This is a genomic window from Streptomyces sp. NPDC030021, assembly GCF_055574035.1.
The window spans coordinates 1-55,929 of record NZ_JBVIAH010000006.1; the positions used below are offsets into that span (position 1 = coordinate 1).

Sequence of the window (55,929 nt, forward strand, 5' to 3'; positions counted from 1 at the left end):
CTTTCCTCCGGGCTTTCGTTCTGTTCTTGCGTTTCCGACTCTATCAGACTCTTTCGTGTCCGACTTCCTCGGCGCTTTCCAGGTTTTCGCTTTCGCGCTTTCCCTTTCCGGCGGTTCCGACTCTATCAGCGGTTTTCCTTCTCCCTGACCACTCTCCGCATGGCCGAAAAGGCATACGAAAAGAAAGGGGATCAAGATCGATGCTGAAGAGGAGGAGTCCCGTCCATCGGCCGTTCGCGAGAAGTTCACACGAGGCGTCCTGGCGGGAGTCACGACAGTACAGCTCTGGGGGTGCCCAAGCAAATCGATTCAGGCGTATGGTCTAGTCCACCGGTCTAGTCCACTAGTCTCCGTGCCAACGGAGACGCCCGGATCAGGACCTACATCGGGCGAACCCGAACATCTAGTGCCATATCCTTCTGAAGAGTACGCCGTTCGCGACAGGTAGTGACGGCGACACGAAGAGCCCCACCCCTGGGAGGCCCCCATGACCAGCGTGACGTCCCCACTTGCCGGGCGCGCCATCGGACTCGCGGCAGTGCCCGATCCGGTGTTCTCCGGCGCGATGGTGGGACCGGGCACCGCTATTGATCCCGTGCGTGAGGCGTCGGAGGCGGTGTCCCCCGTCGACGGTGTGGTCGTCTCCCTGCACCCGCACGCGTACGTAGTCGTCGACAGCGAGGGGCACGGTGTACTCACGCACCTCGGGATCGACACGGTCCAGCTCAACGGCGAGGGCTTCGAGCTTCTCGTGAACAAGGGCGACACCGTGACCCGCGGCCAGGCCGTCATCCGCTGGAACCCCGCTGCTGTCGAGCAAGCCGGCAAGTCGCCGATCTGCCCCGTCGTGGCGCTGGAAGCGACGGCCGAATCCCTCTCCGACGTCGTCGAATCCGGCGACGTGAAGGCTGACGACGCCCTCTTCAGCTGGCAGTGACGCGTCCGCCCGTACGGGCGAGTCGTACATCCACCGCGGCGGCTCGGCCCGCCGCTCAATCGGAGACGGGTGAAATGGAGACAACGCTGCGAGGCGTCGGCGTGAGCCACGGGGTGGCGATCGGCGAGGTGCGGCACATGGGCACGGCGGTTCTGGAGCCGCCGGCCAGGCAGATCACCGCGGACGAGGCGGCGCGCGAACAGGGGCGCGCCCGTCAGGCCGTGAGTGCCGTGGCGGCCGATCTGATCGCGCGTGGCCAGCTGGCCGGTGGCGAGGCCCAGCACGTGCTCGAGGCCCAGGCGATGATCGCCGAGGACCCCGAGCTGATGGCGGACGTCGACCGGCGGATCGCCGTCGGCAGCACCGCGGAGCGCGGTGTGTACGACGCGTTCGCCGCGTACCGCGACCTGCTCGCCGGGGCCGGCGAGTACATGGCCGGCCGGGTGGCCGACCTGGACGACGTACGCAACCGCATCGTGGCGCGGCTGCTGGGGGTGCCGATGCCGGGCGTGCCCGACAGCGACGAGCCGTACGTGCTGATCGCGCGGGACCTGGCTCCCGCCGACACGGCGCTGCTCGACCCGGCGCTCGTCCTCGGTTTCGTGACCGAGGAGGGCGGGCCGACCAGCCACAGCGCGATCCTCGCGCGGGCGCTGGGCGTGCCGGCGATCGTGGCTCTGCCGGGTGCCGGTGAGATCGCCGAGGGCACCATGATCGCGGTGGACGGCAGCACGGGTGACCTGTTCGTGGACCCGTCGCCGCAGAAGCGGGCCGAGCTGGAGGCTGCGGCCGCCGAGCGGAAGGCGGCCCTGGCCGCGTCGTCCGGTCCGGGTGCGACCTCCGACGGTCACAAGGTGCCGCTGCTGGCCAATGTGGGCGGTCCCGCGGACGTGCCGGCCGCCGTCGAGGCGGGGGCTGAGGGTGTGGGTCTGTTCCGCACCGAGTTCCTGTTCCTGGACGACAGCAAGAAGGCGCCGTCCGAGGAGAAGCAGATCGAGTCCTACCGCAAGGTGCTCGAAGCCTTCCCCGAGGGCCGTGTCGTCGTGCGGGTGCTCGATGCCGGCGCCGACAAGCCGCTGGACTTCCTGACGCCGGGCGACGAGCCCAACCCGGCGCTGGGTGTGCGCGGGCTGCGCTCGCTGCTGGACCACCCGGACGTGCTGCGTACGCAGCTCACCGCGCTGGCCAAGGCGGCCGAAGGGCTGCCGGTCTACCTTGAGGTCATGGCCCCGATGGTGGCCGACCGGATCGACGCCAAGGCCTTCGCGGACGCCTGCCGGGAGGCCGGTCTGAAGGCGAAGTTCGGCGCGATGGTGGAGATCCCTTCCGCCGCGCTGCGGGCACGCTCCATCCTCCAGGAAGTCGAGTTCCTGTCGCTGGGCACGAACGACCTGGCCCAGTACGCCTTCGCCGCCGACCGGCAGGTCGGTGCCGTCTCGCGGCTCCAGGACCCGTGGCAGCCGGCGCTGCTCGACCTGATCGCCATGTCGGCGGATGCCGCCAGGGCGGAGGGCAAGAGCTGCGGTGTCTGTGGCGAGGCCGCTTCCGATCCGCTGCTGGCCTGTGTGCTGACCGGTCTGGGGGTCACCTCTCTTTCGATGGGTGCCGCTTCGATTCCTTATGTGCGGGCGACGCTCGCCAAGTACACGCTGGCCCAGTGCGAGCGTGCCGCGGCGGCGGCTCGTGCGGCGGACAGCGCCGAGGAGGCCCGGGTGGCCGCGCAGGCGGTGCTGTCCGGCGAGTAGCCGGAGGGTGTGGTGCGGTTTCGAGGGGCCTTCGCCGGTGGCGAGGGCCCCTCGGTCCGTCCCGGACCGGTCAGTGGTGCGGTCCGGGTGCGTCGACGTCGTAGCCCGGGCAGTATTCGACGCCCGATTCGGGGGCGACGGGTTCTCCGGTGTCGGCGTCGGTGCAGTAGGCGTTGAAGACGGCCGCGGCCGACAGGGCGGTGAGCCGGCCGCGGTCCAGGCGCCAGCCGTGGACCCGGTCCCGGCGGCCCTCACCGGTGGTGCGGACCACCAGTCCCCCGGTGCCGCCGAGGGCGAGTCCCGCGGCGAGGACCGTCACGAAGTCGAGGCCATCCCGGCCTTCGATGCGGGGCGGGGTGTCCGGGTCGCCGGTGGTGTCGGCGTGCAGGACGGCGACGAGTTGTCGTACCTCGGTCGGGATGCTGCAGACGAAGTGGTGGTGGCCGACGCCGGCGCCGGCCACGAGGCGTTTGAGCGCGTCGGAGGCGCGGTCGAAGGAGGCGTGGCCGATGTCCTCGCCGCAGTCCGCGCAGTGGCCGACCTCGGCGAGGAGGCCGGTGGCGTACTCCCAGGTGGCCTGGCGGACGGCTTCGTCGACGAGGAGCGGGACGAGCTCGTCGATGGGCTGGCCGCTGTAGGGCAGGAGGGCGCCGCTGCCGGCCAGCTCGGCGGTGAAGCGGGCGCGGGTTTCGGCCGTGTCCGGGTCGAGGCCGGTCTCCCCGCAGAACTCGGCGTACTCCTCGGGGTCGAAGAGGGCGACGGTGGTGTGGATGCCCTGGGCCGCGCGGGACCTGAGCAGGCCGTCCACGTGGTGGAGGTAGTCCTGGTGGTCGTCGAAGGTGAAGCTGCGGTAGCCGCGCATGGCCGCGAAGTCCCCGGCGTCGGCCAGGAGGCCGATGGTGCCGGGGACCTCGCGGCGCAGCAGGCGGCGCCGGTCGGTGGTGCGGGTCCGGTGCGTGCCCGTGGGCGTACCGGTGTCGTTCTTGCGTGGCATGGCTCCCCCTGAGTGTCGCAATCACTTGCTCACTCAGAGTAATCATCGCCACTGACAGTGGCCTCAGCCGCGGGTGCGGGCCAGCTCCTCGTAGAAGTGGAGGAGGTCGAGGTTGTCGACGGATCCCGGGTTGACCGCCTTGGCCAGGGGGGCGCCCTGCAGGAGGCGCTTGACCGGGACCTCGATGCGCTTGCCGGTGAGGGTGTGCGGGATGCCGGGGACCTCGATGATCTCGTCGGGGACGTGGCGCGGGGAGAGTCCCTCGCGGATCGTCGCCTTGATCCGGGCGCGCAGGTCGTCGTCGAGGGTCGCGCCGGGGACGAGGTGGACGAAGAGCGGCATCCAGTAGCCGCCGTTCGGCTCCTCCAGGCCGATGACCAGGGATTCCTTGATCTCGGGGAGGCGTTCGACGGCCTCGTAGATGTCGGCGGAGCCCATCCGGACGCCCTGGCGGTTGAGCGTGGAGTCGGAGCGGCCGTGGATGATCACCGAGCCGTGGTCGGTGATGGTGATCCAGTCACCGTGGCGCCAGACGCCGGGGAACATCTCGAAGTAGCTGTCGCGGTAGCGGCTGCCGTCGGGGTCGTTCCAGAAGTGGATCGGCATGGACGGCATGGGGTTGGCGACGACGAGCTCGCCGACCTCGCCGGTGACCGGCTTGCCGGAGGGGTCCCAGGCCTGGAGGTCCGTGCCGAGGCAGGCGGCCTGGAGTTCGCCGATGTGCACCGGGAGGGTGGGAACGGCGCCCGCGAAGCAGCTGCACACGTCGGTGCCGCCGCTGACGGAGGCGATCCAGAGGTCTTCGGCGACCTCCTCGTGGAGCCAGCGGAAGCCGTCGGGCGGGAGCGGGGAGCCGGTGGTGGCCACGCACTTCACGGCGGAGAGGTCGAAGTCGCGGCCCGGGTGGACCTCGGCCTTGCGGCAGGCCATGACGTAGGCGGCGGAGGTGCCGTACAGGGTGGCGCCGGTGCGTTCGGCGATGCGCCACTGGGCGCCCGTGTCGGGGTAGCCGGGGCTGCCGTCGTAGAGGACGACGGTCGTACCGGTGAGCAGGCCGGAGATGAGGAAGTTCCACATCATCCAGCCGGTGGAGGTGTACCAGAAGAACCGGTCCTCGGGGCCGAGGTCGCAGTGCAGGCCGAGCTGCTTGAGGTGTTCGAGGAGGATGCCGCCCTGGGACTGGACGATGGCCTTGGGAAGGCCGGTCGTACCGGAGGAGTACAGCACCCAGAGGGGGTGGTCGAAGGGGACCGGCTCGAAGACGGGCTCGGTGTCGCCCGAGGTCAGGGCGGCCCAGTCGAGGGCGCCGGCGGGGGCGGGCGTACCGAGGAGCGGGATGTGGACGACGGCGCGCAGGGAGGGGAGGTCGGCGCGGAGCTCGGCGACGGTGTCGCGGCGGTCGTGCTCCTTGCCGCCGTAGCGGTAGCCGTCCACGGTGAACAGGACGACGGGCTCGACCTGCTGGAAGCGGTCGAGGACGCTGCGGGCTCCGAAGTCGGGGGCGCAGGAGGTCCAGACCCCGCCGACGGCGGCGGTGGCGAGGAGGGCGACGGCGGCCTCGGGGATGTTGGGGAGGTAGCCGCTGATCCGGTCGCCCGGGCGGACGCCGAGGGCGCGCAGTTCGGCGGCGAGCGAACCGACCTGGCGGCGGAGCTCGGCCCAGGTGACGGGGACGGGCTCGTGGGTCTCGTCCACGTACAGCAGGGCGGGGTCGCCGGCGCGGGCCGGGTCCTCGGCGGCGCGCAGGGCGTGCTCGGCGTAGTTGAGGGTGGCTCCGGTGAACCACTGCGCGCCGGGCATGGACCGGTCGGCGAGGACGGACGCGTACGGGGTGGTGAAGCGGACGTCGAACCACTCGGCGACGGCCTGCCAGAAGGTGTCGAGCTCGTCGACGGACCAGCGGTGCAGGGCGGGGTAGCCGCCGTCGGCGGGGGCTCCGTGGCGCTCGGCGGCCCAGGCCTGGAAGGCGGTGATCCGGGCCGCGGCGATCCGGTCGGGGCCCGGCGCCCAGAGGGGTTCCGGCTGCGTGGCTGAGGTCATGGGTCGGCTCCCGGTCAAGTCTGCGGCTCGCGCTTCGTGTGCGTACGGTGCCGTCGCGCGGGGGTACGGGCGCGGCGGCTCACAGGGACCATGCCATGTGATCGTGCGCTGCACCAGGGCTGTCCTGGCGGGTCGGGATCGGCACGGGGGTGCCGCTGCCGGGTGAACGGCAGTTGAACGCCGTCCCTTCGGCCGGGGGCCGGTGGCAGGGTGAGCGGCATGAACGGTCGTGATCTGGTACGTGCGGTGAAAGACATCGGTACGGAGCGCGGTCGGCGCGCCTGGCGCTCGGCCTGGCGCCACCGGCGCTCGGACGCGGTGGGGCTGCCGCGCCGGGGCGCGGAGCGGGCGCGCGTGCCGGGGCTGCTGACCGGTACGGAGGCCCGGCCGGGCGGGGGCGTGCTCCGGTTCGCGCGCTCCGACCTACTGGTGCGGGTGACGGTGGGCGGCGCGGTGTTCTGGAGCTGGGACGGGGCCGGGCCGACGCCCTCGTACGCGGTGGTGGGCGACGGCCCGGAGCCGGATCCGCGGGCCGTGCTGGAGCCGGACACCGGGGGCGGCTGGCGGGTGGTGTCGGAGCGGGTGACGGTGGCGGTGTCGCGGCACGGGGCGCTGGAGGTGCGTACGCCGGGCGGGGCGGTGCTGCGGCGGGAGGCGCCGCCGCGGTGGTGGGAGCCGGTGGATCCGCGGATGGGCGCGGCGCGGTGGCTGCAGCGGAGCGAGGTGCCGGCGGACGCGCGGTTCTTCGGGCTGGGCGGGCGGGCCGCGGGGCCGCGGCTGCGGGACGGGGCGTACCGGCTGTGGAACACGGATCCCAAGGGTGGCTTCGGGCCGGGGGTCGATCCGCTGTACCTGACGATGCCGGTGCAGCTGGTGGTGGCGGACGCGGGGACGCATCTGGTGTTCCACGACAACTCGTGGGACGGGCGGGTGGTGCTGCGCGAGGGTGAGGAGGGCGCCGGTTCGGGGGCGGACCGGCCGGGGGCGAGCGAGCTGCGGATGGAGGGCGGGCCGCTGCGGTGCTGGGTGCTGGTGGGGACGCCGGCGCGGGTGCTGCAGGGGTGGTCGGGGCTGACGGGCGCGGCCGCGGTGCCGCCGGAGTGGGCGCTGGGGTACCAGCACGCGCGGTGGGGCTTCGGGAGTGCGGACGAGGTGCGGCGGGTGGTGGCGGGGTACGCGGCGCGCGGGCTCGCGCTGTCGGCCGTGCACCTGGACATCGATCACTACGACGGGCACCGGGTGTTCACGGTGGACGAGGGCCGGTTCCCCGATCTGCCGGAGCTGGCGAGGGAGTTGGGTGAGCTTGGGGTGCGGCTCGTGTCGATCGTGGACCCGGCGGTGAAGGCGGGCGACGGTGTGCACGCGTCGGGGCTGACGGTGGGGCAGGGCGGGGCCTTCGTGCGGGACGCGCGGGGCGGGGAGGTGCGCGGTGAGGTGTGGCCGGGTGAGTGCGCGTACCCGGATTTCACGGATCCGGCGGTGCGGGAGTGGTGGGGCGGGCTGTACGAGGAGCGGCTCGCGCAGGGCTTCGCCGGTTTCTGGCACGACATGAACGAGCCGGTGTCCTTCGCGCCGTTCGGGGACACGACGCTGCCGAGGTCGGCGCGGCACGCGCTGGACGGGGCGGGCGGTGACCACCGCGAGGGGCACAACGTGTACGCGCTGGCGATGGCGCGGGCGGGGTGGGAGGGGCTGGTGCGGCTGCGGCCCGCCGAGCGGCCGTTCCTGTTCTCGCGGTCGGGGTGGGCGGGGATGCAGCGGTACGGGGGCACGTGGTCGGGAGACGTGGAGTCCAGCTGGGAGGGGCTGCGGGCCTCGTTGGCGCTGGTGCTGGGGCTCGGGCTGTGCGGGGTGCCGTACTCGGGTCCGGACGTCGGCGGGTTCGGGGGGTCCCCGTCGCCGGAGTTGTACGTGCGGTGGCTGCAACTGGGGGCCTATCTGCCGTTGTTCCGGACCCATTCGGCGATCTGGGCGGGTCGGCGGGAGCCGTGGGAGTTCGGTCCGGAGGTGGCGGAGCAGGCCGGGGCGGTGATGGCGGAGCGGGAGCGGCTGCGGCCGTACTTCGTGACGCTGGCCCATCTGGCGCGGCGGACGGGTGCCCCGTACGTGCGGCCGGTGTGGTGGGGGACGCCGGAGGAGCGGCCGTTGCGGGACTGCGAGGACGCGTTCCTGCTGGGTGATGCGCTGCTGGTGGCGCCGGTGCTGGAGTGCGGGGCGGACCGGCGGGCGGTACGGCTGCCGCGGGGGCGCTGGTACGACACGGCGACGGGGGCGGCGTACGAGGGCCCGGGCCAGATCCTGCTGGACGCGCCGCAGGGCCGGATCCCGGTGCTGGCGCGGGCGGGGGCCGTGCTGCCGGTGCGGGCCGCCTCCGGCGAGGGGGTGGAGCTGGAGGTCTGGGCTCCGGCGCGGGGGCGCACGGGGGGCGGGGTGGTGATCCGGGACCCGGGGCCGGGATTCGCGGCGGGCGAGGTGGAGCGGTACACGGTGCGGTGGCTGGGGGACGCGGTGGTGGTGGAGGACGAGGCGGGGAACCCGGTGGAGGGGGTCACGGTTCGGGGCCTGTAGGCGCACGGGCCGGTGGCCGTACGGGCCCGTGGCCGTACGGGCCCGTGGTGCCGCTGCCGCCTTCCTCCTCCTGTGGATGCGCAACCATCGGTTGCGCATCCGCAGGAGGTGGGCTAGCTTTATATGCAACCGAAGGTTGCTATAGATGGAGACGGCCATGGAGTACGGGAGCATCGAGCGCGAGCTGCACGTCGACGCCTCGCCCGAGGTGGTGTTCGAGGTGCTCAGCAGCCCCGAGCACATCCGGGAGTGGTGGAGCGCCGACACCGCGTTCGAGCCGGTCGCGGGCGCGACGGCCCGTCTCACGTGGACCGACGAGGACACCGGTCGACAGCAGTCCGCGCCGTTCACGGTCGTGGAGGCCGACCCACCGCGGACGTTCTCGTTCCGCTGGACCTACGACGAGACGGAGACGGAGTCGGCCGGTCCGGGCAACTCCCTGCTGGTGACCTTCGAGCTCGTCCCCACGGACAAGGGGACCACGGTCCGTTTCCGCGAGAGCGGATACCGCGAGCGGGGCTGGGAGGCCGCCGTGCTCGAAGCCCACTACAACGACCACCGGCAGGGCTGGGACTTCTATCTGCCGCGCCTGGTCGCGACGGCCGACCGGCTGGCGGCCACGCGATGAGCACCGCCGTCGACGACGACCTGTGGTCCGCGATAGGCGACCCGACCCGGCGCCGGATGATCGATCTCCTGCTGGCCGACGGCCAGGGGACCGCGACGACCCTCAGCGCGCACCTGCCGGTGACCAGGCAGGCCGTGACCAAACACCTGGCCGTGCTCGACCGGGTCGGGCTGGTCCGGTCCGCGCCGTCGGGACGGGAGAAGCGCTATCAGGTGGACGAGGCCCAGCTGGCCCGGGCCGTGGCGCAGCTGAACGCGGTCGGCGAGATGTGGGACGCCCGCCTGCGGCGCGTCAAGAGCCTCGCCGAAGCGATCCAAAGAGCCAAGAACGCGGAGAAGTGACACGGAGAAGTGAGGAGAGCGAGATGGTGGACATCCTGCACCGGGTAGGCATCACCGCAACCCCGGAGAAGGTGTACGAAGCGCTCACCACGGTCGAGGGCCTGGCCGCGTGGTGGACGACCGACACGAGCGGGAACGGCGACGGCGTCCTGGAGTTCCGGTTCGGCGACGTCGGCGGCTTCGACATGAAGGTGCTCGACCTGCGGCCGAACGCGCGGGTGCTGTGGGAGGTCGTCGACGGTCCGGCCGAGTGGGTCGGGACCACGGTGAGCTTCGAGCTGACCCAGGACGGCGAGTGGACGATCCTGCTGTTCGCGCACGCGGGCTGGCGCGAACCGGTCGAGTTCATGAACCACTGCAGCACCAAGTGGGCGATCTTCCTGATGAGCCTGAAGTCCCTGGTGGAGACGGGATCCGGCGCGCCGCATCCGCGCGACGTACAGATCAGCAACTGGCACTGACGCCGACCCTGCAGGGCCCGGGGCTGCGAGCAGCCCCGGGCTCAGGGGCGTCGGGCTCAGGCGTACTTGCCCGCGAACCAGGACGCCGCCGCCTGGGTGTGCAGGGGGAAGGCCAGCACCGACGGGGTGCGCAGGACGTGCCAGCCGGTGGTCTCGTCCGTCGGCTTCGAGGCGGGCAGGTCCGCGGCGGGGCGGACCGGGAGGAGGCCGAAGAGGAGGAGGTGACCCGCCGGGGAACTCAGGGCGTCGGCCAGGACGACCTCCGAGGCCGGGGCCGTGATGCCGGTCTCCTCGAAGAGTTCACGGACGACCGCGTCGCGCCAGTCCTCACCGAAATCGATGAAGCCGCCGGGGAGGGCGACGCCGCCGAGGGCCGGTTCGATGGTGCGGGTGATGACCACGAGGCCGGTGCCGTCCGCGTCCTCGACGGGGAGGAGGGTGACGGCCACCGGGAGCGGATTGCGGTAGGCGGTCGCCCCGCAGGCCGCGCAGGTGCGGGGCCACGCAGGGGTGGAGTACGGGGCTCCGCAAGTGGAGCAGTGCGAGTCCTTCAGCTGTGCCGGCATCCGGCGATGTTATGCCAAGGGGCTTGGGGATGAGGGCCGTTGCGGCGCCGCCCGGGGCTTGCCGGAGACTGTCGCCCGTGTCCGGCCGTGAGTACCGTGCCCGCATGACTTTCACCTCGTACGAGGAATTCTGGCCGTACTACGTCGCGATGCACTCGCGCGCCGCCACCCGCTGGATCCATCTCACCGGCACCCTCACCGGTCTGGCCGTGACCGCCTACGGGCTGGCGCGCGGCCGCAGGCGTTACCTCGCCGCGCTCCCACTGATCGGGTACGGGACCGCCTGGCCCGCGCACTTCCTGATCGAGGGGAACAATCCGGCCACCTTCGGCCATCCCGGATGGTCGCTGCGCGGGGACGCGCAGATGATCCGGATGATGCTGGCCGGGCGCGACGCGGAGCTGGCCGAGATCGCGCAGAAGTGGCTTGCCGAGAACCCGTGTCAGGGCCGTTCACCCGTGGCAGACTCCTGACGATCCGTCAGATCTCTGACCAGGGAGGGGCATCGTGGCACGCACACGCACACCCGTCGTGAGCGGGTGGTTCACCGAGGACGCACCGGACCGCGGCGGCTTCCGGCTGCTCGGCACCCGCTGCTCGGCCTGTACCGCGGTGTTCTTCCCCCGCGAGGACGCCTACTGCCGCAATCCGCACTGCCCCAGCGGCGGCGAACTGGCCGAGGTCCCCCTCTCCCCGCGCGGCCGGGTCTGGTCCTACACCGACGGGCGCTACCGGCCGCCCGCGCCGTACGTGTCCGACCCGGCCGCGCCCTGGGAGCCGTACACGCTGGTCGCGGTGGAGCTGGAGGCCGAGGGGATGGTGGTCCTGGGGCAGGCCGCGCCGGGGGTGGGAGTCGCGGATCTGGCCGTCGGCATGGAGGTCGAGGTGGTCGGGGGCGTGCTGAACGAGGACGCCGGGACCGTCTGGACCACCTGGCAGTTCCGGCCGGTGGGGGGCGCCGAGTGAGCGCCGACATCGCCGTCCTCGGGGCCGGTATGCACCCCTGGGGCAAATGGGGCCGCAGCTTCGTCGAATACGGGCGGGCCGCCGCGCGGGCGGCGCTGGCCGACGCCGGACTGGACTGGACGCAGGTGCAGTCGATCGTCGGCGCCGACACCGTGCGTTCCGGCTACCCGGGCTACGTGGCGGGCGCCACCTTCGCCCGGGCGCTCGGCTGGCAGGGCGCGCGGGTCACCAGCGTGTACGCGGCCTGCGCGTCCGGCGCCCAGGCCATCGGGGCCGCCCGCGCGCAGATCCTGGCAGGCCTGGCCGACGTGGTGCTCGTGGTCGGCGCGGACGCCGCGCCCAAGGGATTCTTCGCCCCGGCGGGCGGCGACCGGCCCGACGATCCGGACTGGCTGCGGTTCCGCGTGCTCGGCGCCACCAACCCGGCCTATTTCGCGCTCTACGCCCGGCGCCGGATGGCCCTCCACGGGGACACCCTGGAGGACTTCGCCCAGGTCAAGGTGAAGAACGCGGCGGCCGGTCTGCTCAATCCGTACGCCCGCTACCGCAAGCGGGTCACCGCGGAGGAGGTCGCGGCCTCGGCGGTGGTCGCCGATCCGCTCCGGCTGCTCGACATCTGCGCCACCTCCGACGGGGGCGCGGCCCTGGTGCTCACGAGCATGGACTTCGCCCGGGCGCACGGGGTGGCCGATCCTGTACGGATCCGGGCCGTCTCGACGGTGACGCCCACCTATCCGCGGACGGTGCTGGACCTGCCGGACATCGCCACCGACTCGGCACCGGCGGTGGCCCCGGCGGTGGCTCCGGCGGCCGGATCCTTCAGGTCCTCGATCGCGCGCGCCGCCTACGAGGAGGCGGGGCTCGGTCCGGACGACCTCTCGCTCGCCGAGGTGTACGACCTGTCCACCGCCCTGGAGCTGGAGTGGTACGAGGACATCGGGCTGTGCGGGGAGGGTGAGGGGGCGAAGCTCGTCCGGGAGGGGGCGACGGCGCTGGGTGGCCGGATCCCGGTCAATACCAGTGGCGGGCTGGCCTCCTTCGGGGAGGCGGTGCCGGCGCAGGCGATCGCGCAGGTGTGTGAGCTGACCTGGCAGTTGCGCGGTACGGCCGGCGAGCGGCAGGTGCCCGGTGCGCGGGCCGGGATCACCGCGAACCAGGGGCTGTTCGGGCACGGGTCGGCCGTGGTCGCCGTGCGCTGAACTGCTGGTGTTGTCCGAACGCTTGACGGCCCCCGGCGGCAGGTTCACACTCGCTCCACAGTCCCGCGCCGCGACCGGGACCCTGGTCCCCCCGTGAGAGCTGCGGCCCGTACCCCAGTCGGCGGGGGTACGGGCCGCCTCCGTGTCAGGCTCCCGCCGAGAGGCTCCGGCGTCGCTCGCGGGCCAGGGACATCGCGTGTTCCACGACCCCCACCAGCACGTCCTTCACGGATTCCCGGTCCCGTGCGTCGCACAGCAGCACCGGTACCCCGGGGTCGAGGTCCAGTGCCGTCCGTACGGTCACCACGGGGTGCCGGTCGGCTCCGTCGAAGCAGTTGACCGCGACGACGAACGGGATCGCGCGCCGCTCGAAGTAGTCGATGGCGGCGAAGCAGTCGGCGAGGCGGCGGGTGTCCGCGAGGACGACGGCGCCGAGCGAACCCTGTGCGAGTTCGTCCCACAGGAACCAGAAGCGGTCCTGCCCGGGCGTGCCGAACAGGTACAGCACCAGGTCCTCGCGGAGCGTGATGCGCCCGAAGTCCATGGCCACGGTGGTGGTGCTCTTGCCCTCCACTCCCCCGGTGTCGTCGACACCGACGCCCGGCTCGGAGAGCCGTTCCTCGGTGCGCAGCGGTCTGATTTCGCTCACCGCGCTGACCAGGGTGGTCTTGCCCACCCCGAAGCCGCCCGCGACCAGGATCTTCAAGGTCAGCGGCTCGACCGGCGACACCGCGTGCATGGCACCGGTGCGGCTAAAGCGCCCGAAGGCCATCGATCACCTCACGCAGAATGGATTCATCGGGCAGTTCTGCCGGTGGTACCGGCCTGGTCACGTGGACCAGTTCCTCGTCGACCAGGTCGCCGATCAGGACGCGGACGACCCCGACGGCGAGGTCGAGGTCGGCCGCGAGTTCGGCGACCGACTGCGGTCGGCCCCGGCACAGCCCGAGGATGTGGGCGTGTTCCGGGGAGAGGGTCATGTCCCAGACCGGATCGTCGGCCGCCGGTTCGGCGACGACGAGTGCGATCAGGTCGAGTCGGTGCTGGCCCGCGTGGCTGGTCCGGCCGCGGGTCATGGCGTACGGGCGGACGACGGGCCCCGCGTCGTCGTCGAACCAGTGCGCGTGGTCGGGGTCCAGGTGGTCGGGGTCGGAGGAGGACGGGTCGACGGTGAAGCCGGCCGGAATTCCGGTGGGGTGGTCCTGGCGTGAATCGCTCATGCCTTACGACTCACCCTCCGGCTGGCAGCCCGGTGCGCGGGGCGGTCGCCAGGTGGTCGCCGACGCGCTTGACCATCAGCGTCATCTCGTACGCCACCTGGCCGACGTCGGAGTCGGCGTCGGCCAGGACGGCCAGGCAGCTGCCGTCGCCCGCGGCCATGACGAAGAGGAAGGCCTCGTCGAGTTCGACCACGGTCTGGCGGACCCGGCCGGAGTCGAAGTGGCGGCCGACGCCCTTGGCCAGGCTGTGGAAGCCGGAGGCGACCGCCGCCAGGTGCTCGCTGTCCTCGCGGGTCAGGTCCTTGGAGCTGCCGGTGGGCAGGCCGTCGCCGGAGAGGACCACCGCCTTGCGGATGGAGCCGACCCGGTCGACGAGCTCGTCGAGGAGCCAGTTGAGCGGGCCGGAGCCGCGGCCCCTGGTGTCGTTGCCGGTCTGCGGTGCGGTCATCGACCGTCCCCTTCGTTCTCGTTCGCGGGACCGTCGGCGGCGGATGTGCCTGCCTCGGTCTCGGACTTCTGCTGTGCGTGCTGGTTGCGGCCCGCCGTCCAGCCACGCTGGAGTGCGGACATGCGCGTACGTACGTCATCCGCGTCGCGGTCGGCCGCCTGGTCGGGGGCGGCTTCGGCGGGGGCGGCGGACGGGGACTTCTTGAGCTGGGGCGCCAGGCTGGCCTGGCGGACCCGGCGGGGCAGCCCGCCGATGCCGGGGCCGGGTGCGGCGGCCCCGGCATCGGATCCAGGATCGGATCCGGCCGTGGAGGCCGGGGAGGGCTGTGGGACCACGGACACCGGGCGGGGCTCCACCCGGCGGCCGTGCTCGGCGACCAGAGTCGGGGCCGGGCGCCGCCGCGGCAGCGGTACGGCGCCCTGGGAGCGGGGGCCGTCCGGACGCGGGGTCTCCACGCGCTGGGTGTCCAGCCGGACCGGGCCGGTGGGCGCGAGCGACTCGCGGTCGCGGTCGCCCTTGCGGGAGCCGCCGCGGTCCGCGTGCCGGTCGGTGTGCGGCCGGTCCGCCGGGCGCAGGCCCAGGAGGGCGCTGCGCGGGATGCCGTTCGGCGGGGTCTCGTCGTCGAGCGTCGCCATGACCGGGCGGCCGGGGGCGCCGATGCGGCTCGTGATCGCCGTGGGGGCGTCGTCGAGCGCGGCGGGGTCGCCGAGGCCGTCCAGCCGGTCCAGGCCGCCGGCCGGGAGCGGGGCCTCCAGCTCGACCGGTCCGCGCAGTTCGGCCGCGGGCAGCTGGCGGCCGGAGTGTGCGCGCTCCATGGCGGCGGGGGTGGGACGCTCGGACCCGGAGCGGCCGAGGTGGCCGGCCTTGTCGGACCTGAGGGGCTTGGCGGCGGCGCGGGCGCCGTCGAACCGCGCGCCCGCGCCGTTGGTCTCGGGAGCCTCGGTCAGCAGGGCCGCGGGGAGGAAGAGCACCGCGGTGGTGCCTCCGTACGGGCTGGGCTGGAGGACGACCTTGACGCTGTGGCGCTGTGCGAGGCGGCTGACGACGAACAGGCCGAGGCGGTCGGTGTCGGAGAGCTCGAACTCGGGGGTCTCGGCGAGCCGGAGGTTCGCGTCGAGCAGCGCTTCCGGGGTCATGCCGAGGCCGCGGTCGTGGATCTCCAGGGTGAAGCCGTTGGCGACGCGCTCGCCGTGCACCTGGACCGCGGTGTGCGGCGGCGAGAACACGGTGGCGTTCTCCAGGAGTTCGGCGATGAGGTGGGTGATGTCGGCGACGGCCGGGCCGACGATGCCCAGGCGCGTGAGCCGGCGCACCTCGATGCGCTCGTAGTCCTCGACCTCGGCGACGGCGGCGCGTACGACGTCCATCAGCTGGACGGGCTTGCGCCACTGGCGGGAGGGCGCGGCGCCGGAGAGGATCACGAGGCCTTCGGCGTGCCGGCGCATGCGGGTGGTCATGTGGTCGAGGCGGAAGAGGTCGGCCAGTTCCTCGGTGTCCTCGGTACGGCGTTCCATGGTGTCGAGGAGGGTCAGCTGGCGGTGCAGCAGCACCTGGTTGCGGCGGGCCAGGTTGACGAACACCTCGGAGACGCCGCGGCGCAGGTCGGCCTGCTTGACGGCGGCCTCGACGGCGGCGCGCTGGAGGGTGTTGAGGGCCTGGCCGACCTGGCCGACCTCGTCCTTCTCGTATTCGAGGTGGGGTGCCTCGGTCTCCACGTCCACGTGCTCGCCCGCGGCGAGGCGGCGCATCACGCCGGGCAGCCGGACGCCGGAGGCCTCGTGGGCCTCCTTGCGCAGCCGGGACAGGTCGCGGACGAGGTCGCGGCCGATGCGTACGGACAGGACCAGGGACACGGTCAGGGCGAGGAAGCCGAGGATGCCGGCGGCGGCGGCCTGGACCATGACGTCCATGGCGACGGGCTCGATGCGCTCCTGGTAGCGGTTGCCGGCGTCGGTGTTCATGCCGGCCAGGTCTTCGAGGACCTTGGTGGAGGCCTCGTCCCACTGGGCGGCGGTGACGCTGCGCGGCTTGTTGACGGCGCCGCCGGCTATGAAGCGTTCCTCGGCGTCGCGCAGGGGCTGGGTCGCGGGGTCCTTCCAGAACTTCTCGAAGCGCTCCCGGTCGTCGGCGGGGAGGGTCACGAGGTTGAACTCGTAGAGCAGGCCGCGGTTGGCGGCGAAGTCGGAGACGTGGCGGACGTCGGGAGCGGTGACGTTGCGCGCGGCGAGGGCGGAGGCGATGACGGCGTCCTCGCGGGAGAGCAGTTCGCGGGCGCGGCTGATGCCCACGAGGGCGCGGCCTTCCTTGTCCACCTCCACGTTGTCCAGGCCGTGGAGGTTCATGAGGAAGTCGTAGCAGGGGTCGACCAGCCGGTTGTAGAGATCCAGGGCCTGCGTGGGGTCCAGGGCGTTCTGGTCGACGGAGCGGCGCATGGTGCCGATGCCCTGGAAGGCGGCGACGATCGAGCGCAGGCGCTGGGCGCTCTGCGGGCTCAGCTCGTCGATGACCTTGGCGTCGCGGGCGCTGACGCTGATCTGCTCGACGGCCAGGTCGGTTTCGGCGCGGCGCTTGGTGAGTTCGGCCGTGGCGGTGGCGGCCCGGGGGTCACCGAGGACGACCAGGGTCTGGCGCCGTTCCTTCTGGATGACGCGGACGACGTCCTCTACGGGGTAGCCGACCTTGTCGATGATGTAGGCCACGTCGAAGAGTTGGACGGCCTCACGGCCGGTGATGACTGTCGCGAAGCCCCAGAGGGCGGTCAGGGAGACGAGCGGCACAAGGAGCAACGCCACGATCTTCCGGCGGATGGACTTCCCGCGAAAGCGCATGGCCTCCCCAGCCTCCCCCAGGTCAACCCCGTTGCCGGGGGTCGGTGTTCCGTCATTTAAACGGCGTGAGCCTACTACTGCTGCGGGGCAGGTTCGAAGGCGTGTCCGGACGTTTTCGGCCTGACCCCGGGAGGAAGATCACCAGTTGTCCGACACTTCCGGTCAACTGTGGCCCGATATGTGGCAGATGACACTTGGTGGGGCGTCGGTTCCCGCGACTCGATGGATGGCTGGAATTGTTCGTTCCGCGATCATTCCGGCCCGTGAAGGTATCCGCGATCCGGGAATCTCTCGGCACCGCCGAACGTCTGTCTGTTCGAGGGGGCACGTCGCAGCGGACGTGAGGGGTGGATGGACGTGGTGGGCAGACGTGGCAAGTAGGCAGGGCGAGCAGGCATGACGGACCGCGCGTTGGGGAGTGAGCGGACCATGAGCAGTGACGAGGGCGGCGGTGTGAGCGCGGGCCTGGGTGCCGGTGCGGCCGGGCGGGGACTGTGGGTCGAGGAGCCGGCCCGGCGGCGCCGGATGCCGGATTCGGTACGGACCTCCGCGGTGCGGGCGGTGCTGATCGTGGCCGTGACCCTGACACAGGCGACGATCACGTTCTTCCTGACCCTGACCGGGTCCTGGCTGGCCCTCCCGATGGGGCTCGGCGCGATAGCGGGGACGATCGTGGCCACCTGGGGCGTGCTGGACGTGTGGATCACCCGGCAGACCTGGAACCAGCGGTACGGGGTCCTGTCGGAGCCGAGCAGCACGGCACGCAGCCGCCGCCGGGAGGCCCGTCGGGCGGCCCGGGCGGCCCGGGAGGCCCGGAAGGCCGCCGCGGGCCGAATACCCCGCGAGGACGGCCCTCTGACGGCCTCCGGCCGCTACTCCGCGCGCTGACGCCCTCGTACCGGCGCCCCCGCGCGTCAGGAAACGCCGCTGCGGCGGAACATGCGGGTCGCCGTGATCTCGCCGTGGATGGCCTCCGTCTCCGCGGACTGCTGCGGCAGCCCCGGGCGCAGGTGCTCCTCGACGCTGATGTACTTCAGGCCCGCCCGCAGGTCCGCGTCGTTGCGCAGGCGGATCACCAGCGGGAACTCGGCGAGGGCCGTGGTGTCGAACAGGCCGGTCGTGTAGAGCAGCTGGACGCCCAGCGCGTCGGAGACGGCCCGCTGGAGCTCCAGCAGGTACGTGGCGTTGGCGCGGCCGATCGGGTTGTCGAGGAACAGCGTGCCCGCGTGCCGGTGCTTGTCACGGCCGCGGTCGTTGCTCCGCAGCGCCGCCATCGTGCAGTACAGCGCGATCGCGGCGGTCAGCAGCTGCCCGCCGGAGAACACGTCGCCCATCTGCCCCACCGGCACCCGCTCGGCGCGCAGCACCGCGTCCGGCTTGAGGATCTCCACGGAGATGCCCTTGGGCTCCAGGGCCGCCTGGACGCCCCTCAGCAGCAGGGACATGCCGTCACGGCGGCCCTCGCCGAAGGAGGCGCTGCTGTTCTTCTTCACGGCCGCTCGGGTGGCCTCGTCGATGACCTCGCCGAGCCGCTCCGTGAGCGTGGCCTGGTCCGGCTCCTCGAAACGGATCCGCAGGAACTCCTGGCCCGACCATTCGCCGAGGCCCTCGGGGAGCTGCGAGAGCCGCTGCGCGGAGCGGAGCGTGGCCAGGGCCGATTCGACGAGGCCGCGCAGGCGGTCGACGATGCTGTCGCGGTTGCGCTCCAGCTGGGCCAGTTCGTCGGTGAGGACGCGCAGCCGGGGCGCGAAGGCCGCGGCCCAGGCCGCCGCGTGCTCGGGCAGGGCGGAGGCGGGCAGTTCGCGGATCTGCTGGCGCGCGGGGGTGCGTACCTGCTCGTAGCGGGTGGCGTTGGCGTGACGGACCAGGATGTCGCTCGCCTCGCGCACCGCGGACTCGGCGGCCGAGAGGTCGGCCGAGCAGCCGCGCAGGGAGCGGCGGGCCTCGGTGGCGGACTGGCGGGCCTCCTCCAGAGTGCCCGCGTGGGGCACCGGCTCCTGCTCGTCGTCCTGGTGGGTGTGGTCGCGCAGCAGGTCCCGGAGCATCGCCGCGGTCTCGTCGAAGCCGCCGGCGCCGTCCTCGGCGGTGCGGTGGGCACGCAGCAGGTCCGCGTGGGCGGCCCGGGCGCTCTCCACGGCCGCGCTGTGGGCGGCGAGCTGGGCGGTGGCCGTACGCAGCAGGGCCTGGGCCTGTTCGACGTCCTCGGGGACGAGATCCTCGGGGAGTTCGGTGTGCGCCTCCCCCTCGGTGGGAGCGTGCCGTTCGGCCTCGCCGCGCAGCCGGCCGAGCTGCTCGCTGGCGGTGGACGCGCGGGTCTCCAGCATCTGCACGAGGGACTCGGCGCGGGCGGCCGCGGCCTGCCGGGAGGGGCCGTCGGCACCGTCGGTGCCTTCGAGGAGCTGGGCGGCCCGGGTACGGACCTTGTTGGTGAGGCGGTCGAGCTCGGCCAGGGCGGCGCTCTCGTCGCTCTCGGCGCGGGCCTGTTCGGCGCGCAGGTCGGCGCCGACGCCGACCTTCTCGTAGAGCTGGGAGGCCGCGCGGTAGGACTCGCGCAGGTCGGGCAGCGGCGCCCGGGGGCCGTCACCGTCGCTGTCGGGCAGCTGGTCGGGGGCGCCGGCGATCTCGGCGCGTTCCGCGCGCAGGGCGCGGGCGGTGCGGCGGGCGTCGTCGGCGGCGCGCTGGGCGGCGCGGCGGTCCTCGTCGGCGGCGCGGGCCCGGTCCAGGCACACCTCGGCGCGGGCCTCGGACTCGGCGGCGTCGTCGGCGAGTTCGCGGAGCTTGGCCTGCCAGCCGGCGCGCTCGCGCAGCCGGAAGGCGAGCCCGGCGAGGGCGTCGGCGGCGCGGCGGGCGCGCTGGGCGGCGTCCTGGCGCTCTTCGCGGACCCGGGCCGCGTCGGCGGCGGCCTCGTCGGCCTCGGCGCGTACGGTACGGGCCTCCGCGAGCTCGGCGTCGGTCTCCTCGGCGAACATCCGGGCGGCGGCCGCCGCTTCCGCGAGTTCGGTGAGGCGGCCGGGCGGGCAGCCGGTGCGCCAGGAGCCGAGGCGGGCGGCGAGCTCGCGGTCACCGCCCAGGCGGGCCGCGAGGTCGCGGATCTCGGTGTCGCGGGCGGCGGCGCGGGCGCGCAGCGCCTGGCGCTCCTCGTCGGCGGCGTGCTCGTCGTGCATGGCCGGGTTCGGCGGTACGAGGAACACCCCGGAGTCGTCTCCGGCGTCGGCCGGCGGCAGGGGGGCCAGCAGGGCGGCGGCCGTGCCGACGGCGACGGTGGAGCGGGGCAGCAGGGCGGCGCCGGAGAGCACCTCGCGGGCCCGGCCGTGGGTGTCGGGGTCGGTGATGACGACGCCGTCGACGAGTTCGGGGCGGGCGGCGAGGACGGCGGCGTGGTCGGCGGGGTCCACGGACTGGGCGAGGTAGCGCCAGCCGGGGAGGGCGGGAATGCCGTGCTCGCCGAGGTACTCCACGGTGGCCAGGACGTCCGGGCCGGGCGGCAGCAGGCCGCCGTCGCCGAGGGCGCCGAGGATGCGGGCGTCGTCGGCGGCCGCGGTGCGCAGCTCGAAGAGCTGGCGTTCGGCCGCGGCGACCCCGTCGGTGAGCAGGGTGCGCAGGTCATCGGCGTTGCGGTCGAGGTCGGCGACGGTGAGCCCGCCGCCTGCGGCGGCTTCGGGGCGGCCGGCGGGACCGGCCGGGGCCGGACCGTGCGCGGCGGATCCGTGCGCGGTCCCGGCCGACGCGGCCTGCGCGCCGGAGCCCGCGAGGGCGCCGGAGGTACCGCTCTGCGTGCGCGGGTGGGGAAGGAAGGAGGCGGGGACCGACGGGAGCCCCAGCAGCTCGGCCAGGCGCGGGGCGGTGGCGAGGGAGGCCGCGGCCCGGTGCTCCGCGTCGTGGGCGGCCTCGGCCGCGTCGGCGGCGTCCGCCGCGCGGGCGGCGGTGAGCTCGGCGCGGGATTCCGCGGCGGCGGCCTCGCGGGCGGCCTCGGCGGTGGCGCGGGCCGCTTCCCGGGACTCGTCCCAGGCGGCCACGGCGGTCTTCTCGGCGTCGGTGGCGGCGAGGGCCGCGCGGGCCGGGTCGGCGTCGGGGGCGGTGTCGTCGAGCCAGCCGGCGCGGACGGCCTCGGCGGTCTCCTGCTGGACCTCGGCCAGCCGCGAGCGCAGGTGCTCGGCCTCGCTGCGGGCCCGCTGGGCGGCCGTGGCGGCGGCGGTGGCGTCGCGGTGGGCGTCCTCGCCGGTGGCCTGGAGGGCTGCGGAACGCTCCTCCTCCTCGTTTGCGAGCCGCTCGCCGTGCTCGGCGGCGGTGTGCAGGGCGCGGACGAGCTCACCGGCGGCGGTGGCGCGGGCGGCCAGGGCCGGGGCGGCGTCCCGCTCGGCCTCCAGGATCGCGGCGGCGACCCGCGCGGAGCGGTCGGACGCGGCGCGGTGGCGCAGCACGTTCTCGGCGGCCTGCCACGCGGAGTGCAGGGTCCGGGCTTCGAGGAGTTCGCGGCGCTGGGCCGCGGCGGCCTTGTCGGCGACGGTCAGGGCCAGCGAGGCGTGCCGGTAGGCGAGTTCGGCGGAGACGGCGGCGCTGCGGGTGCGGGCGGACTCGGCGGCGGTGACCTGGTGGGCGGCGCCGGTGACCTGCTGGGCGAGGTCGGCGGCCCGGCCGCGCTCCTCGGCGGCGCGGGCGGACAGCCGCCGGGCGAGGGTGCGCGTACGGCGTTCCGCGCCCGCGTGCACGTCGCGCAGCCGGGAGCGGGCTCCTGCGGCCTCGACGATGCGGGTGAGCAGGTCCACCGAGCCTGCGGTGAAGTCCCGTTCGGCCATGAGCTCGGCGCGGCGGCCGAGCTTGTTGCCGAAGCCGTGGACGAGGTCGGCGAGGCCGTCCGTGTCGCGCGTGTCGGTGACGGCGCGCAGCAGGAGGTCGGTGAAGTCGGAGTCCTTCTTGACCGCGAAGAGGCCGGCCGCCTCGCCCTCGTCGGCGTTCATCTCGCGCTGGTAGCGGAAGAGTTCGGGGTCGAGGCCGAGTTCGGTGAGGTGCTCGTTCCAGCGGTCGTGGATCTCCTCGAAGTACACCTCCAGGTGCGGGTACGCCTTGCCCGCCTCGGTGAGGGAGTCGCGGAAGCCCTTCATCGTGCGGCGGCGGCCCTGCGCCCCGGAGGCGCCTTCGACGGGCGGGCGCACGGAGGTCGCCTCGGCGACGGGCAGGCTGTCGAGGCTCAGGCCGGGGCCGGGGCGGAAGGAGTACCAGGCCTCCGCGAACTTGCGCGGGTCGTTGGAGACCTGGCGGCCGCGCCATTCGCTGACCTTGCCGACGACCACGCACTCGCCGGTCTGGGTGTGCTGCCACTCCAGGGCGACGTGGCCGCAGTCGTCGGCGAGCAGGAACTTGCGCAGGACGCCGGAGCTGGCGCCGCCGAGGGTGTTGCGGTGGCCGGGGAGCATCACCGAGAAGATCAGCTTGAGGAGGACGGACTTGCCGCCGCCGTTCTCCAGGAAGAGCACCCCGGCGGGCGCGGGCCGGCGCGGCGGGCCGGTGGGCTCGTCCTCGAAGAATTCCGCCTGGGTCGGCGCCGGGTGGGGCACCGGCTCGCCGACTCCGCGCAGGTCGAGCACGGTGTCGGCGTAGCGCGCACCGGCGGGCCCGATGGAGTAGAGGCGGATCCGGGACAGCTCGTACATGGCGGCGGACTCTCGTGGTGTCTTGGTGAGGCAGGACGTACGGGGTTCGGGGCGCGGGCCGCGGGGCCCGGGGGCTCAGGCGTGGAACGGGAGCCCGGCGTCGGCGGCCAGTTCCAGGTCGTCGCCCTCGGGCGGCGGCAGCAGGGTGGCGGAGCCGTCGCTGACGGGGACCACGCCGAGCTCCAGGAGCTCGGCCATCGCCGCGCTGCCCGCCATGTCACGGACCTGGAGCTGGTAGCGGGGGGTGGTGCGGTAGGTGCCGCCGGCCTCGTCCCCGGTGCGCTGGAGGAAGCCGGAGTCGGTGAGGAAGGCGGCCGCCTTGCCGACGATGCCGGTGGTGGAGCCCGCGAGGCGGCGGGCGTCCTTGGTGGCGCCGGTCGCGCTGCGGCGGGCGTAGACGCGCCAGGCGGCCTCCAGGCCGGGGGCGTCGGAGGCCGGGTCGGTGTTCTCGCCGAGCTCCTCGGCGCGCTCCTCCAGGCGGCGGCAGGTCTGCCGGACGAAGGCGTCGACGCCGTTGACGGTGATGCGGCCGATGTAGCCGTCGTCGGCGAGGTCCTCGGGGCGCGGGAAGGCCAGGGCGGCCACGGCGAGGTGCGCGAGGCCGTGCAGGAAGCGGTCGGCGGAGTCGGCGGCGGTGCGGCGGGCGTAGTCGCCCATCCGGACGGCGAAGACGGAGTCCTCACCGGCGGCCACGGCCATGCCGGCGCGCGGGGACACCTCCAGGACGACGAGGCCGAGGCCGGTGGCGACGGCGTCGGCGAGCCGGCCGAAGGCGGGGTCCTCGCGGTAGCGGCGGAGCAGCTCCGCGTACTCGGCGTCCCGGGCGGGGAGCAGCTTGGGCTGCAGCCCGAAGGCGACGAGCCGGGCCGCGTCGGCGGCGTCGGCGGGGGTCACCGGCGCGGCGGCCTGGACCGGAGCGGCCGGGGCCGTCTGCACGGGCTCGCTCCACGCGGGGTGCTCGGCGTGGTGGTCGCTCACGGGTGGGTCTCCTCGGCGGTGCGGGTCGTTCGGGCGGTACGGGGTTCGCTGCGTGGCGGTTCGGCAGCGGTCGGCCCCGGCCCATTCGCGAGAGTGCGGGCGCGGCGACCTGTCGGGGGCTCCGGCCGATTAAGCCTCGTCGGCGTTTGAGCAGGGGGCACCTCCCAGCGGTAGCTGGGGGAGGGTCCGGGCAGAGCCTGGTGCCCGGCGGAGCCGGGTTTCCCGGGGCTCCGCCCCAGACCCCGCGCCTCGAACGCCGACGGGGCTGAATATGGCCGGCGCGGCAGCGCAGCCGCGTGCACGGTCACGACGCCTCCGCGCGGTCGGCCGCCATGCCGGCGGCGTCCAGGAGGGCGGTGCCGACGATGAGGTCGGCGCCGCCGAACTCGGGGTCGTCGAGCTGCGTGCCGTCGTCGACCGCGAAGAGGAGCCGCTCCTCCCCCTGCCGGTAGGCCGTGCCGACGGCCGGGCTCGCCGCGTGGACGGCCAGCAGGGCCACCAGATACGGCAGTTCCGGATCGCTGCGACGGGCCTGTGCCAGGAGCCCGGACAGCCGCCGCGGGGCGTCGTGCGGGAGGTCCAGCAGCTCCATCGCGGTGGCGAGCTGCTCCTCGCTGAAGCGGCTGTCGTCCGGGGTGGCGATGAGGTCCGGTTCGGGCATCTCCGCGCCGAGGTGCTCGCGCTCCACCGGCGGGGTGAGCAGGATCTCGACCAGGTCGGCCACCCGCACCGAGACGGGCGTGCGCAGCCCCGCGCCGGAGGCGAAGAAGGCGGCGGTCACCCGGCTCGCCTGCTCCAGGGGGAGCGGCAGGAGCGGGGCGACGAGCTGGCCGTACAGGTCGATGCCGGAGCGGGGTGCCGGGGCGGCGAAGGCCTGGCGGTCCTGTTCGGCGCGGAACAGCGGGCCGGCGTCCAGCAGCCGGGACTGGAGCTGCGTGTGCCGGCGGATGCAGTCCTTGACGATGTCGACGAGTTCGGCCGCGCGCCGCTTGTTCTCCGGTTCCTCCGCCTCGTCGCGCGCCTTGCGGATGTTCGTCAGGATCGCGTTCTCGTGGCGGTAGCGGTCGGCGACGTGGTCCAGGGCCTCGGCGATCATGTCGGGCACGGCCTGGAGCCAGTCCACCGCCCGGACGTTGCGGCGCGTCGCGTCCAGCGTGCGGCGCAGGGTCTCGGCGTACTGGACCGTCCGGTAGCGGGCCTGCTCGGCGGCGAGCTGGGCGTCGGCCAGCCGGCCGCGGCTGATCAGCACCTCCAGCTTGACCTCGGCGGCGATCTGGGCGCTGGTGACGTCCGTGTCGAGGGCGCCGACCAGGACGTTGACGGCCTCGTCGGTGGTGCGCAGGTAGACCACGCCGCCGTAGCCGGGGACCTCTTCGATCAGCTTGAAGTCGTAGTCCCGGCGCACGTAGACGCCGTCGGGGCCGAAGGTGCCGTAGATCGCGCGGAAACCGCGGTCCACGCTGCCGACGTTGATCAGGTTCTCCAGCACCCAGCGGGCCACCCGCTCGTGCTCGGCCGCCGGGCGGGCGGGGGCCTGGGCCGCGACGCGGGGCAGCAGCCTGGCCACTATCTGCTCGTGGTCGGCGCCCGTGTCGAAGTCCATGTTGAGCGTGACCAGGTCGATCGCGGCCAGCGCGACCTCCGCCATCGCGTAGACCCCGTACTCGCCGGCCAGATTGGCCTTGCGCACGTCGAGGTCGTGGAGCGGGGCGGTGCAGGCGAGGGCGCGCAGCCGCCGGGCCAGGCCCTCGTCGGCGGCCGGGCCCGGCGCCGGGGACGGAAGGGTCTTCGCCGGGGCGGGGAGAGTCACGGACAAAGACTAGGTCCTGTTACTGACAACATCCCAAACGGCATGGTTCGGCCGGATCGTCCCGGCGTCCGGTCCGGCCGCCTGCTCTACGCTCGGCGCATGGATTCCATGATCGCATCCGTTCCCGTGATCGACCTCAACGCCGACCTCGGCGAGGGCTTCGGGCGCTGGACGCTCACCGACGACGAGGCCCTGCTCTCCGTCGTCACGAGCGCCAATGTGGCCTGCGGCTTCCACGCCGGTGACCCGTCCATCATGCGCCGCGTCTGCGAGCTGGCCGCGGAGCGGGGCGTGCGGATCGGCGCGCAGGTGTCCTACCGCGATCTTGCCGGCTTCGGGCGGCGCTCCATGGACGTGCCGCCCGGTGAGCTCGCCGACGAGGTGGCCTATCAGATCGGGGCGCTGGAGGTGTTCGCGCGTGCGGCCGGCTCCCGGGTGTCGTACGTGAAACCGCACGGCGCGCTCTACAACCGGACCGTGCACGACGCGGGCCAGGCCGCCGCCGTGGTCGCGGGCGTCCGGCTGGCGGCCGGGTCCGGTGCCACCGGGGGCCTGCCGGTGCTGGGGCTGCCCGGGTCGCTGCTGCTCGCCGCGGCCGGGGAGGCCGGGCTGGCTCCCGTACCGGAGGCCTTCGCCGACCGCGCCTACACGCCGGCCGGGACGCTGGTCCCGCGCGGCGAGCCGGATGCCGTGCTGCACGATCCGGAGGCGGTCGTGGCGCGGGCCGTCCGGATGGCGGCCGAGGGGGCGGTGACGGCGGCCGACGGGTCGCCGGTCCGGGTGGCCGCGCGCTCGCTGTGCCTGCACGGGGACACCCCGGGGGCGGCCGGGCTCGCCCGCCGGGTCCGGGAGGCACTGGGCGCGGCCGGGGTCCGGGTGGAGGCCTTCGCGTGAGGACCCTGGTGGTGGGTGGTGAGGCGCTGCTGATCGAACTGGACTCGGCGGACGAGGTCGCCGCGCTCCACGCCGAGCTGCTGCGCCGCCGGGAGGCGGGCGAGCTGGGGCCCGTACGGGACCTCGTGCCGGCCGCGCGGACCGTGCTGCTCGACGGCGTACGGGACCCGGCGGCGCTCGGTGCCCGGATCGCGCGGTGGGAGGTGCCGCCGCTCGCGCCGGCCCAGGGGCCGCAGGTCACCGTCCCGGTGCGGTTCGACGGCCCGGACCTGGTGGAGGTGGCCCGGCTGTGGGGGGTCGCCCCGCGGGAGGTTCCGGGGATCGTCGGCGCGACCGTCTTCCGGGTGGCCTTCTGCGGTTTCGCGCCGGGCTTCGGCTACCTGACGGGGCTGCCGGAGCACTTCCACGTCCCCCGCCGCGAGACACCCCGTACGGCCGTCCCGGCGGGCTCGCTCGCGCTGGCCGGGGAGTACGCGGGGGTGTACCCGCGCTCCTCCCCCGGCGGCTGGCAGCTGATCGGCTCCACGGACGCGGTGCTGTGGGACCCGCGGCGCGAACCGGCGGCGCTCTTCGCGCCCGGGGTCCGGGTGCGGTTCACGGAGGGGGACGGCCGTGGCTGAGGGGCTGCTGGTGGTGCGGCCGGGGGCGCTGACGACGGTCCAGGACCGGGGGCGCCCGGGGTACGCGCATCTGGGGGTCCCGCGCTCGGGAGCCCTCGACACGGCGGCGTACGCGCTGGCCAACCGGCTCGTCGGCAACGCGCCGGACGCGGCGGCACTGGAGACGACCCTGGACGGGGTCGGGCTGCGGGCCCTGGCTGCGACCACCGTGGCGGTCACGGGCGCGCCCTGTCCGGTACGGATCTCCGGTCGCCCGGTGGCCTGGGGAGCGCCGGTCCGGCTCCCGGCGGGGGCGGAGCTGGAGGTGGGCCGGGCGGAGTCGGGAGTGCGCGGCTACGTCGCGGTGCGGGGAGGCCTGACCGTCCCGCAGGTCCTGGGCAGTCGCTCCACGGACCTGCTGTCCGGGCTGGGGCCGCCGGTCCTGTCGGCCGGGATGCTGCTGCCGGTGGGCCCGCCGGGCCCGGATCCGGCCCCCGGGGCGGATGCCTGCGGCCTGCCCGGGCCGCCTTCGGAGCTGCTGCTCCCGCTGCGGCTGGGGCCGCGGGCGGACTGGTTCACGGGGGCCTCGCTGGCCTGGCTGTGGCGGGAGGCGTTCCGGGTGTCGGCGAGGTCGAACCGGATCGGGCTGCGCACGGAGGCGGGCCCCGCGCTGGTCCGCGCCCGGGCGGGCGAGCTGCCGAGCGAGGGCATGGTGCTGGGCGCGGTCCAGGTGCCGCCGGACGGACTGCCGGTGGTGTTCCTGGCCGATCACCCGGTGACGGGCGGCTACCCGGTGGTGGGCGTGGTCCCGCCGGGCCCGGCCCTGGACGCGGCGGCGCAGGCCCGGCCGGGCGTGCCGGTCAGGTTCGTGAGGTCCCGGTGAAACGTTCGGGGCGGTTGCGGCCAAGTACCGGGTGAGGGGGCCGACCGGGCCCGCCGAGGCAGGGGAGGTTCCGGGTGCGCAGCCCACGACAGGAGTCCGGGCCGCCGGATCTCACCACGCACGAGGGATTCGGTGCGTTCTACGAGGAACACATCGACGCTGTGCTCGGCTTCGTCACGCGCCGGGTCGCCGATCCGCACCTGGCGGCCGATCTGACGGCGGACATCTTCCTCGCGGCGATGGGCTCGGCCAAGGGGTACCGCCACTCCGCGGCCGCAGGCCGTCACAGCACTCGGCCCGGCCCCCTCTTGTCAGGGGGCCGGGCCGAGGTGCGTCGCGGTGCGGGCCGGCGGGGCTACACGGCGGACTCCGGTGCGATCCGGCTCCGGACGGCCGACTGGACGTCTTCCTCCTCCGCCGGATCGGCGGCCAGGCGGCGCAGCCGGGGCGCCACGCGGGCGTCGGCCGTCTCGGCGTGGCGGGCCGCCACCTCGCGGGTGGTCTCCTCGCAGTCCCACAGGCATTCGACGGCGAAGCCCGCCGCGAAGGAGGGGTCGGTGCTGGCCAGGGCCCGTGCGGCCCGGCCGCGCAGGTGGGACGAGGCGGTCTCGCGGTAGACGTGGCGCAGCACGGGGGCCGCGCAGCCGATGGCGAGCCGGCCGGCCCCGTCCACCAGGGCGAACAGGCGCCGGGTGTCCGGGCCCGCACCGCGCACGGTGGAGCGCAGGGCGCCCAGCACCAGGCCCGCGTCCTCGGCTCCGCCGCGGGCGGCCAGGGTGGCCGCGGCGGCCTCGCCGAGCGCGTCGGGGCGGTGGACCCAGCGCCGGGCCCGTTCGACGGCCTCGGGGCCGCACATGCGCTCGTAGGCGGCCACGGCGGGCTCGTCGGCGGCGGCTTCGATGAGGTCCAGCACGGCCGGGTTGTCCGGCTCGGCGAGGACCAGGTGGTGCAGGGCGGTGGCCCGGGCGGCCTCCCCTTCGGCGCCGGCGGCGGCCGCGAGGATGGCGGAGCGGTCCTCGGGCTGGGCCACGGCGGCGAGGCAGCGGGCCGCGGGGACGTGCAGCGGGGTGCCGCGGCGCAGTCCGTCGGCGGCCCAGTCGAAGACGGCCTGGACGCCCCAGCCGGGCCGGGGCCCGCTCGGGGTCATCTGGCGCTGCCAGCGGTCGAAGGAGCCCTGCTGACGGGCGGCGCGCAGGCGCTCCCCGTACTGGGGTGTCTCCTCCCACAGGCACCACGGGCGGGGCTCGTAGGCGTCGCGGACGGCGGCGGCCAGCCGCGCCTCGCCCTCCGCCGTGGCGGGGAAGCGGGCGAGGACGGCCGAGGCCAGGGACCGCAGGCCTTCGTCGTCGTCGCGCAGGGCCAGCTCGTCGAGTGCCCAGGCCCAGTTCGCCCCGGAGGCGGCGTAGCGGCGCAGCAGCATGAGCGCGTCGTCGCGGCCGTAGGAGGCCAGGTGGCCCAGGACGGACAGCGCGAGGCCCGTGCGGTGGTCCTCTTCGTCGACGAGGTCGTCGGCGCTGAAGAGGTGGGCCTCGATCTCGCCCAGGGGACCGGCGAGGTCCAGGTACAGCCGGGCGTAGTACAAGGAGCGGTTCTCGACCTGCCAGTCCTGGCGCGGGTCGCGGAGCACGCACTGGTTGAGGGCCTCGAGGGCCTCCGCCCTGGGTGCCGCGAGTGCGTGCAGCGTGCCGTCGCCACGGCCCCGCTGGAGGAGCCCGAGCAGGGTACCGCTCGGCGCTATGACTGGTTCGAACATGGGAATGGCCTCAAATCAAGCTGGGGACGCAACCGGGAATCGGGATTCACAGGGCCGCGTAACAGCATGTGAGGACGTCCGCCGTCATGTTCCGCTCGATGTAGACCATTGCCTTCTCACTCTCGTCGGTGCTTCGTGATCATGGAGGCCGGGCCGGCCTCGCACACCCTTCGTGTCTCGCTCGCCCGCTTCTGCCCGTCCCCCGTGCTCGCGAATCGAATCCGACGCCATGATGACCCAGGCGGTTTGTGCGCCGCGACCACATTTATGGCCGCCGTGACCAACCTGTGAGCTGGGGATGCATCCGGGCCCGGCCAGATCCCCGGCAAAACCGGACTACTCGGCTCCGAAAAGTTCCAGCAGGTCGGCCTTGGCGAACATGCGCGCCGTGTCCACGGCGGAGGGGGTTCCGGCCTTCGGGTCGGCCCCGCCGGCGAGCAGCGCGCGGATGACGGCCTCCTCGCCCTTGAAGACCGCGCCGGCGAGCGGGGTCTGGCCGCGGTCGTTGGCACGGTCGGCCTCGGCGCCGCGGGCCAGCAGGGCCGACACGGCGTCGGCGTGGCCGTGGTAGGCGGCGAGCATGACCAGGGTGTCGCCGCGGTCGTTGGTGAGGTTCGCCGGGACCCCGGCGTCCAGGTAGGCGGTGAGCGCCTCGGTCTCACCCTGGCGGGCGAGGTCGAAGATCTTGGTGGCCAGCTCGATGACGTCCTCGTCGGGGACGTCCTGGGAACCGGAGCCCTCGGCTGCGCGCTCGCTCATGGTTCGTACCGCCTTTCACTCGTTGCTGACATGGTCCGCCCGCCCGTCACACGTCGAAGACCCGGTCGGGGGCCGGGCGGGCAGGGGGGTGCACGGCGCTGCGTCCGTACGGGTGAATCGCCAGAGTAGCGCCCTGGCCTGCACATGTCCGGGTCGGGCCGAGGCAATGATCACCTTCGGCCCCCTGCGCGCCGGGCACACCAGCCGGGCTGAGCCGGTCAAGTGAAAAACCCCGGAATTCACTCGTATGCACCTTTTGTCGCATTGATACTTCCTGTGAGCCTGGAAGAACTGATGGTGACTGTCCCCACCAACCAGGAGAAACCTCATGGTCCTGTCCATCTCAGGCGTGGTCCTGCTCGGCATCATCTGCTTCCTCTTCTTCAAGAAGGACGGGATGAAGCTGACGCACGCGTTCGTCTGCGCGCTCTTCGGCTTCTTCCTCGCCGGCTCCGCCATCGCCCCGAGCATCACGGCGAGCACGGCGAGCCTCGCGAGCCTGCTCGGCGGGATCAAGCTCTAGCCCGGCCATCAGGCAGCCACACCAGCAGCACCCGGAACACCGTCACACCCACAACTCCAGGAGACGCCCGTGGCCCGGCGCCCACTTCCCCGCATCCTCAGCAGCGGCACCACGTCGCTGGCCCGGGGCCGCGACCTCGCTCGCACGGCCGCCGACAGTGCCACGGACGTCCTCCATCCGCTCCTCGTCATCGGACGCGGCCTGCGCATCCTGGCCGCGGCCGGGCGGCGCCGCTGGTCGCAGACCCCCAAGGACAAGCGCGGTCCCGCGCTGTTCCTCGGAGCCGCCTGCGTCCTGGTGGTCGCACTCGTCCCCTACGGCCCCCTCCTCGCCCTGATCACCCTCATGGCGGCGGCGGCCTGGCACGGACGCGACCGCACCCCGGCGAATACCGGACCCAGCGATGCCGAGACCGAACGGCTCGGCTCCCTCTACGAAGCCCTCGTGCCGTACTTCTCCATCCCGGAAGACCCGAGTCCGCTCTTCGCCCACGGCGGGGACTGGGACAAGGCCTTCAGCGGCTACGAGTTCGACGAGGCGGGCCGCGTCACCCGGCTCCACATCCGCTACCCGGCCTACTTCACGGACGGCGAGGCCACCTCACGGGCCCGGATCGAGGCACTGCTGCACGCCAAGTCCGGGCGCGGACGCGAGTATCTCTTCGACTGGGACGAGGAGGGCAACCAGCTCGACCTGAGGGTGCTGGCGGCGCTGCCGACGGGCATCGCCGCCCAGCCGTTCGTCACCGCCCCCGGCGAGACCGTGCTCGGCTTCACCGACGCCGGCGGCGTGCAGCGCACCCTGCCCGTCCTGGAGGGCGACGAGCCCCGGGACGTGCCTCCGGTGATCTGGCGCACCGGGCCCCGCTCCACCGAGCCCCACCTGCTGGCCGTCGGCCAGCCCGGCAGCGGCACCTCCACCCTGCTGCGCTCCGTCGCCCTGCAGGCCCTGCGGCACGGGGGCGACGTACTGATCGTCGACGGCGGCGGCAGCGGCGAGTACTCCTGCCTGTCCGGCCGCAGCGGCGTACTCGCCGTGGAATGCGGGCCGACCGGGGCGCAGGCCACGCTGGAATGGGCCGCGCAGGAGACCGAACGGCGGCTCATCGCCACCCACCGGGCCCGGGAGGTCGGCCGGCCCGCACCCGAGGACACCCGGCGGCCCCTGTGGATCCTGCTGGACCGGCCGAGCGTGCTGGCCCACCTCTCCGTCGCCGGGGGCGGCCCCGACCCGCTGGCCCAGCTGCAGGTGCCGCTGCGGCACGGACGGCCCGCGCACGTCACCGTGGTGGTGGCCGAGCAGTTCGGGCACCTGGAACTGCTGAACGACGCCGTCTGGCAGCACACCCGCGCCCGCGTCGTGCTCGGGCCCGCCGGGGTCCAGCAGGTCGCCGACGTACTGGGGCTGCCGCCGCACACCACCCCGACGGCCCAGATGCCGCCGGGGCGCGGGTACGCCCGGCTCGGCACCGGGCCCGTGCACCGGCTTCAGGTGCCCGCCACCCCGGACCCGTACGACGAGGCCACGCACCCGGCGTACCGCCAGGCCGTGCTGGAGCTGCTGCCGGGTCGGCTCGCGCCCGGCGGGGGCGGTGGGCGGGACCGGAGCACGCTGAGCAAGCCGCTCCAGGGGCAGCCGCCTGCGCAGGGCTCGGCTCTGGACGCCCCGGAGATCCCGGAGGTGCCGGCCGAGGCTTCGTAGGCCGGTTGCGACGGGGCCGGGCGCGCGCCGGGGCATCTCCTCGGCCGCCGAACGTGGCGAGGGGTCGGAGCGTGCGGGGTGGTTGCGTTCGGCGCCCTGCGGGGACGCCCCGGCACACACCCGACCCCGCCACAACCAGCGGGCAGCGGGTGCGGCGGGTTGCGCGGGTTACGCGGGTTACGCCACGAACGTGCGCGGCGGCTCCGCCCCGCTGCCGCCCGCGCCCGTGCCGACCAGCCGGGCCGCCGCCGCAAGCCGGGAGGCGGCCTCCTCGGCCACCGGCCCGCCCACGGTGAACGGCAGCCGGACGTAGCCCTCGAAGGCCCCGTCCACGCCGAACCTCGGCCCCGAGGGGACCCGTACCCCGACCCGCTCCCCCACCTCGGCCAGCCGCGAGCCGGAGAGCCCGCCCGCGCGGGCCCACAGGGTCAGCCCGCCCTGCGGCACCTGGAACTCCCAGTCCGGCAGCTCGCGGCGGACCGCCGCGACCAGCGCGTCGCGGTTCTCCCGGGCCTGCTCGCGGCGGATCCCGACGGCCTCCTGCCAGCCCCCGGTCCGCATCAGCCAGTTCACCGCTAGCTGTTCCAGCACCGGTGTGCCGAGGTCGGCGTAGGCGCGGGCGGCGACCAGGCTGCGGATCACGTCGGGGGCCGCGCGGACCCAGCCGATCCGCATGCCCGCCCAGAACGCCTTGCTGGCGGAGCCGACCGTGATGACCGTGCTGCCGGCCGGGTCGAAGGAACACACCGGGCGGGGCATCGCCAGGTCGGGGTCCAGCTGGAGCTCCACCATGGTCTCGTCGGCCACCAGGACGGTGCCGGCCGACCGGGCGGCCTCCACCATCGCGCGGCGCTGGTCCTCGGAGGCCAGGGCCCCGGTCGGATTGTGGAAGTCGGCGACCACGTAGGCGAGGCGGGGGGCCGAATCGCGCAGCACCTGCCGCCAGACGTCCATGTCCCAGCCGCTGAGGCCGGCGGCCATGGCGACGGGCACGAGGCGGACCCCGGCGGCACGCATCAGCTGGAGGATGTTGGCGTAGGAGGGGGACTCGACGGCGATCCGCTCCCCGCGCCCGGCGAAGAGGCTGCAGATGGCGTCGATGGCGCCCATGGCGCCGGTGGTGACCATGATCTGCTCGGGCATGGTCGGAATGCCCTGCTCCGTGTAGCGGTCGGCGAGCATCCGGCGCAGCGCGGGCAGGCCCGCCGGGTAGTCCCCGTGGGTGTGCGCGTACGGCGGCAGCTCCTCCAGGGCGCCCTGGACGGCCTTGGTGAGCCACGGTTCCGGGGCCGGGAGCGCGGCGCAGCCGAGGTCGATCATCGAACCGAGGGCCTCGGGCGGCAGCGGCTCCAGGCCCCGGGCGGGCAGCGGGTTCCCGGCGGGGACGGAGGTCCAGCTGCCGGCGCCGCGGCGGGACTCCAGGAATCCCTCGCCCCGCAGGGCCTCGTACGCGGCGGCGACGGTGGTGCGGCTGAGGGAGAGGGCGACGGCCAGTTCCCGCTCGGCGGGCAGCCGGGCGGCGACGGGGACGCGGCCTTCGAGGACGAGCAGGCGGATGCCGTCGGCGAGGGTCCGGTAGGCGGGCAGCTTGCGCGCCCCGGGGACGCCGGGCCGCTCCTGCTGGGAGGTGATGAGGCGGGCGAGCTGTGCGGCACCGACCGCTGAGGTCCATTCGGCCATGCTGTCCGGTCCACCTTCGTCGAATTGGCCTCGCCCGACCCCGGGCGCGGCCGGTATTGGATTGCTTCCGCCCCTACACCCTGTCACGCCGGGGGCCACCTGGACCAGGGGCGGGGGGACGTGAAGGTGTGGCGGTGGGGGCCGGACGGCTGCGGCGGCGCGCCGTTCACCACGCAGCCATCGGGCCGCACCCTCCCCACGGGTAACAAGAGGCATACTGCCGCCGTGACGCACGTACGCCTTCGCCATCCGTATCTGGACCACCCGGCTCCGATCCCCTTCGCGCACCGGGGCGGTGCCGCGGACGGGCTGGAGAACACCGCCGCCGCCTTCCGCCGGGCCGCCGAAGCGGGCTACCGGTACTTCGAGACCGATGTGCACGCCACGGCGGACGGGAAACTCGTCGCCTTCCACGACTCCACGCTGGACCGGGTCACCGACGGCCGGGGCCGGATCGCCGAACTGCCCTGGAAGCGGGTCCGTGAGGCCCGGGTGGGGGGCACCGAGCCGCTGCCGCTCTTCGAGGAGCTGCTGGAGGAGTTCCCGGACGCCCGCTGGAACGTCGACATCAAGGCCGAGTCGGCGCTGCACCCGCTGGTCAACCTGATCGCCCGGGCCGGGATCTGGGACCGGGTCTGCTTGAGCTCCTTCTCGGAGAGCCGGGTGGCCCGCGCCCAGAAGATCGCCGGGCCCCGGCTGGCGACCTCCTACGGCGTACGCGGGGTGCTCGGCCTGCGGCTGCGCTCGTACGCCATTCCCGCGGCGCTGCGCGTGGGCGCGGTGGCGGCGCAGGTTCCGGAGACCCAGGCCGGCATCCGCGTGGTCGACCGCCGGTTCGTACGGACCGCGCACGAGCGGGGACTCCAGGTGCACGTCTGGACCGTGAACGAACCGGAACGTATGGAGGCTCTCCTCGACCTGGGTGTCGATGGCATCATGACCGACCGGATCGACATCTTGCGCACGGTGCTGGACCGGCGCGGGGCCTGGGCCTGACTCGCCCTTCACCCCTCGCCCGGGCCGGAATGCCGCTGCGCACGGGACCAGCGAGGGGGACACCGCATGAGTGCGGAAGAGAGCAGCAGGACCGAGGAAGCGGAACCCGGGGCGGAGGACGGCAGAGCCGCGGCCGCGACGACCGCAAAGGGCGCCGCGACCGCCGCGACCGCCGAGCGCAAGCGCGAGCAGCGGGGCTGGTACTTCTACGACTTCGCCGTCTCGGTCTACTCGGCGAGCGTGCTGACCGTGTTCCTCGGGCCCTACCTGACCGCGGTGGCCAAGGCCGCCGCGGACGCCGAGGGCTTCGTGCACCCGCTGGGCATCCCGGTGCGCGCCGGATCGTTCTTCGCCTACTCCGTCTCGGCGTCGGTGATCCTGGCCGTCCTGCTGATGCCGCTGGTGGGGGCAGTCGCCGACCGGACCGGTCGCAAGAAGCCGCTGCTGGCGGCGGCGGCCTACACGGGCGCGGCGGCGACCGCCGCCATGTTCTTCCTGGGCGGTGAGCGCTATCTGCTGGGCGGTCTGCTGCTCGTCGTGGCGAACGCCTCCCTGTCCGTCTCGATGGTGCTCTACAACGCCTATCTGCCGCAGATCTCCACCCCCGACGAACGGGACACCGTCTCCTCGCGGGGCTGGGCCTTCGGTTACACCGCCGGGTCGGTGATGCTGGTGGTGAACCTGGTGCTCTACATGGGGCACGACTCCTTCGGCCTCTCCGAGGGCATGGCGATCCGGATCTGCCTGGCCTCCGCGGGCCTGTGGTGGGGGGCCTTCGCCCTGATCCCGCTGCGCCGGCTGCGGGACCGGGCCGTGGTGCGGGAGCCGGGGGCGGCTCCGGCCGTCAGTGGCTGGAAGCAGCTCGTCGCCACCCTGAAGGACATGCGGCGCTATCCGCTGACCCTGTCGTTCCTGCTGGCGTACCTGATCTACAACGACGGCGTGCAGACCGTGATCTCCCAGGCCTCCATCTACGGCTCGGAGGAACTGAAGCTGGAGCAGTCCACGCTGATCGGGGCGGTGCTGCTGGTGCAGATCCTGGCGGTGGCGGGCGCCCTGGGCATGGGCCGCCTCGCCCGGATCTACGGAGCCAAGCGGACGATCCTGGGCTCGCTGGCCGCGTGGGCGGTGACGCTGGCGGCCGGATACTTCCTGCCGGCCCGGACCCCGGTGTGGTTCTTCGCGCTCGCCGCGATGATCGGGCTGGTGCTGGGAGGCAGCCAGGCGCTGTCGCGCTCGCTGTTCTCGCACCTGGTGCCGGCGGGCAAGGAGGCCGAGTACTTCTCGGCGTACGAGATGAGCGACCGGGGCCTGAGCTGGGTGGGGCCGCTGGTGTTCGGCCTGACGTACCAGCTCACGGGCAGCTACCGGGACGCGATCATCTCGCTGGTGGTCTTCTTCGCACTGGGATTCGTGCTCCTGGCGCGAGTGCCGGTGCGGCGCGCGGTGGAGGCGGCAGGCAATCCTGTACCGGAGCGGATCTGAGCGTGGGTCCGCGAGTGCGCCCCGCCCGGATCTACGAACGAATTCCGAACGAATTTAGACGTTGAAGCAAAGGGCCGGTAGTGTACGCCTTTGGCCTGCCAGGCGGACCGTTACTGCGCGCTCAAGAAGCATGGACGTTGGGTGACATCTGCTGCCAGATGTGACAAAACGGGCACTGGTGGGTACAACAAGGGGCGGCACGACGGGCGACGCACGACCCGGAGCGGGAATCTATACCGCCGACCGGACGTTGACCGGATGACGACGACAGCGACACCTGTCCTGTGGGCGACAAGCCCGGGAGGCACGATTCATGAGTGAGCGAGCTCTCCGCGGTACGCGCCTCGTGGTTACCAGCTACGAGACGGACCGCGGCATCGATCTGGCCCCGCGCCAGGCGGTGGAGTACGCATGCCAGAACGGACATCGATTTGAGATGCCGTTCTCGGTTGAGGCAGAAATTCCGCCGGAGTGGGAGTGCAAGGCGTGCGGCGCCATGGCACTCCTGGTGGACGGGGATGGGCCCGAAGAGAAGAAGGGCAAGCCTGCGCGAACGCACTGGGACATGCTCATGGAGCGACGCACCCGCGAGGAGCTGGAGGAAGTGCTGGCCGAAAGGCTTGCAGTCCTGCGTTCCGGCGCCATGAACATTGCCGTGCATCCGCGGGACAGCCGCAAGTCCGCCTGACAGCCGGACGGATACACAAGCCGAGGGGCCCCGCCACACAGTGTGTGGCGGGGCCCCTCGGCTTTCCGTGTTCTCTTCGCCCCGCGGGCGGCTCTGCGGGCGCTCTGCGCGCGCCTTACGGGGCCAGCGGCGGCCGGTACGCCGTATCCGGACCGTCCTGCCCGCCGGGCCCGTCCTCGCGGATGACCTCACCCTGGACGACCTTGCCGTCGGGGTAGTGGATGCGGGCCTGCTGGAAGGCGTCGCCGAAGCTGCCGGCGGGGGCCGAGGCCATCTTCCGCTCCAGCGAACGGGCCGCCCTGCGGCCGATCCAGGCCCGGACGGGCGGCAGCAGCAGGACCAGACCCGCCACGTCGGAGATCAGGCCGGGCAGCATCAGGAGCAGGCCCGCCAGCATCATGAGGCCGTTGCCCTGGCCGGGCTGCTGCGGAGTGGGCTGCTGCCCCTGCTGGGCCTGCTGGAAGGTGCTCGCCAGGTTCCTGAAGGCACGCCGCCCGGCCCGCTTGATGACCACCGCGCCCAGGACGATGCCGCCCGCGAGCAGCGCGGCCACGGCGAGCCCGCCGGCCACGTCCGCGACCACGGTGAGCAGCCAGATCTCCAGGATCAGCCAGGCAGCGATCGCCAGGGGGAGGAACGTACGGGCGGGCGAGCGCCGCCGGGGGGCCGTGGAAATGCCGGTCGTCATACCATCCAGTGTGCCTGGAGCCGCATAAAAGCGGCCTCAGCCGGAGGTACCGGACATCCCCTAGGGGGTTCTTGGCGAGCCCTGCCTGATCAGCAGGACGCCCCCTGAGGTGTCCGGCCCGTCAGGCCCCGCTGCCCGGCCTGCCGGCCTCCGGGCCGCCGCCCTTGGCGCCGTCCTTGCCGCTGCCCTTGCCGCTGTCCTTGCCCAGCAGCTTGGAGGCCTGGGCCTTGATGCCCCACTGGGTGACCCGCCACAGCGCCTCGACCAGGATGTCCTTGCTCATCTTGCTGTCGCCGAACTCACGCTCGACGAACGTGATGGGGACCTCCACCACGCGGAAGCCCTTCTGCACGGCCCTGCGCGCCAGGTCGACCTGGAAGCAGTAGCCCGCCGAGGCCACCTCGTCCAGTCCCAGCCCCTCCAGGGTCTCCCGGCGGAACGCCCGGTAGCCGCCGGTCACGTCCCGCATCGGGAGGTTCAGCATCAGACGGGAGTACGTCGAACCGCCGCGCGAGATGAACTCCCGGCTCTTCGGCCAGTTCACCACCCGCCCGCCCGGCACCCAGCGCGAGCCCAGGACCAGGTCCGCGCCGGCCAGCGCGGTCAGCAGGCGGGGCAGCTCCTCGGGCTGGTGGGAGCCGTCGGCGTCCATTTCGACGATCACCCCGTAGCCCTGCTCCAGGGCCCAGACGAAGCCCGCCAGGTAGGCGGCGCCCAGCCCCTCCTTGCCCTTGCGGTGCAGCACGTGGACGTGGTCGTCGCCGGCCGCCAGCTCGTCGGCGAGCTTGCCGGTGCCGTCCGGGCTGTTGTCGTCCGCGACGAGAATGTGGGCCTCGGGCACGGCCGCGCGCACACGCCCGACGATCAGCCCGATGTTCTCCGCCTCGTTGTAGGTCGGAATGATCACCAAGGCCGTACCGAGCGGTCCGTAGGTCCGCTGTCCGCCGTCGCTCACTGAGTCCCCTTTTGTGCGCTTGCACGTCCTGTACGTCTGGTCGCAGAGGATGACTTTAGAACAGTGGCCGGGGCCCGCGGTCCTTCGGGCCGGTCAGACGCCCGCTGGCTGCGGGCCGCCGTGACCGTTGTCTACTGGACCGCGGACCCCGACCCGGGGCCACCCGCCGCCCGGCGAAACCTTCCCTCGCCCCCGAGGCGCGGGCGCGCTGCGCAGACGGAGTCGTCCGGCACGGACTTCCTGCGGTGGACCCGGCCGAACCTATCCGGGTCCGACCGCCCGTACCGAACCGAGGCCCGCCGGATCACCCCTGTGGGCGTACGAATACCTCCCGCCCGCCGACGACGGTGGCGAGGCACACCGGCAGTGCGGATCCGGGGGTCAGGTCGGGCAGTCCGGGGGTGCCCGAGCGGGGGTCGGTGGACCAGCGGGCGACCCGGTCGTCGGGGGCCTGGACGACCAGGTCACCCGTCTGCCAGACCGCGTAGTCGGCCGGTGCGCCGGGGACGAGGACGCCCGCGTCGTCGCGGCCCAGGGCCCGCCAGCCGCCCCGCGTGTGGGCGGTGAAGGCGGCCCGTACGGAGATCCGGTGCTCCGGGGTCCGGTGGAAGGCGGCCGCACGGACGGTGCCCCACGGGTCGAGCGGGGTGACCGGCGCGTCCGACCCGAAGGCCAGCGGGACACCGGCCTTGAGCATGGCCGCGTACGGGTTGAGGGTGCGGGCCCGCTCGGCCCCGAGGCGGTCCGCGTACATGCCGTCCTCGCCGCCCCAGGCCGCGTCGAACGCGGGCTGCACGGAGGCGGTCAGCCCCAGCTCCGCGAAGGCCGCGATGGTGGCCGGGGTCATCATCTCCGCGTGCTCCACCCGGTGCCGGGCGGCACGGACCCGGGCCAGGCCGACCTTCTCGGCGGCCGCCCGGACGCCCTCGACGACGGCGGTGATCGCGGCGTCCCCGATGGCGTGGAACCCGGCCTGGAGACCCGCCTCGGTGCAGGCGGCCACGTGCTCGGTGACGGCGTGCACGTCGAGGTACTCGGTGCCGGTGTGCGCGGCGTCCGCGTACGGGGCGTGCAGGCAGGCCGTGTGCGAGCCGAGGGCCCCGTCGACGAACAGGTCTCCGGCGGCTCCGACGGCCCCGAGCGCTCCGGCCAGTTCCAGGTCGCGGTCGGCCCAGTACCCGAAGACGCGCGGACCCGGCCGCTCGGCGGCCAGGGCGAGCAGACCGGCGAAGTCCTCGGCGGAGGAGATCTCGGGCCCGCCGCACTCGTGGACGGAACCGATGCCGAGGGAGGCGGCCCGGTCGAGGGCGGCCCGCTGGGCCTCGGCGCGCTGGGCGGGGGTGACGGCGGCCAGCGCGGCCCGCCGTACCGCGTGGTGGTCGTCACCGGTCAGTGGCCGGTCCCCGTCGGGGCGTACCCCCGGGACGAGGGCGAGCAGGGCGGTGGTGACCACGGCCGAGTGCACGTCGACGCGGCTGAGGTAGAGCGGGCGGCCACCGGTGGCCTCGTCGAGCTCGGCGCGGTACGGGGCCCGGCGCTCGGGCCAGCGGGCGGCGTCCCAGCCGTGCCCGAGGAGCACCCGGTCGGCCGGTCGGCTCGCGGCGTAGGCGCGTACGAGGTCCAGCGCGGCGGGCAGGGTGCGTGCCCCGGAGAGGTCCAGCCCGGTGAGGGCCAGGCCCGCGGAGGTGGTGTGGACGTGGGCGTCGGTGAAGGCCGGCGTGACGAGCGCGCCGCCGAGGTCGACGACCTCGTCCACGCCCTGCGCGAAGGCGTCGGCGGCGCCCTCGGAACCGACCCAGGCGATGCGGCCGCGCTCGACGACCATCGCGGTGGCGAAGGGGTCGGCGGGGCTGTGCACCTCGCCCCCGCGGAGGAGAACGGTCCTGGTCGGTGCTCCGGCGGCGTCGGCGGAGTGGGCGGTGCGGTCAGTCATGCCGACCAGTGTCCCGCGTCGCCCACACCGGCCCGACCACCGGGTCCCCGCTCGGGCGCGGGTCAGACGCGGGGCGGGCGCGCCTCGTAGGGGGTGGACAGGACGACCGTCGTGCGCGTCGAGACGTGGGCGAGGGCGCGCAGGCGGCCCAGGAGGTCTTCCAGCTCCAGGGGGGTGGCGACGCGCACCTTCAGGATGTAGTTCTCGTCGCCCGCGACGCTGTGGCAGGCCTCGATCTCGGGGACGCCGGCCAGCCGGTCGGCGATGTCGTCCGGGGCGCTCGGGTCGAAGGGCTTGACCGAGATGAACGCGGTCAGCGGCAGGCCGACGGCCTCCGGGTCGACCACGGCCGCATAGCCGCGGATGACCCCGCGCTGCTCCAGACGTCGTACTCGCTGATGGACTGCCGACGTGGACAGTCCCGTGGCCTTGCCCAGATCCGTGTAGCTCATCCGCCCGTCCCGCACGAGCAGATCAACGATCTGGCGGTCCAGCTCCTCCATTGCGCTCATAGCCGCTCAACTTACGGCCCAAGGGCGCTCCAGGCCCAGTGCTGTCCGCCCACTGGAGGCATCTGCGGCAGGCATGTGACCAAGGCCACAGGGGTATGCAGGTGGAGGCCTGTCTGTTGTGGTTACTCGTGACGCTCGACGGGAATTGGTTGCTGTGGCCGTGGCTGAAGAACCTGCCCGCCCGGCCCACCCAAGGGGGAGTACATCCATGCTGAACACCAAGCGCGCCGGTCGCACCGAACCGGAGCCCCTGGAACTGCTCGATTCCGGGGACGGACCGTACCCGGACGGCGGCGGGGATGGCGATTACCTCGACGAGATCGAGGGATTCGAGATCCACCACGCGATCTGCCCCGACTGCGGCCAGTCGATCGCCCTCGTCGCGGACGAGGAGTTCCTGCCGCAGCACGCCCTGTGCCTGACCCCGTGGAACCCCTTCGGCCTCACCGTGTGCGCGGGCACCGGCCGGCCCGCGAGCGACGCCCTGCCCACCGTCGGCATGATCCAGCCGGTGGAGGCTCAGGAGCTCGAACCCGTCGCCCTGTCGGCCCTGCCCCAGGGCCTGGACTGGCGGACGCAGCCCTTCTCGCACGTCGGCGGGCCGGGCTCGCGCCCGGTCCGTGCGGTGAGCCCCGTGCTGCCGCGGCCGCAGGCGCAGACGCGGCAGCAGCACGCGCAGGCGGCCTGACGGCCGCTCCGCTCCCCTACCAGTACGTTCCCTGCACCATGGCGGCCAGACTGGCATGGTGCAGGATCAGGCTGTCCGGGTCCGCCGGGACCTCGACCTCCCCGAAGTGGGCCTGCCGGTAGGCGATGCGCAGCATCACGATCCCGTGCCGCAGGGCCGCGTACAGGGTGTGGAACTCCATGTCCCGCGGGGTGTGGCCGGTGAGCTCGGCGTACCGGCGCTCCAGGTCCTCGCGGCGCAGGAAGTCCGGCAGGCCGGGCTGGCCGAAACCGACCGTGAGGTCCTGGAAGAACCGGTGCAGGTAGACGGTCCAGCCGAGGTCCACCTCGCGCGGGGCGTACGCCGCCATCTCCCAGTCCAGTACGGCCACCGGCGCGAAGCCGTCGTAGATGACGTTGCCGATGCGGGCGTCGCCCCAGTTGAGGACGGCGGGGCCCTCCTCCCGCGGCCACAGCTCCTCCAGGCGGGCGAACGCCCGCTCGATGAGCGGGGACGGTGCGAGCCCGCCCACCACCCAGGAGTAGTAGGCGCGTTGGGCGTCCACGTGCCGGCGCAGCGGCGTACCCTCCCCGTCGGGGAGGAGGAACTCGGCCTCCTTGGACGGGAACTGGTCGTGCAGCCGGGCCAGCAGCGAGATGCTCGCCTCCTGGAGGGCGGCGCGCTCGGCGTCGGTGGCGGCGTGCAGCCAGTTGCCCTCGTAGGTGTAGGGCATGACATCGGGCGGGACCCGGCCCTCGGCCCGGGCCATCACGAAGAACGGCGCCCCCAGCGGTCCCGGATCCTCCTCCAGCCACTGCACGCGCGGAACGGGCAGGTCCGTGTGCTGGGCGACCAGGCTCATCACGCGGTGCTGGCGCGGCATGTCGTACGCCGGGAAAACCGTGTAGGCGGCCGGGTCGGCGGCGAGCCGCAGCGCGCAGGCGCGCAGCGGGGTGTCGGGGTGCTCTATGTCGAAGAGCAGCGTCTCGCTGGACATCCCGTTGGATCCGGGGACGGAGACGTTGGTGACCTGCGCGCCGGGAAGCCTGGTGTCCAGCCAGGCGGCGAGACGGCGGCCGAGCTCCTCGGGCTCCCGGGTGGAGGTACGCGGACGTGGTGCGGTGGCCATGGCCGATCCCCTTTCCTGCTGGGCTTCTTACCGGGTTTCCTACTGGGCGACGGAGGAGTAGTCGGCGAAACCGCTCGGGTCGTGACGCCCGAAGCTGCCGTGTTCGAAGATGCCGTGGCCGATCTGCCCGTCGAGGGTGAAGCGGGCCGAGTGGTCGGTCACCCCGAAGGCGGCCATCGGGTGGGCCGCGGGGTCGGAGAGGTCGTAGACGCGGCGGTCGCTCCAGCCGCGCCCCTGCCAGGTGCCGTGCTGCCAGTCACCGGCGGGCGGATATCCGGCGCCGACGGCGAGCGGGGAGGAGTTCAGGATCTCCACGCCCAGTTCGAGGGGCTTGCGGGAGGGGTCGGTGAGGTGGACGACCGCCCGCTCGGGGTGCCGGCTGCCGGGCCGGTAGCGGATCTCGGTGTGCGGCCAGCCGAGTTGGACGTCGTGGCGGCCACCGCCCTCGGGGAAGACCTGCACGGCTTCGTTCAGGGTGCGGTGGCCGTCGGCGTCCTCCTGGGCGATGACCATGACGAAGCGGTCCTCGAAACGGACCGGGATCCACAGCCAGTGGAAGCCCTCGGGGCGATGCTCCTCGGCCGCGCGGCCCCCTTCCTCCCCAGGGATCGGCCGCACGCCCCAACTCCGGTCACGGGTGCCGGTCCACTCCCCCGGCGTGAGGGTGAACTCCTCCCCCTTGGCCCGGATGGTTCCGGTCACCTGGCCGGCCTGCACGAAGCGGCGGCCTTCCAGCATGAGGCGGTCGCCGCGCCGCTGGACGTGGTGCGGCTCCCAGACGGCGGGGAACTCGGCGGTCCAGGTGATGTCGTACGAGAGCCCGTGCGGGTCTGCCGGATCGGCGGCGCAGCGCAGCGTGAGCTGCTTGAGCGGCACGTCGACGGTGATGGACAGGGGCCCCACCGAGAGGTTCATCCGGTCGTCGGTGAGGGCGTCGGAGGCCCGGACGGCGAGCAGCTCGTCGCCGACACGGAGGGTGGCGTAGGCGTCGATGACCCCGGCGTTGGGGTAGACGCCAAGACCGAGTATCAGGACGGCGCGGCCGGCATGATCGAAGACGTGGAAGATGCACCGGTCGTAGGCGTTGCGGTCACCGCTGACGACGTGCTTCATCGACAAGGGCGCCTGGTGGATGGGGTATTCGTCGAGCGCGACGGGCCGGTCGGCGGGCATGGCGAACCTCCTGGACGGGCGGCTTCGGGACAGCTTGAGGGCGGCTTCGGGGGCAGCTCAGGCGGATATGACGGTACGTCAGAAACCGGCCTCGGGGCCACCCTTCTGGCACGCTCTGACAGAGCGGCGCGGCGTGCCGGGGCCTCCCGGGCGAGGCGGAGGAGGCGGGGCGGGGGGGCGGAGTCGGGCGGGCGGGGTCTGCGGCGCGCGGCCGCAGCTACGCCGGCGGACGCCGGGAACGGGAGTCAGGACCGGGGGCGGCGGCCCGGGGGCGCGGGAGCCACTTGACCGGCATCAGAGTCGCGTATGGAGGTTTCCCGTCAGTCTCATCGTCTCTCCGTGTCGGGCTGGTCCCTCAAGGGCGCTCCTTCGTCGCGTCGCTTCGCGATGGCCTCCGGCCACCCTTGACCGACCGTCCCGCCCCGGACATACGAAGACCGCCGGAAAACCCCCAAAGGAACGGGCCGGTCTGAGCCTTCAGGAACGGGGCGGCCAGAGACGCGCGAGGAGATCCCGGCGAGCACGGTCCAGAGACGGGGCCCATAGGAGCGGCCTGCCGTGTTGGGGGAAGCGCATCCAATCGCTACGCGCTCCTCACCCCTCAGCGTCTCCAGACCGTCTTGGGCCGGACACAGCCGACCGCTGTGGATCAAGACCGCCCTGGCCGGGAGACGGATCCGGCCAGGGCGTTTGTTCCGGGGATCAGGCTTCGGACGGGGAGCACGCTCCGCACTGCACGTTCAGGGATGCATGAGTCTTGAGATCGACCATGATGGTCACTCCGGCTCCGTGGGGGCAGATGCGACGGGCCCGCTTGCCCGGTCGGCGCTCAACCCGGTTCGCGCTCCAGCTCGCCACCGCGTCTCGGAAACGAGGATCGACCCACACCCCACGCCACGCTTCTTCTTCGCTCACCGCAGCCCCTTCCTCACGGAATGCAGTCGACTGTAGTGGACCGGAGGCGGCGCGTCAGGCAGGCGGCGGGGCGGCACACGCCGACCCTCCCTCCGTGCACTCGCTGTGCATGCAGTCACCGGCGTGAACCTCCGTGTCCGCCGCGGGCCCCCACAGGTACGCGTCCGGCTCGTACCCGGCCTCCCGAATCGCGTGCATCGTGTGGTCGAGTGTGTCGGCATCGCGCCGCAACGTTTCTGGGCCTCTGGCCTGTGGTCGACGAAACGACCGCCCGCAATGCACAACTCCCGATACAGGGCCGTGTGGAGGATAAGGGCGTGCCAGCCCAGGTCCACCAACTTGGATGGGCGCAGGTGCCGACCTGTGGCCTGCGTGGCGGTATCGACGAACTTGAGTGCCTCGTCGACGATCCGGACGGCGAGTGCTTCCTCCACACCGTCGTTGTCGCGCTGTACGAGATGCACGACACGGTTGAACCCGTCGTCGGACAGGAGGTGTCGGGCGGATGGCTTCAGACCGGCGGGTGTTGCCATCAGCTTCCTTTGCCTTCGGAGGGGACGGCGAGCGCGACCCGCCTGCGGCGTGAAGTCGGCTCGCAGGCAGGGTCGTCGGCCTGGTGCGCCCAGTTGTTCGGACGGGCGCCGGAGGCCGATTCGAGCGGGATCACCAGCGCCACGCCCTGGATGACGAGGTCGCAGTACACGCAGTACTTGCTGCCGGTGTTCACGTCGATCCAGGAGTGACGGGCTGCCAGCAGGACACCGAATGGTGGTCGACCGCCCAGCCGTAGCCGCACGGACGGCAGTGCGCCATGGTCTTCCCGCAGTACCCGGGTACGAGAGGCGCCTGCAGGCCGCAGGCGCAGGGAAGGTGTTCGGACGCGCACGTCCCGTCCTGGTGCGGGCCCTCCGAGCGTGTGACTTCCAGCGTGAGTCGGGAGAGGTCGTAGGCTGCGCGCCGCAGTTGGTCCACACGCGCGTCCGAATCCGGGCGCACCCCGCTGCTCATCGCGCCGCCCACGTTGCGCCCAAGCTCTCTAACGCCATGTCCAGGGTCATACGTGCTTGCTCCCTACCGTCGTCAGCGGGTGATACGACGACGGTAGGGGCGCTCCAGTTGAATCAGGGGCCCGGTTTCGGCCCCCTCGGTCAGGCAGCCATGAGGCCGATGTCCACGGCCAGCCGACTGGCCCTCTGACGCCTCTCCGGAACCCGCGATGCGGTTTCCTCCAACACGATGCGACGCGCGTACCCGTTGTATCGGATCGTCTCGGGCGCGGCCTCGTGCGCCTGCGCAAGCGCGGCGAGCGCGACGTCCGGCTGCGCGTCCAGGTGGTAGGCGCGGGCCTGTTCAATCCGATGGCGAGCCCGTCGGGGCCGCGACGGGATCCCATCCGCCTCTGCCCTGTTGGCCTGCCGGACGGACTCCCCGCCGGCGCGCAGTTCGACCGCGACAGTGACACCGTGCGCACCCATCACTGCCTTACCGAACGACGTCACACGGTGGAAGTAGCCGACAGGGAGTTGCGCCGCTACCTGCCCGGCTCGATCCCACCAACCCCACGCAGTAGCGGAGTCGCGGCGCTTGGCCGCAGTGAATCCCGCCTCGAATCGCAGGGCACCGACGACGGCCTGGACGTCCGGGAGGGCCTCCGACAAGCCTGGCTCCAGCAGGCGCAGGGCGTCCATGACGACGTTCTCGGCCGCGTCGTAGTGGCCTGGTCCGGAGTCGCGGTGCGCTTGTGCCGACAGCCATGCCGCTAGGCCGATGGCGTGCGGGTCCTCCGACTCCTGTGCCGCCATGATGCCTCGTTCTGAAACACGCCACAGCAGTCCGGCGTCCGGCTGGTAGGCAACGAAGAACTGAGTCAGAAAATACGTTTCCGCCAGCAGAACCTGGGCCGCCCGCCGGTCGGCGGCCGTGTCGGCATGCCTGACGCTCCGCTGGGCGTCTCGGATGAGACCGGGCAGCAGCCCGCCGATGACGTCCCGGTGATTGGGAGAGCTGTGCCGGGCGGCCCAGGCCGTGTCAAGTGCGGCGCGAAGAAACGCGGTTGTGGGGGCCGGTCCGTCGCCGACCGAAGGGAAAGCGGACAATGCTGCGCGCACAGCGGGTAGTTTGTCGTGCCCTGGGCCGACGAACAGGTCGGTGTACGGTTCGGCGCCCGCGTCCCCTACAAGGTCGTTGAGACGGCGCACACGAAGGGCCTCGGCAATGCGGAGGATCTCAGGCAGTCGCGGCATGCGCATGGCTCCGGTCTCGACTTTCTTGACCCACGACGCGTGATGACCGAGAAGGCCGGCCAGTTGTTCGCGGGTCATGCCTCGGCGGGTGCGGTAGATCTGGACACGTTGCCCGAACGCGATGGGGTTGTCGTAGGGGTCGGGAGTAGCATCAGGTGACATAGCGGCCTTGCCCTTCTGCCGTACAACTCGACGCTGACAGCGTATGGGCCAAGGCTGCCTCCGTGTGATCGAGAACCCACACAAGCACCCCCTCCTCCGGCCTGATGGCGTGAGACAGCGGCTATTGCGTTATGGAGCCGGGTCAGCGCACGTGGACGCCCCAAAAGGCCGACCATTTGCCCCGACTATCCCTGTCTGCAACCCTGCTTGTGGACTCGATCCGGCGTTGACCCGGATCCACAACGGAATAGCCGAGACATCAGCCGTCAGTCCCTCACAACGGCCCCGGCCGGTCGTCGGACGCGTGAATGAAAGGCCCCCTGGGGTGGTGGGCGGCCTATGTCCGGCTCAGGACGGTCGTCGGACGCTGAGAGATGAGGAGCGCGTAGCGATTGGACGCGCTTGCCCCGACCCGGCGACCGGTCCGAATGGGCCCCGCCTCGGGAACGCGCCCCGCGCCCGACCAGGTCGCGGATCTCTGACGCGCCCGTCCTGATCCTTGAACACCCGGCCCGTTCCTTTGGGGGTTTCCCGGCGGTCTTCGTATGTCCGGGGCGGGACGGTCGGTCAAGGGTGGCCGAAGGCCATCACGCAGTGACGCGACGAGGAGCGCCCTTGAGGGACCGGCCCGACACGGAGAGACGATGAGACTGACGGGAAACTCCCATACGCATCCCGGATACCGATCAAGAGGCTCCCGCCCCCGAAGCCCCCAGACCTCCACCGGACCCGACCGGCCCCGCCAGCGTTTCCACGGGCAGAGCCGCCGAGTCGCCCTCTTTCCGGGTCAGGCTCGCCAGCTCTTCCGGCGGTTCGGCACCGTCCCGGACGGTCGCCACGTAGACCTTCGCTTGCTGCAGACTCAGCCGTGGGGCCTGCTTGCGCAGGTGGCTCATGGCGGCCACGAGGCCGGCGGAGTTCGCGAGCTCACGCACAGCGGCGGCCAGTGCGTCGGGCGGTCTGACGCCCTTGGTCTGCAGGAGGTACTGCTCCTCCCAGCCCTCGTCCAACCACCAGGCGGCGGGGACGTAGTGGATGCTCCCGTCGTGCCGGTCCACCAGGCAGTGGCCGCCGCCACCCATGAGGCTGTCGCTCGCGTCACGGGTGCGGGCGTACTCCGCCGTGTTCCAGAAGGCGAGCCAGCCGACCGCGTATTCCTCCACGTGGCAGACGGCCAGCTCGGGTACCGGCCCTCTCCACGGCCACGTCAGCCGGTCCCTGGCCAAGTAGGAATCGACGAGCTCGACGGCGCGTTCCTTGGAGATCACCGCTTCATTCTTCACCAGAGGCCGGGAGGAGCGGTCAAGGGCCGTGGGCGGCGCGTGACCGCCCGCAGGCAGTGGCCTGACGCCGGGGCGCGCTGCCCGACCGCCCCGCCCCCGGCGACACCTCGAACGGATAGCCGCACCCCGGGGGCGATTACCCGGTCCTTCGGTTCCGCGTTGGCCGGGTATGACCATGCTTCAGTCTTCAACGGGCCGAAGGCGTCGCCCGGTGGCGCCGGGTTTCGAAGAATCGGTTCAGCGTCCGCGTGAGCAGGCGCAGCAGGTGCCGGATCCGCCGATCTACCAGGATCTGCTGGCGCGGTGGGCCGATGCCGGCCGGACGCTGCCCGGCCGGCGTGACCCGGAGTGGTCGCGGCTCACGTCCTCCCCGGTCTGGCCCACCACCAGCAGCGGGCTGTACTGACCGAGGTCAGCGCGTCTCCGGGCCCGCCAGGTGACGGGCGATGACCATGCGCTGGATCTGGTTGGTGCCTTCCACGATCTGGAGCACCTTCGCCTCCCGCATCAGCCGCTCGACGGGGAAGTCCGCCGTGTAGCCGTATCCGCCGAGGACCTGCACCGCGTCCGTGGTGACGGCCATCGCCGCGTCCGTGCAGAACAGCTTGGCCATGGCCGCCTGGCGGGAGAACGGCTTGCCCGCGTCCCGCAGCCGTGCCGCGGCGAGGTAGAGCGCCCGGCCCGCCTCGATCTTGGTGGCCATGTCGGCCAGCATGAAGCGCAGCCCCTGGAAGTCCGCGATCGGGTGCCCGAACTGCTTGCGGTCCAGCGCGTACGTCAGGGCCTCGTCCAGTGCGGCCTGGGCGACGCCGATGGCGCAAGCGGCGATGCCCAGGCGCCCGGCGTCCAGCGCGGCCAGGGCGATGGTGAAGCCCTGCCCCTCCTCGCCGATGCGGCGGGCGTCGGGGACCCGTACGCCGTCGAAGTGCAGCTGGGCGGTGGGCGAGCCCTTCATGCCCATCTTCTTCTCGGGCACGGCCGCGGTCAGGCCCTCCGCGTCCCCGGGGACCAGGAAGGCCGTGATGCCCTTGGGGCCCTGGGCGCCGGTGCGCGCGAGGACGGTGTAGAAGTCGGCGACGCCGCCGTGGGTGATCCAGGCCTTGGTGCCGGTGATGATCCAGTCGTCGCCGTCGCGCACCGCCTTGGTGGAGAGCGAGGCGGCGTCGGAGCCGGCGGCCGGCTCGGAGAGGCAGTAGGCGCCCAGCAGGCCGCCGCCGAGCATCGCGGGCAGGTGGGCGCTCTGCTGCTCCTTGGTGCCGTAGCCGGCGAGGCCGTGGCAGGCCAGGGAGTGCACGCTGACGCCGAGGCCGACGGTCAGGCGGGCCGCGGCCAGCTCTTCCAGGACCTGGAGGTAGACCTCGTACGGCTGCTCGCCGCCGCCGAATTCCCCGGGGTACGGAAGGCCGAGCAGGCCGGCTTCGGAGAGCAGGGTGAAGACCTCCCGCGGGAACCGGCCGGAGTCCTCCTCCTCGGCTGCCTTGGGGCGGATCTCCCGCTGCGCGATCTCGCGTACGAGGGCGAGGAGGTCCCGGGACTCCTCGGTGGGCAGCTGTCGGTCCACCGGCTGCGGGGCGCGGTCAGTCATGGCGGCGCTCTCCTCCCTGGTCGGGCACGGCGGCGACGCGTGAGGTGTGGGACGCGCCGCCGGGTCTCGGTAATCTCACAGCCGATGTTGCCCTCCCGGGTTACGGAAGGGGCTGTTCAGCGGCTGCGGCGGCTTGAGTATGCCCGATCAGGGGCTTCCCGTCACCGGGGCAAGATCATCGAGGGGATCGAGCGGCTCTTCGGGGCCGGGAGGTGCCGGACACTCCGGGACGAACTCCTCGATCACCTCCAGTGTCGCGCGCAGCTGGCGCACCAGCAGGGCCCCGAGCTCGGTGCGATCGGGCTGGTCGGGCCGGCCGGGGGCGCTCGGTGCCCCGATCCAGTCCAGGGTGGTTCCTTCGACCCCGGAGAGCCAGCCCACGAGGGCGAGCCGGGCGATCGGCGGGAGGGTGCGTCGTCCGTACGCGCCTTCGGCGATGGTGGCGACGAGCTCCTCGCGGACGGCGTCGCGGATGGCGAGGACCTCGGCGTCGGAGCCGACGCCGCCGGTGACGATGGTGCGGTAGGCGGCGTGGTGGTGCTCGGCGTAGTGCAGGTAGGCGTCGACGGTGCGGCGGACGCGCTCCGCGCCGGGCAGGCCGGTGTCGCCGCCGGCCCGGGTGACGAGCTCGGCCACGGAGTCCTCGACGATGGCGAGGTAGTAGCCGCGCTTGCTGTCGAAGTAGTAGTAGATCAGCCCCTTGGCGACGCCCGCCTGTTTGGCGATGTCGTCCATGGAGAGCGCGTCGTACGAGGTGTCGGCGAACAACTTGCGCCCGGTGGCTATGAGTTCGGCCCTCCGTGCCTGCGATCGGCCGGTCGTTCCCCGCTGTTGACCATTATTCAAATTCAGCCCTAGCTTCGAACTGCCACAGGACGCCCACCCTAGGGCAGACCCTGCGCGCCGAGCCCGTTTCGCACGTCCCTGCGCATCGGACGACGTGCGGGAGGTACGGTCTCGCGGTCAGGCCCGAGGCCTCGCGATCCCGGATCGGGAGGGGCTCAGAGCCAGCCGACCTGGGTGACGAACATGGCGACGACGACCACGAGGGTCCAGCCGAGCACGTGCTCCAGCCAGCTGGAGTCATCCTTGGGGCCTCCGGTCCGGACGAGGTCCCGGGGCACGGCGATGGGGGCGGCGCTGTCGGCAGTCATGACGTCCAATGTGCCAGCGTTCGCGGCTTTCGCGGTAGGGACGCCATGGGTGGCATGCGTCACGCAAACCCCGACATACAGGGACAGAGAAAAGGGCAGGGACAGAGGCGGGGGCCGACCCCGGCCGGCGCCCCGGCGGCAGACGGCCGGGTCCCGACCTCCTCGGACGGGACCCGGCGCGCTCATTCATCCGGCGCCTCCTCCGGCGCCCCGGTCAGGCGCGGGCCTCACGGTCGCGGCTCGCCATGCCTGCCATCGCGAGGCCGAGGCACAGGGCGACACCTCCGGCGATCACATTGCTGACCACCGTTCGCGTCGTGTCCATCTCACCGGCGATGGCCCACGGGGCGATGATCGTCCACGCACCGAGGGCGACCGCCGTCCACGCCATCGCGTGGGTGCGCTCGTAGGCGGAACCCAGACCGCTCATGCACAGGCAGAAGGCCAGGCCGGCGATCAGGTTGTTGATGGCCAGCGGGGTGAGGCCGCTGAATCCGACGATCCACGGCGAGGCGGCCAGGTACAGGCCCGTGATCAGGGCCAGTGCCTCGACGGCCTGCGCCCGGGGAGTGCTGGTCACCCGCTCGAACCGGGTGCGCATCTCGGCGAGATCGGGGTGGTGCTCGATGCTGGGATGGGTGGTCATGGCCGGCCGCCTCCTACTGAGAAGCCTTTATCTGCCATTTACCCCACTATGTTCCGCTTATCCGTACCGCTTGGTCAACGGGAAATTTCGCGGCATTCTCACAGCACCCCCACCGCCCGCAGCGCCCGGAACTGCGTCCGGCTCAGGCGGGCCGGCGCGTAGAGGTAGCAGATGCCGCCGGAGCCCGAGGCGACCTTGCCGGAGACCCCCACGCGCTTGGTGCGCAGCCAGATGTTCTCCCACTCGGCGCGCTGGTAGACGCGGCGCACGGCGGGGTTGTCCCGTGAGTTGGGGTCGTTCGCGATCACGTCTCCGGCGGCGGTGAAGCCGATGACGGTCATCAGGTGGCCGGCGGTGCCGTAGCCCGCGCCCGTGAGCTCGTCGGGGCGGAAGGACTGGGAGGTGATGGCGGGGATGCCGGACCGGACCAGGGTTTCCAGGTCGGTCAGGGAGGTGAGGCGGGTGACGACTCCGGCCAGCCCGCGGTAGGTGGCGGCGTACGCGGCGTTGAAGGGCCAGTTGCCGCAGCCCTTGTAGGCGGCGTCGTAGGTGGAGCGGGCCGCGTGGCAGACCTGCGGGTCGGAGTACTTCGGGTCGACCCAGGTCAGGGCGGAGGGGGCGGCCTTGCCGCCCCAGTACTCGATGATCATCTGCGAGGAGGTGGGGCTACACCAGGCCTCGCCGCCGTTGTCGTACTCGGGGTAGCGGCCGGCGTGGACCTCCTGCGAGTAGCGCGGGACCTTCAGCTCGTGGGCCGTGCGGGAGGGGGCGGAGGCCGGGACGGTGAAGCGGTCCGGGACGTCGGAGACCATGGCGCCCGCGAGCCGTACGGTGGGACCGCGCTCGGCGCCGGGCCTGCGGTGGAGGGTGAGGCGCAGCTGCCAGGCCGCGATCCGCAGGCCGGCGGTGGCGGCCGGGGCGTCGAGGGCCAGGGTGTCGGTCCAGACGGTGGACCTGCCGTCGCTCTGGCCGTCCACCGAGGTGCGGCGGATGTCTGCGTCACCGGAGGCCCAGCGGCCCATCACGTACCAGGGGGTGGCGGTGCCGTCGGTGTAGGTGCCGCGCAGTTCGATCTGGATCCAGGTCCCGGCCGGGGTGCGGGCGTTCCAGGAGGCGATGGCCTCGGTGGCGGGCACGGTGGAGCGGTGCACGGGGGAGGTCCAGGTGGCGTACTCCCAGGTGCTCTTGCGGCCGGTGTGCGGGTCGGCGTATTCGGTGCGGCCGACGGCCGTCGCGATCTCCAGGCCGGGGCGGGCGCCGCCGACGGCGGTGGTGCCCAGGTGGGTGCCGGCGAGCCAGTGGCCGTAGGAGTACCAGAAGCGGTTGTCGACGGTCCGGCCCGGGGGCCGCGGGGTGGGAGGGGCGGGAGGAGTGGGAGGGGCCGCCGAGGCGCTGCCGCCGGAGACGGTGGCGGCGGTGGCCGCGGTGGCGACCGCGAGTGCGGCGACGAGTACGGCCCTGCGCGGCGTGGGTTCGGTCATCGCGTGTTCCCCCAGGGTGGGTCGGTACTTCGGTGGCTCTCGGGTGGCATCCGGCATCACCCTTCCAGTTCCCGGCGGCGGCGGCCCGAAGCCACGGGTCGTGTCGGGCCTGTCTACGCTGGTCGGGTGGAGTCACAGCAGTCACTTGAGTCACTCGCCCGGGAGCTCGCCGCTCTGCCGCCCTCCCTGGGTCCGGTGCGCCTGATCGGGATCGACGGGCACGCCGGATCCGGGAAGAGCACCTTCGCGGGGCGGCTCGCCGAGGCGCTGGGGGCGCCCGTGCTGCACCTGGACGACGTGGCCACCCACGAGGAGCTGTTCGGCTGGGAGGAGCGGCTGCGCGCGCAGGTGCTGGAGCCGCTCGCCGCCGGACGGCCCGCGCACTGGGCCCCGTACGACTGGGTGGAGCGCCGGTTCGGGCCGGAGCGGGTCCTGGAGCCGGCGCCGGTGCTCCTGGTCGAGGGGGTCGGAGCGGGGCGGGCGGCGCTGCGGCCGCGGCTGGCCCGGCTGCTGTGGATGGAGACGCCTCGCGAGCGGTCCTGGCAACGGGGGCGAAACCGGGACGGGCATGAACTTTCCGACTTCTGGGACGGATGGGAGCGCGCGGAGCGCGCGCACTTCTCCAACGACCCTTCGCGCCCCTTCGCCGACACCCTGGTACGCCAGAGTGGTACGGGATACGAGTGGTCTTCCGGGGCCCGTGCGACCGCAGGAACCTCCGCTTCCGTCACCGGGAGTGACGAACTCCCCCGGGCCTGAACGCCCCCGGAAATCCGCTCCGCCGGGGCCCGGCCGACCCGCTTGACCTGGGGCCCGCAGCGGCCTTACGTTCTCAATGCGAGGCCTTCACCGGCCGCCGCGGACACGAAGCCCCCGGTTGTTCCCCCGTGATCGGGGGCTTCGTTCTGCCCGCGAGCCCCCTCCCCGGCCGTGTCACGCGAGGCCGATCCACCCCGATCCTTCACCCTGAGTCACCGGCCGCCCCAGGGGCGCACGCCGGAACCGGGCCTGTCGCGCCCTACGTAAGGTGCGTGACCGCAGGTACGATGCAGCCCTGATTTCATCGGCGCAGTGGGCAACTCATGTGCTCGTCACGGAGGTTGCCGCGCACCACGGGGGCAGGCTTGTGGGGGACGTGATGGATTTCGGCACGCCGGGCAGCATGCACGCCCCGGCCGAACTCGCCTGGCTGCGCGGGGTCGACGCCTGCACCATGGGCGCCTATCCGCAGGCCGAGGAGGAGTTCCGGGCGGCCGTACGACTCGACCCCACCATGGCTGACGCATGGCTGGGCCTGCACGCGCTCCGGGTCGACACCGGCAACGCGTTACTTCGGATGTACGCCCACCGGGACCGGTTCGGCGAGCAGCGCGCCCGGCATCGGCGGACGCTGAACTCCTGGTACTGGCTGGGCTGGTGGGTGCAGCCGGTGCTGGAGAGCCGGCGCGACCTGCTCCTCGCCCATGCCTCGCACTGGCTGGACGGCCGCCACGTGCCGGAGCTGGACCAGGCGCTGGCCGCGCTGCCGCCGGTGGACACCGACGCGCAGGTACGGTTCCTGCACGCCTGCCGGGCCTATCTGGTCAAGGACTGGGAGCAACTGGTCCGACACACCGAGCCGCTGGTCAACGATCCGCTGCTGGGCATCGAGGCCGGGCTGTTCGGCGGGATGGCCCGGGTCCGGCTGGAGATGTACGGGCAGGCGGAGCCGATGCTGGCGGCGGCGCTGATGCGGTGTCGCAGCGAGCAGCCCCAGCGCAAGGAGCTGCGGTACTGGCTGGCGCGGGCGCGTGAGGGCACCGGGCGCAGTGCGGCGGCGCTGCCGCTGTACCGGGCGGTGCACCGGGTGGATCCCTCGTTCATGGACACCGCGGCCCGGCTGACGGCCATCGAGGACAGCGACGACACCGACGGCGTGGCCGATCTGGCGGGCCTGGCGGGGTACGCCGCGTACGGGGGCTACAGCGGGCACGGCCCGTCCCCGGCCGGCGGGGACTTCGCGGCGGTCGCGCTGGGCGGCGGGCCCGTCCAGGACATCGCGGCGGACGGCCAGGTCGAGCCC

The 55,929-nt window shown here is 73.0% G+C and carries 49 protein-coding genes and 1 pseudogene (1 of these 50 only partly in view); 24 read left to right on the forward strand and 26 right to left on the reverse strand.

Annotation, left to right across the window (positions count from 1 at the left end):
- The first annotated feature begins 487 nt into the window (after positions 1 to 487).
- Together ACZ4YL_RS13260 and ptsP are read left to right on the forward strand one after the other, a co-directional pair.
- Positions 488 to 937, forward strand: a complete 450-nt coding sequence (locus ACZ4YL_RS13260; RefSeq protein WP_468116299.1) for a PTS sugar transporter subunit IIA — start codon at positions 488 to 490, stop codon at positions 935 to 937.
- A 74-nt stretch (positions 938 to 1,011) separates the two neighbouring features.
- Positions 1,012 to 2,682, forward strand: coding sequence for a phosphoenolpyruvate--protein phosphotransferase (gene ptsP, locus ACZ4YL_RS13265; protein WP_468116301.1), 1,671 nt, complete (start codon positions 1,012 to 1,014; stop codon positions 2,680 to 2,682).
- A 70-nt stretch (positions 2,683 to 2,752) separates the two neighbouring features.
- Here ptsP and ACZ4YL_RS13270 read toward each other — a convergent pair whose 3' ends face one another.
- On the reverse strand, positions 2,753 to 3,676 hold the full coding sequence (locus ACZ4YL_RS13270; RefSeq protein ID WP_468116303.1) for a hypothetical protein: 924 nt from the start codon (positions 3,674 to 3,676) through the stop codon (positions 2,753 to 2,755).
- A 63-nt stretch (positions 3,677 to 3,739) separates the two neighbouring features.
- Positions 3,740 to 5,716: an acetoacetate--CoA ligase gene (locus tag ACZ4YL_RS13275; protein ID WP_468116305.1), complete on the reverse strand. Its 1,977-nt coding sequence runs from the start codon at positions 5,714 to 5,716 to the stop codon at positions 3,740 to 3,742.
- A gap of 219 nt (positions 5,717 to 5,935) precedes the next feature.
- Between ACZ4YL_RS13275 and ACZ4YL_RS13280 the strand changes: the two genes are divergently transcribed.
- The 4 genes from ACZ4YL_RS13280 to ACZ4YL_RS13295 all read left to right on the forward strand — a co-directional run bounded on the left by ACZ4YL_RS13280 (position 5,936) and on the right by ACZ4YL_RS13295 (position 9,714).
- Positions 5,936 to 8,284: a glycoside hydrolase family 31 protein gene (locus ACZ4YL_RS13280; protein ID WP_468116307.1), complete on the forward strand. Its 2,349-nt coding sequence runs from the start codon at positions 5,936 to 5,938 to the stop codon at positions 8,282 to 8,284.
- A 145-nt stretch (positions 8,285 to 8,429) separates the two neighbouring features.
- Positions 8,430 to 8,912: an SRPBCC domain-containing protein gene (locus ACZ4YL_RS13285; protein WP_468116309.1), complete on the forward strand. Its 483-nt coding sequence runs from the start codon at positions 8,430 to 8,432 to the stop codon at positions 8,910 to 8,912.
- Positions 8,909 to 9,253, forward strand: a complete 345-nt coding sequence (locus ACZ4YL_RS13290; protein WP_468116311.1) for an ArsR/SmtB family transcription factor — start codon at positions 8,909 to 8,911, stop codon at positions 9,251 to 9,253. The genes ACZ4YL_RS13285 and ACZ4YL_RS13290 overlap by 4 nt, the downstream gene beginning before the upstream one ends.
- Before the next feature lie 23 nt (positions 9,254 to 9,276).
- Entirely contained in the window at positions 9,277 to 9,714 is a 438-nt protein-coding gene (locus ACZ4YL_RS13295; protein ID WP_468116313.1) for an SRPBCC family protein, read from the forward strand.
- Between the two features lie 56 nt (positions 9,715 to 9,770).
- Here ACZ4YL_RS13295 and ACZ4YL_RS13300 read toward each other — a convergent pair whose 3' ends face one another.
- Entirely contained in the window at positions 9,771 to 10,280 is a 510-nt protein-coding gene (locus tag ACZ4YL_RS13300) for an NUDIX domain-containing protein (protein ID WP_468116315.1), read from the reverse strand.
- Between the two features lie 104 nt (positions 10,281 to 10,384).
- Here ACZ4YL_RS13300 and ACZ4YL_RS13305 point away from each other — a divergent pair, with 104 nt between their 5' ends.
- Genes ACZ4YL_RS13305 through ACZ4YL_RS13315 form a run of 3 tightly spaced genes read left to right on the forward strand, consistent with a single transcriptional unit; the run spans position 10,385 to position 12,445 of the window.
- Positions 10,385 to 10,753 (forward strand): Mpo1-like protein, encoded by a 369-nt coding sequence (locus ACZ4YL_RS13305; protein ID WP_390802551.1) that lies wholly within the window; start codon positions 10,385 to 10,387, stop codon positions 10,751 to 10,753.
- A 34-nt stretch (positions 10,754 to 10,787) separates the two neighbouring features.
- Positions 10,788 to 11,246, forward strand: a complete 459-nt coding sequence (locus ACZ4YL_RS13310; RefSeq protein ID WP_468116317.1) for a Zn-ribbon domain-containing OB-fold protein — start codon at positions 10,788 to 10,790, stop codon at positions 11,244 to 11,246.
- Positions 11,243 to 12,445, forward strand: a complete 1,203-nt coding sequence (locus ACZ4YL_RS13315; RefSeq protein WP_468116319.1) for a lipid-transfer protein — start codon at positions 11,243 to 11,245, stop codon at positions 12,443 to 12,445. The genes ACZ4YL_RS13310 and ACZ4YL_RS13315 overlap by 4 nt, the downstream gene beginning before the upstream one ends.
- A gap of 145 nt (positions 12,446 to 12,590) precedes the next feature.
- On the opposite strand, the gene ACZ4YL_RS13320 is transcribed toward ACZ4YL_RS13315, so the two are convergent.
- Genes ACZ4YL_RS13320 through ACZ4YL_RS13335 form a run of 4 tightly spaced genes read right to left on the reverse strand, consistent with a single transcriptional unit; the run spans position 12,591 to position 16,941 of the window.
- Positions 12,591 to 13,217, reverse strand: a complete 627-nt coding sequence (locus ACZ4YL_RS13320) for a GTP-binding protein (RefSeq protein WP_030016310.1) — start codon at positions 13,215 to 13,217, stop codon at positions 12,591 to 12,593.
- Positions 13,198 to 13,665: a DUF742 domain-containing protein gene (locus tag ACZ4YL_RS13325; RefSeq protein WP_382550373.1), complete on the reverse strand. Its 468-nt coding sequence runs from the start codon at positions 13,663 to 13,665 to the stop codon at positions 13,198 to 13,200. Before ACZ4YL_RS13325 ends, ACZ4YL_RS13320 begins: the two co-directional genes overlap by 20 nt.
- Positions 13,666 to 13,675: 10 nt before the next feature.
- A complete protein-coding gene (locus tag ACZ4YL_RS13330; protein ID WP_030016314.1) occupies positions 13,676 to 14,113 on the reverse strand; it encodes a roadblock/LC7 domain-containing protein in 438 nt (145 codons plus the stop codon).
- Positions 14,110 to 16,941 (reverse strand): sensor histidine kinase, encoded by a 2,832-nt coding sequence (locus tag ACZ4YL_RS13335; protein WP_468116322.1) that lies wholly within the window; start codon positions 16,939 to 16,941, stop codon positions 14,110 to 14,112. The genes ACZ4YL_RS13330 and ACZ4YL_RS13335 overlap by 4 nt, the downstream gene beginning before the upstream one ends.
- Positions 16,942 to 17,370: 429 nt before the next feature.
- On the opposite strand from ACZ4YL_RS13335, the gene ACZ4YL_RS13340 reads away from it, so the two are divergent.
- Entirely contained in the window at positions 17,371 to 17,829 is a 459-nt protein-coding gene (locus ACZ4YL_RS13340; protein ID WP_468116324.1) for a hypothetical protein, read from the forward strand.
- A 26-nt stretch (positions 17,830 to 17,855) separates the two neighbouring features.
- Here ACZ4YL_RS13340 and ACZ4YL_RS13345 read toward each other — a convergent pair whose 3' ends face one another.
- The 3 genes from ACZ4YL_RS13345 to ACZ4YL_RS13355 all read right to left on the reverse strand — a co-directional run bounded on the left by ACZ4YL_RS13345 (position 17,856) and on the right by ACZ4YL_RS13355 (position 25,380).
- Positions 17,856 to 22,592 (reverse strand): hypothetical protein, encoded by a 4,737-nt coding sequence (locus ACZ4YL_RS13345; RefSeq protein WP_468116326.1) that lies wholly within the window; start codon positions 22,590 to 22,592, stop codon positions 17,856 to 17,858.
- Positions 22,593 to 22,667: 75 nt separating this feature from the next.
- Positions 22,668 to 23,570, reverse strand: coding sequence for a hypothetical protein (locus tag ACZ4YL_RS13350; protein WP_468116328.1), 903 nt, complete (start codon positions 23,568 to 23,570; stop codon positions 22,668 to 22,670).
- A 304-nt stretch (positions 23,571 to 23,874) separates the two neighbouring features.
- Positions 23,875 to 25,380, reverse strand: coding sequence for a hypothetical protein (locus ACZ4YL_RS13355; RefSeq protein ID WP_468116330.1), 1,506 nt, complete (start codon positions 25,378 to 25,380; stop codon positions 23,875 to 23,877).
- 99 nt (positions 25,381 to 25,479) lie between these two features.
- Here ACZ4YL_RS13355 and ACZ4YL_RS13360 point away from each other — a divergent pair, with 99 nt between their 5' ends.
- The 4 genes and pseudogenes from ACZ4YL_RS13360 to ACZ4YL_RS13375 all read left to right on the forward strand — a co-directional run.
- On the forward strand, positions 25,480 to 26,274 hold the full coding sequence (locus ACZ4YL_RS13360; protein ID WP_351162368.1) for a LamB/YcsF family protein: 795 nt from the start codon (positions 25,480 to 25,482) through the stop codon (positions 26,272 to 26,274).
- On the forward strand, positions 26,271 to 26,894 hold the full coding sequence (locus tag ACZ4YL_RS13365; RefSeq protein ID WP_468116332.1) for a 5-oxoprolinase subunit B family protein: 624 nt from the start codon (positions 26,271 to 26,273) through the stop codon (positions 26,892 to 26,894). The genes ACZ4YL_RS13360 and ACZ4YL_RS13365 overlap by 4 nt, the downstream gene beginning before the upstream one ends.
- Positions 26,887 to 27,756 carry a 5-oxoprolinase subunit C family protein gene (locus ACZ4YL_RS13370; protein WP_468116334.1) on the forward strand — a complete coding sequence of 290 codons (870 nt, stop codon included), beginning with the start codon at positions 26,887 to 26,889 and terminating at the stop codon, positions 27,754 to 27,756. Before ACZ4YL_RS13365 ends, ACZ4YL_RS13370 begins: the two co-directional genes overlap by 8 nt.
- Before the next feature lie 161 nt (positions 27,757 to 27,917).
- Positions 27,918 to 27,965 (forward strand): annotated as a pseudogene (locus tag ACZ4YL_RS13375) (hypothetical protein); the annotation flags it as partial.
- Between the two features lie 146 nt (positions 27,966 to 28,111).
- Here ACZ4YL_RS13375 and ACZ4YL_RS13380 read toward each other — a convergent pair.
- Positions 28,112 to 29,509 (reverse strand): HEAT repeat domain-containing protein, encoded by a 1,398-nt coding sequence (locus ACZ4YL_RS13380; protein ID WP_468116336.1) that lies wholly within the window; start codon positions 29,507 to 29,509, stop codon positions 28,112 to 28,114.
- 336 nt (positions 29,510 to 29,845) lie between these two features.
- Positions 29,846 to 30,268 carry an ankyrin repeat domain-containing protein gene (locus ACZ4YL_RS13385; protein WP_351162379.1) on the reverse strand — a complete coding sequence of 141 codons (423 nt, stop codon included), beginning with the start codon at positions 30,266 to 30,268 and terminating at the stop codon, positions 29,846 to 29,848.
- Between the two features lie 328 nt (positions 30,269 to 30,596).
- Here ACZ4YL_RS13385 and ACZ4YL_RS13390 point away from each other — a divergent pair, with 328 nt between their 5' ends.
- The gene (locus ACZ4YL_RS13390; RefSeq protein ID WP_007262923.1) at positions 30,597 to 30,791 is read left to right on the forward strand and encodes a hypothetical protein; all 195 of its coding nucleotides are present in this window, start codon (positions 30,597 to 30,599) and stop codon (positions 30,789 to 30,791) included.
- A gap of 69 nt (positions 30,792 to 30,860) precedes the next feature.
- Positions 30,861 to 32,492, forward strand: a complete 1,632-nt coding sequence (locus tag ACZ4YL_RS13395; protein WP_468116339.1) for a hypothetical protein — start codon at positions 30,861 to 30,863, stop codon at positions 32,490 to 32,492.
- Between the two features lie 177 nt (positions 32,493 to 32,669).
- On the opposite strand, the gene ACZ4YL_RS13400 is transcribed toward ACZ4YL_RS13395, so the two are convergent.
- Positions 32,670 to 34,172 (reverse strand): SCO1417 family PLP biosynthesis transcription factor, encoded by a 1,503-nt coding sequence (locus tag ACZ4YL_RS13400; protein WP_468116341.1) that lies wholly within the window; start codon positions 34,170 to 34,172, stop codon positions 32,670 to 32,672.
- Between the two features lie 225 nt (positions 34,173 to 34,397).
- On the opposite strand from ACZ4YL_RS13400, the gene ACZ4YL_RS13405 reads away from it, so the two are divergent.
- The 3 genes from ACZ4YL_RS13405 (at position 34,398) to ACZ4YL_RS13415 (ending at position 37,341) form a co-directional block, all read left to right on the forward strand.
- On the forward strand, positions 34,398 to 35,168 hold the full coding sequence (locus ACZ4YL_RS13405) for a glycerophosphodiester phosphodiesterase family protein (RefSeq protein ID WP_468116343.1): 771 nt from the start codon (positions 34,398 to 34,400) through the stop codon (positions 35,166 to 35,168).
- A gap of 66 nt (positions 35,169 to 35,234) precedes the next feature.
- Entirely contained in the window at positions 35,235 to 36,653 is a 1,419-nt protein-coding gene (locus tag ACZ4YL_RS13410) for an MFS transporter (protein ID WP_468116345.1), read from the forward strand.
- A gap of 313 nt (positions 36,654 to 36,966) precedes the next feature.
- Positions 36,967 to 37,341, forward strand: a complete 375-nt coding sequence (locus ACZ4YL_RS13415; protein ID WP_007262928.1) for an RNA polymerase-binding protein RbpA — start codon at positions 36,967 to 36,969, stop codon at positions 37,339 to 37,341.
- Positions 37,342 to 37,456: 115 nt separating this feature from the next.
- On the opposite strand, the gene fxsA is transcribed toward ACZ4YL_RS13415, so the two are convergent.
- The 4 genes from fxsA to ACZ4YL_RS13435 form a co-directional block, all read right to left on the reverse strand.
- Entirely contained in the window at positions 37,457 to 38,029 is a 573-nt protein-coding gene (fxsA, locus tag ACZ4YL_RS13420; RefSeq protein ID WP_468116348.1) for an FxsA family membrane protein, read from the reverse strand.
- Positions 38,030 to 38,150: 121 nt separating this feature from the next.
- The gene (locus ACZ4YL_RS13425; RefSeq protein ID WP_468116350.1) at positions 38,151 to 38,984 is read right to left on the reverse strand and encodes a polyprenol monophosphomannose synthase; all 834 of its coding nucleotides are present in this window, start codon (positions 38,982 to 38,984) and stop codon (positions 38,151 to 38,153) included.
- 304 nt (positions 38,985 to 39,288) lie between these two features.
- The gene (locus ACZ4YL_RS13430; protein ID WP_468116352.1) at positions 39,289 to 40,917 is read right to left on the reverse strand and encodes an amidohydrolase; all 1,629 of its coding nucleotides are present in this window, start codon (positions 40,915 to 40,917) and stop codon (positions 39,289 to 39,291) included.
- 62 nt (positions 40,918 to 40,979) lie between these two features.
- Positions 40,980 to 41,420, reverse strand: coding sequence for an Lrp/AsnC family transcriptional regulator (locus tag ACZ4YL_RS13435; protein WP_030011705.1), 441 nt, complete (start codon positions 41,418 to 41,420; stop codon positions 40,980 to 40,982).
- A 217-nt stretch (positions 41,421 to 41,637) separates the two neighbouring features.
- Between ACZ4YL_RS13435 and ACZ4YL_RS13440 the strand changes: the two genes are divergently transcribed.
- Entirely contained in the window at positions 41,638 to 42,117 is a 480-nt protein-coding gene (locus ACZ4YL_RS13440; RefSeq protein ID WP_468116354.1) for a hypothetical protein, read from the forward strand.
- A 16-nt stretch (positions 42,118 to 42,133) separates the two neighbouring features.
- Here the strand turns inward: ACZ4YL_RS13440 and ACZ4YL_RS13445 are convergent, their stop codons facing one another.
- Complete coding sequence (locus ACZ4YL_RS13445; RefSeq protein WP_468116356.1) at positions 42,134 to 43,225, reverse strand: phosphotransferase family protein; 1,092 nt, start codon at positions 43,223 to 43,225, stop codon at positions 42,134 to 42,136.
- A gap of 39 nt (positions 43,226 to 43,264) precedes the next feature.
- Entirely contained in the window at positions 43,265 to 44,398 is a 1,134-nt protein-coding gene (locus tag ACZ4YL_RS13450; RefSeq protein ID WP_468116358.1) for an Rv3169 family protein, read from the reverse strand.
- A gap of 1,232 nt (positions 44,399 to 45,630) precedes the next feature.
- Between ACZ4YL_RS13450 and ACZ4YL_RS13455 the strand changes: the two genes are divergently transcribed.
- Positions 45,631 to 46,056: a hypothetical protein gene (locus ACZ4YL_RS13455; protein ID WP_468116360.1), complete on the forward strand. Its 426-nt coding sequence runs from the start codon at positions 45,631 to 45,633 to the stop codon at positions 46,054 to 46,056.
- Positions 46,057 to 46,461: 405 nt separating this feature from the next.
- On the opposite strand, the gene ACZ4YL_RS13460 is transcribed toward ACZ4YL_RS13455, so the two are convergent.
- Positions 46,462 to 47,718: a helix-turn-helix domain-containing protein gene (locus ACZ4YL_RS13460; protein ID WP_468116362.1), complete on the reverse strand. Its 1,257-nt coding sequence runs from the start codon at positions 47,716 to 47,718 to the stop codon at positions 46,462 to 46,464.
- Between the two features lie 686 nt (positions 47,719 to 48,404).
- Complete coding sequence (locus tag ACZ4YL_RS13465; protein ID WP_468116364.1) at positions 48,405 to 48,986, reverse strand: YrhB domain-containing protein; 582 nt, start codon at positions 48,984 to 48,986, stop codon at positions 48,405 to 48,407.
- 226 nt (positions 48,987 to 49,212) lie between these two features.
- On the opposite strand from ACZ4YL_RS13465, the gene ACZ4YL_RS13470 reads away from it, so the two are divergent.
- Positions 49,213 to 49,407 (forward strand): hypothetical protein, encoded by a 195-nt coding sequence (locus ACZ4YL_RS13470; protein ID WP_468116366.1) that lies wholly within the window; start codon positions 49,213 to 49,215, stop codon positions 49,405 to 49,407.
- Positions 49,408 to 49,413: 6 nt separating this feature from the next.
- Here the strand turns inward: ACZ4YL_RS13470 and ACZ4YL_RS13475 are convergent, their stop codons facing one another.
- From ACZ4YL_RS13475 to ACZ4YL_RS13495, 5 genes are all read right to left on the reverse strand, one after another.
- Entirely contained in the window at positions 49,414 to 50,586 is a 1,173-nt protein-coding gene (locus ACZ4YL_RS13475) for an acyl-CoA dehydrogenase (protein ID WP_382546234.1), read from the reverse strand.
- A 147-nt stretch (positions 50,587 to 50,733) separates the two neighbouring features.
- Positions 50,734 to 51,432 carry a TetR/AcrR family transcriptional regulator gene (locus ACZ4YL_RS13480; protein WP_468116368.1) on the reverse strand — a complete coding sequence of 233 codons (699 nt, stop codon included), beginning with the start codon at positions 51,430 to 51,432 and terminating at the stop codon, positions 50,734 to 50,736.
- A gap of 155 nt (positions 51,433 to 51,587) precedes the next feature.
- Positions 51,588 to 51,740, reverse strand: a complete 153-nt coding sequence (locus ACZ4YL_RS13485; RefSeq protein WP_301372466.1) for an SCO1431 family membrane protein — start codon at positions 51,738 to 51,740, stop codon at positions 51,588 to 51,590.
- A gap of 214 nt (positions 51,741 to 51,954) precedes the next feature.
- On the reverse strand, positions 51,955 to 52,386 hold the full coding sequence (locus ACZ4YL_RS13490; RefSeq protein ID WP_468116370.1) for an SPW repeat protein: 432 nt from the start codon (positions 52,384 to 52,386) through the stop codon (positions 51,955 to 51,957).
- Between the two features lie 98 nt (positions 52,387 to 52,484).
- A complete protein-coding gene (locus ACZ4YL_RS13495; RefSeq protein ID WP_468116371.1) occupies positions 52,485 to 53,867 on the reverse strand; it encodes a peptidase C39 family protein in 1,383 nt (460 codons plus the stop codon).
- Positions 53,868 to 53,993: 126 nt separating this feature from the next.
- Between ACZ4YL_RS13495 and ACZ4YL_RS13500 the strand changes: the two genes are divergently transcribed.
- Both ACZ4YL_RS13500 and ACZ4YL_RS13505 read left to right on the forward strand, forming a co-directional pair.
- A complete protein-coding gene (locus ACZ4YL_RS13500; protein WP_468116373.1) occupies positions 53,994 to 54,626 on the forward strand; it encodes a uridine kinase family protein in 633 nt (210 codons plus the stop codon).
- Positions 54,627 to 55,005: 379 nt separating this feature from the next.
- Positions 55,006 to 55,929, forward strand: the beginning of a protein-coding gene (locus tag ACZ4YL_RS13505; RefSeq protein ID WP_468116375.1) for an AAA family ATPase. It continues 996 nt past the right edge of the window; the window shows 924 of its 1,920 coding nt (coding positions 1–924); its start codon is at positions 55,006 to 55,008; its stop codon lies off the right edge, out of view.

Coding starts and splice junctions, on each gene's coding strand:
- ACZ4YL_RS13335 (WP_468116322.1), bottom strand. CDS start 16,941: ATGCGCTTTCGCGGGAAGTCCATCCGCCGGAAGATCGTGGCGTTGCTC.
- ACZ4YL_RS13380 (WP_468116336.1), bottom strand. CDS start 29,509: ATGTTCGAACCAGTCATAGCGCCGAGCGGTACCCTGCTCGGGCTCCTC.
- ACZ4YL_RS13390 (WP_007262923.1), top strand. CDS start 30,597: ATGGTCCTGTCCATCTCAGGCGTGGTCCTGCTCGGCATCATCTGCTTC.
- ACZ4YL_RS13435 (WP_030011705.1), bottom strand. CDS start 41,420: ATGGAGGAGCTGGACCGCCAGATCGTTGATCTGCTCGTGCGGGACGGG.
- ACZ4YL_RS13440 (WP_468116354.1), top strand. CDS start 41,638: ATGCTGAACACCAAGCGCGCCGGTCGCACCGAACCGGAGCCCCTGGAA.
- ACZ4YL_RS13475 (WP_382546234.1), bottom strand. CDS start 50,586: ATGACTGACCGCGCCCCGCAGCCGGTGGACCGACAGCTGCCCACCGAG.
- ACZ4YL_RS13295 (WP_468116313.1), top strand. CDS start 9,277: ATGGTGGACATCCTGCACCGGGTAGGCATCACCGCAACCCCGGAGAAG.
- ptsP (WP_468116301.1), top strand. CDS start 1,012: ATGGAGACAACGCTGCGAGGCGTCGGCGTGAGCCACGGGGTGGCGATC.
- ACZ4YL_RS13385 (WP_351162379.1), bottom strand. CDS start 30,268: ATGAGCGAGCGCGCAGCCGAGGGCTCCGGTTCCCAGGACGTCCCCGAC.
- ACZ4YL_RS13485 (WP_301372466.1), bottom strand. CDS start 51,740: ATGACTGCCGACAGCGCCGCCCCCATCGCCGTGCCCCGGGACCTCGTC.
- ACZ4YL_RS13260 (WP_468116299.1), top strand. CDS start 488: ATGACCAGCGTGACGTCCCCACTTGCCGGGCGCGCCATCGGACTCGCG.
- ACZ4YL_RS13300 (WP_468116315.1), bottom strand. CDS start 10,280: ATGCCGGCACAGCTGAAGGACTCGCACTGCTCCACTTGCGGAGCCCCG.
- ACZ4YL_RS13460 (WP_468116362.1), bottom strand. CDS start 47,718: ATGTCACCTGATGCTACTCCCGACCCCTACGACAACCCCATCGCGTTC.
- ACZ4YL_RS13340 (WP_468116324.1), top strand. CDS start 17,371: ATGAGCAGTGACGAGGGCGGCGGTGTGAGCGCGGGCCTGGGTGCCGGT.
- ACZ4YL_RS13400 (WP_468116341.1), bottom strand. CDS start 34,172: ATGGCCGAATGGACCTCAGCGGTCGGTGCCGCACAGCTCGCCCGCCTC.
- ACZ4YL_RS13410 (WP_468116345.1), top strand. CDS start 35,235: ATGAGTGCGGAAGAGAGCAGCAGGACCGAGGAAGCGGAACCCGGGGCG.
- ACZ4YL_RS13415 (WP_007262928.1), top strand. CDS start 36,967: ATGAGTGAGCGAGCTCTCCGCGGTACGCGCCTCGTGGTTACCAGCTAC.
- ACZ4YL_RS13320 (WP_030016310.1), bottom strand. CDS start 13,217: ATGGCCTTCGGGCGCTTTAGCCGCACCGGTGCCATGCACGCGGTGTCG.
- ACZ4YL_RS13495 (WP_468116371.1), bottom strand. CDS start 53,867: ATGACCGAACCCACGCCGCGCAGGGCCGTACTCGTCGCCGCACTCGCG.
- ACZ4YL_RS13270 (WP_468116303.1), bottom strand. CDS start 3,676: ATGCCACGCAAGAACGACACCGGTACGCCCACGGGCACGCACCGGACC.
- ACZ4YL_RS13290 (WP_468116311.1), top strand. CDS start 8,909: ATGAGCACCGCCGTCGACGACGACCTGTGGTCCGCGATAGGCGACCCG.
- ACZ4YL_RS13275 (WP_468116305.1), bottom strand. CDS start 5,716: ATGACCTCAGCCACGCAGCCGGAACCCCTCTGGGCGCCGGGCCCCGAC.
- ACZ4YL_RS13490 (WP_468116370.1), bottom strand. CDS start 52,386: ATGACCACCCATCCCAGCATCGAGCACCACCCCGATCTCGCCGAGATG.
- ACZ4YL_RS13450 (WP_468116358.1), bottom strand. CDS start 44,398: ATGCCCGCCGACCGGCCCGTCGCGCTCGACGAATACCCCATCCACCAG.
- ACZ4YL_RS13345 (WP_468116326.1), bottom strand. CDS start 22,592: ATGTACGAGCTGTCCCGGATCCGCCTCTACTCCATCGGGCCCGCCGGT.
- ACZ4YL_RS13330 (WP_030016314.1), bottom strand. CDS start 14,113: ATGACCGCACCGCAGACCGGCAACGACACCAGGGGCCGCGGCTCCGGC.
- ACZ4YL_RS13305 (WP_390802551.1), top strand. CDS start 10,385: ATGACTTTCACCTCGTACGAGGAATTCTGGCCGTACTACGTCGCGATG.
- ACZ4YL_RS13445 (WP_468116356.1), bottom strand. CDS start 43,225: ATGGCCACCGCACCACGTCCGCGTACCTCCACCCGGGAGCCCGAGGAG.
- ACZ4YL_RS13360 (WP_351162368.1), top strand. CDS start 25,480: ATGGATTCCATGATCGCATCCGTTCCCGTGATCGACCTCAACGCCGAC.
- ACZ4YL_RS13325 (WP_382550373.1), bottom strand. CDS start 13,665: ATGAGCGATTCACGCCAGGACCACCCCACCGGAATTCCGGCCGGCTTC.
- ACZ4YL_RS13285 (WP_468116309.1), top strand. CDS start 8,430: ATGGAGACGGCCATGGAGTACGGGAGCATCGAGCGCGAGCTGCACGTC.
- ACZ4YL_RS13430 (WP_468116352.1), bottom strand. CDS start 40,917: ATGACTGACCGCACCGCCCACTCCGCCGACGCCGCCGGAGCACCGACC.
- fxsA (WP_468116348.1), bottom strand. CDS start 38,029: ATGACGACCGGCATTTCCACGGCCCCCCGGCGGCGCTCGCCCGCCCGT.
- ACZ4YL_RS13280 (WP_468116307.1), top strand. CDS start 5,936: ATGAACGGTCGTGATCTGGTACGTGCGGTGAAAGACATCGGTACGGAG.